General features: G+C 71.7%; 48 protein-coding genes and 2 tRNA genes (1 of these 50 running past the window's edge). 28 read left to right on the forward strand and 22 right to left on the reverse strand.

What is annotated here, in order from left to right:
- The 3 genes from D3272_RS20795 to D3272_RS20805 all read left to right on the forward strand — a co-directional run.
- Positions 1 to 439, forward strand: a 439-nt coding sequence (locus D3272_RS20795; protein WP_165361449.1) for a DNA translocase FtsK, incomplete at its 5' end; no start/stop codon positions are given.
- Between the two features lie 143 nt (positions 440 to 582).
- A complete protein-coding gene (locus tag D3272_RS20800) occupies positions 583 to 1260 on the forward strand; it encodes a LolA family protein (RefSeq protein WP_129221139.1) in 678 nt (225 codons plus the stop codon).
- Positions 1261 to 1294: 34 nt separating this feature from the next.
- Positions 1295 to 2110 (forward strand): exodeoxyribonuclease III, encoded by an 816-nt coding sequence (locus D3272_RS20805; protein ID WP_129221140.1) that lies wholly within the window; start codon positions 1295 to 1297, stop codon positions 2108 to 2110.
- Here D3272_RS20805 and D3272_RS20810 read toward each other — a convergent pair.
- Together D3272_RS20810 and D3272_RS20815 are read right to left on the reverse strand one after the other, a co-directional pair.
- Positions 2088 to 2531, reverse strand: a complete 444-nt coding sequence (locus D3272_RS20810; protein ID WP_129221141.1) for a cyclic nucleotide-binding domain-containing protein — start codon at positions 2529 to 2531, stop codon at positions 2088 to 2090. The two genes, D3272_RS20805 and D3272_RS20810, sit on opposite strands and share 23 nt — an antisense overlap.
- A 15-nt stretch (positions 2532 to 2546) precedes the next feature.
- On the reverse strand, positions 2547 to 3233 hold the full coding sequence (locus D3272_RS20815; RefSeq protein ID WP_129221142.1) for a response regulator transcription factor: 687 nt from the start codon (positions 3231 to 3233) through the stop codon (positions 2547 to 2549).
- 506 nt (positions 3234 to 3739) lie between these two features.
- On the opposite strand from D3272_RS20815, the gene D3272_RS20820 reads away from it, so the two are divergent.
- Positions 3740 to 5479, forward strand: coding sequence for a glucan ABC transporter ATP-binding protein/ permease (locus tag D3272_RS20820; RefSeq protein WP_129221143.1), 1740 nt, complete (start codon positions 3740 to 3742; stop codon positions 5477 to 5479).
- Positions 5480 to 5501: 22 nt separating this feature from the next.
- On the opposite strand, the gene D3272_RS20825 is transcribed toward D3272_RS20820, so the two are convergent.
- Positions 5502 to 7022, reverse strand: coding sequence for a glycosyltransferase family protein (locus D3272_RS20825; protein ID WP_165361450.1), 1521 nt, complete (start codon positions 7020 to 7022; stop codon positions 5502 to 5504).
- Positions 7023 to 7413: 391 nt separating this feature from the next.
- Between D3272_RS20825 and D3272_RS20830 the strand changes: the two genes are divergently transcribed.
- Positions 7414 to 8292, forward strand: a complete 879-nt coding sequence (locus tag D3272_RS20830) for a lysophospholipid acyltransferase family protein (RefSeq protein WP_165361451.1) — start codon at positions 7414 to 7416, stop codon at positions 8290 to 8292.
- Positions 8293 to 8311: 19 nt separating this feature from the next.
- On the opposite strand, the gene D3272_RS20835 is transcribed toward D3272_RS20830, so the two are convergent.
- Positions 8312 to 13204, reverse strand: coding sequence for an AAA domain-containing protein (locus D3272_RS20835; RefSeq protein WP_129221146.1), 4893 nt, complete (start codon positions 13202 to 13204; stop codon positions 8312 to 8314).
- Positions 13205 to 13326: 122 nt separating this feature from the next.
- On the opposite strand from D3272_RS20835, the gene D3272_RS20840 reads away from it, so the two are divergent.
- From D3272_RS20840 to D3272_RS20850, 3 genes are all read left to right on the forward strand, one after another.
- A complete protein-coding gene (locus D3272_RS20840) occupies positions 13327 to 14451 on the forward strand; it encodes an ATP phosphoribosyltransferase regulatory subunit (protein WP_129221147.1) in 1125 nt (374 codons plus the stop codon).
- Positions 14448 to 15419 (forward strand): ATP phosphoribosyltransferase, encoded by a 972-nt coding sequence (hisG, locus tag D3272_RS20845; protein WP_129221148.1) that lies wholly within the window; start codon positions 14448 to 14450, stop codon positions 15417 to 15419. Before D3272_RS20840 ends, hisG begins: the two co-directional genes overlap by 4 nt.
- Before the next feature lie 64 nt (positions 15420 to 15483).
- Complete coding sequence (locus D3272_RS20850) at positions 15484 to 16251, forward strand: endonuclease III domain-containing protein (protein WP_129221149.1); 768 nt, start codon at positions 15484 to 15486, stop codon at positions 16249 to 16251.
- A gap of 25 nt (positions 16252 to 16276) precedes the next feature.
- Here D3272_RS20850 and D3272_RS20855 read toward each other — a convergent pair whose 3' ends face one another.
- Positions 16277 to 17389 (reverse strand): 2'-deoxycytidine 5'-triphosphate deaminase, encoded by a 1113-nt coding sequence (locus D3272_RS20855; RefSeq protein ID WP_129221150.1) that lies wholly within the window; start codon positions 17387 to 17389, stop codon positions 16277 to 16279.
- A gap of 201 nt (positions 17390 to 17590) precedes the next feature.
- Here D3272_RS20855 and D3272_RS20860 point away from each other — a divergent pair, with 201 nt between their 5' ends.
- Complete coding sequence (locus D3272_RS20860) at positions 17591 to 18811, forward strand: O-succinylhomoserine sulfhydrylase (protein WP_129221151.1); 1221 nt, start codon at positions 17591 to 17593, stop codon at positions 18809 to 18811.
- A gap of 54 nt (positions 18812 to 18865) precedes the next feature.
- Positions 18866 to 19258 carry a Co2+/Mg2+ efflux protein ApaG gene (apaG, locus tag D3272_RS20865; RefSeq protein WP_129221152.1) on the forward strand — a complete coding sequence of 131 codons (393 nt, stop codon included), beginning with the start codon at positions 18866 to 18868 and terminating at the stop codon, positions 19256 to 19258.
- 40 nt (positions 19259 to 19298) lie between these two features.
- Here the strand turns inward: apaG and D3272_RS20870 are convergent, their stop codons facing one another.
- Positions 19299 to 21143, reverse strand: coding sequence for a M3 family oligoendopeptidase (locus D3272_RS20870; RefSeq protein WP_129221153.1), 1845 nt, complete (start codon positions 21141 to 21143; stop codon positions 19299 to 19301).
- A 178-nt stretch (positions 21144 to 21321) separates the two neighbouring features.
- Between D3272_RS20870 and D3272_RS20875 the strand changes: the two genes are divergently transcribed.
- The 6 genes from D3272_RS20875 (at position 21322) to D3272_RS20900 (ending at position 29683) form a co-directional block, all read left to right on the forward strand.
- Positions 21322 to 22791: a sigma-54-dependent transcriptional regulator gene (locus D3272_RS20875; protein WP_129221154.1), complete on the forward strand. Its 1470-nt coding sequence runs from the start codon at positions 21322 to 21324 to the stop codon at positions 22789 to 22791.
- Positions 22792 to 23025: 234 nt separating this feature from the next.
- On the forward strand, positions 23026 to 24981 hold the full coding sequence (locus tag D3272_RS20880; protein WP_129221155.1) for a L,D-transpeptidase family protein: 1956 nt from the start codon (positions 23026 to 23028) through the stop codon (positions 24979 to 24981).
- Between the two features lie 260 nt (positions 24982 to 25241).
- On the forward strand, positions 25242 to 27125 hold the full coding sequence (locus D3272_RS28075; RefSeq protein WP_245496707.1) for a peptidoglycan L,D-endopeptidase MepK: 1884 nt from the start codon (positions 25242 to 25244) through the stop codon (positions 27123 to 27125).
- Between the two features lie 123 nt (positions 27126 to 27248).
- Positions 27249 to 27854 carry a 3-isopropylmalate dehydratase small subunit gene (gene leuD, locus D3272_RS20890; protein ID WP_129221156.1) on the forward strand — a complete coding sequence of 202 codons (606 nt, stop codon included), beginning with the start codon at positions 27249 to 27251 and terminating at the stop codon, positions 27852 to 27854.
- Between the two features lie 92 nt (positions 27855 to 27946).
- Positions 27947 to 28204 (forward strand): hypothetical protein, encoded by a 258-nt coding sequence (locus tag D3272_RS20895; RefSeq protein WP_207210273.1) that lies wholly within the window; start codon positions 27947 to 27949, stop codon positions 28202 to 28204.
- Between the two features lie 267 nt (positions 28205 to 28471).
- Entirely contained in the window at positions 28472 to 29683 is a 1212-nt protein-coding gene (locus D3272_RS20900) for a lytic murein transglycosylase (protein ID WP_129221157.1), read from the forward strand.
- 40 nt (positions 29684 to 29723) lie between these two features.
- Here the strand turns inward: D3272_RS20900 and D3272_RS20905 are convergent, their stop codons facing one another.
- Complete coding sequence (locus D3272_RS20905; protein WP_129221158.1) at positions 29724 to 31244, reverse strand: alkaline phosphatase family protein; 1521 nt, start codon at positions 31242 to 31244, stop codon at positions 29724 to 29726.
- 222 nt (positions 31245 to 31466) lie between these two features.
- Here D3272_RS20905 and D3272_RS20910 point away from each other — a divergent pair, with 222 nt between their 5' ends.
- Both D3272_RS20910 and D3272_RS20915 read left to right on the forward strand, forming a co-directional pair.
- Positions 31467 to 32141, forward strand: a complete 675-nt coding sequence (locus tag D3272_RS20910) for a glutathione S-transferase family protein (protein ID WP_129221159.1) — start codon at positions 31467 to 31469, stop codon at positions 32139 to 32141.
- Positions 32142 to 32150: 9 nt separating this feature from the next.
- Positions 32151 to 32732 carry a GNAT family N-acetyltransferase gene (locus D3272_RS20915; protein ID WP_129221160.1) on the forward strand — a complete coding sequence of 194 codons (582 nt, stop codon included), beginning with the start codon at positions 32151 to 32153 and terminating at the stop codon, positions 32730 to 32732.
- Here D3272_RS20915 and purD read toward each other — a convergent pair.
- Positions 32700 to 34001 (reverse strand): phosphoribosylamine--glycine ligase, encoded by a 1302-nt coding sequence (gene purD / locus D3272_RS20920; protein WP_129221240.1) that lies wholly within the window; start codon positions 33999 to 34001, stop codon positions 32700 to 32702. The two genes, D3272_RS20915 and purD, sit on opposite strands and share 33 nt — an antisense overlap.
- 211 nt (positions 34002 to 34212) lie before the next feature.
- On the opposite strand from purD, the gene D3272_RS20925 reads away from it, so the two are divergent.
- Positions 34213 to 36600 (forward strand): transglycosylase domain-containing protein, encoded by a 2388-nt coding sequence (locus D3272_RS20925; RefSeq protein WP_129221161.1) that lies wholly within the window; start codon positions 34213 to 34215, stop codon positions 36598 to 36600.
- A gap of 845 nt (positions 36601 to 37445) precedes the next feature.
- Positions 37446 to 37961: a flavin reductase family protein gene (locus tag D3272_RS20930; RefSeq protein WP_129221162.1), complete on the forward strand. Its 516-nt coding sequence runs from the start codon at positions 37446 to 37448 to the stop codon at positions 37959 to 37961.
- A 278-nt stretch (positions 37962 to 38239) separates the two neighbouring features.
- On the opposite strand, the gene D3272_RS20935 is transcribed toward D3272_RS20930, so the two are convergent.
- The 4 genes from D3272_RS20935 to parE form a co-directional block, all read right to left on the reverse strand.
- Positions 38240 to 38314 (reverse strand) — tRNA-Gly (locus tag D3272_RS20935).
- A 100-nt stretch (positions 38315 to 38414) separates the two neighbouring features.
- Positions 38415 to 40010 carry a DEAD/DEAH box helicase gene (locus D3272_RS20940; protein ID WP_129221163.1) on the reverse strand — a complete coding sequence of 532 codons (1596 nt, stop codon included), beginning with the start codon at positions 40008 to 40010 and terminating at the stop codon, positions 38415 to 38417.
- Positions 40011 to 40218: 208 nt separating this feature from the next.
- Entirely contained in the window at positions 40219 to 40512 is a 294-nt protein-coding gene (locus tag D3272_RS20945) for a hypothetical protein (RefSeq protein WP_129221164.1), read from the reverse strand.
- 136 nt (positions 40513 to 40648) lie between these two features.
- The gene (gene parE, locus D3272_RS20950; protein ID WP_428978009.1) at positions 40649 to 42697 is read right to left on the reverse strand and encodes a DNA topoisomerase IV subunit B; all 2049 of its coding nucleotides are present in this window, start codon (positions 42695 to 42697) and stop codon (positions 40649 to 40651) included.
- Positions 42698 to 43060: 363 nt separating this feature from the next.
- On the opposite strand from parE, the gene recJ reads away from it, so the two are divergent.
- Positions 43061 to 44821, forward strand: coding sequence for a single-stranded-DNA-specific exonuclease RecJ (gene recJ, locus D3272_RS20955; RefSeq protein WP_129221241.1), 1761 nt, complete (start codon positions 43061 to 43063; stop codon positions 44819 to 44821).
- A gap of 12 nt (positions 44822 to 44833) precedes the next feature.
- On the opposite strand, the gene D3272_RS20960 is transcribed toward recJ, so the two are convergent.
- The 3 genes from D3272_RS20960 to D3272_RS20975 all read right to left on the reverse strand — a co-directional run bounded on the left by D3272_RS20960 (position 44834) and on the right by D3272_RS20975 (position 47031).
- Complete coding sequence (locus tag D3272_RS20960) at positions 44834 to 45622, reverse strand: NAD kinase (RefSeq protein WP_129221166.1); 789 nt, start codon at positions 45620 to 45622, stop codon at positions 44834 to 44836.
- A gap of 105 nt (positions 45623 to 45727) precedes the next feature.
- Entirely contained in the window at positions 45728 to 46162 is a 435-nt protein-coding gene (locus D3272_RS27470) for a hypothetical protein (RefSeq protein ID WP_165361452.1), read from the reverse strand.
- A 236-nt stretch (positions 46163 to 46398) separates the two neighbouring features.
- Positions 46399 to 47031 (reverse strand): transglutaminase-like cysteine peptidase, encoded by a 633-nt coding sequence (locus D3272_RS20975; RefSeq protein ID WP_129221169.1) that lies wholly within the window; start codon positions 47029 to 47031, stop codon positions 46399 to 46401.
- Positions 47032 to 47553: 522 nt separating this feature from the next.
- Here D3272_RS20975 and D3272_RS20980 point away from each other — a divergent pair.
- From D3272_RS20980 to D3272_RS20995, 4 genes are all read left to right on the forward strand, one after another.
- Positions 47554 to 48393 (forward strand): hypothetical protein, encoded by an 840-nt coding sequence (locus tag D3272_RS20980; RefSeq protein WP_129221170.1) that lies wholly within the window; start codon positions 47554 to 47556, stop codon positions 48391 to 48393.
- A 63-nt stretch (positions 48394 to 48456) separates the two neighbouring features.
- A tRNA-Thr gene (locus tag D3272_RS20985) sits at positions 48457 to 48532 on the forward strand.
- A 122-nt stretch (positions 48533 to 48654) separates the two neighbouring features.
- Positions 48655 to 48804, forward strand: coding sequence for a hypothetical protein (locus D3272_RS20990; protein ID WP_245496708.1), 150 nt, complete (start codon positions 48655 to 48657; stop codon positions 48802 to 48804).
- A gap of 108 nt (positions 48805 to 48912) precedes the next feature.
- Positions 48913 to 49275, forward strand: a complete 363-nt coding sequence (locus D3272_RS20995; RefSeq protein ID WP_129221171.1) for a hypothetical protein — start codon at positions 48913 to 48915, stop codon at positions 49273 to 49275.
- Between the two features lie 89 nt (positions 49276 to 49364).
- Here the strand turns inward: D3272_RS20995 and D3272_RS21000 are convergent, their stop codons facing one another.
- Entirely contained in the window at positions 49365 to 49613 is a 249-nt protein-coding gene (locus tag D3272_RS21000; protein WP_129221172.1) for a hypothetical protein, read from the reverse strand.
- Between the two features lie 425 nt (positions 49614 to 50038).
- Between D3272_RS21000 and D3272_RS21005 the strand changes: the two genes are divergently transcribed.
- A complete protein-coding gene (locus D3272_RS21005; protein ID WP_129221173.1) occupies positions 50039 to 50620 on the forward strand; it encodes a hypothetical protein in 582 nt (193 codons plus the stop codon).
- Between the two features lie 576 nt (positions 50621 to 51196).
- Entirely contained in the window at positions 51197 to 51973 is a 777-nt protein-coding gene (locus tag D3272_RS21010; protein ID WP_129221174.1) for an SDR family NAD(P)-dependent oxidoreductase, read from the forward strand.
- A 48-nt stretch (positions 51974 to 52021) separates the two neighbouring features.
- Here D3272_RS21010 and D3272_RS21015 read toward each other — a convergent pair whose 3' ends face one another.
- The 4 genes from D3272_RS21015 to D3272_RS21030 all read right to left on the reverse strand — a co-directional run bounded on the left by D3272_RS21015 (position 52022) and on the right by D3272_RS21030 (position 55195).
- Positions 52022 to 52696: an RraA family protein gene (locus tag D3272_RS21015; RefSeq protein ID WP_129221175.1), complete on the reverse strand. Its 675-nt coding sequence runs from the start codon at positions 52694 to 52696 to the stop codon at positions 52022 to 52024.
- Between the two features lie 221 nt (positions 52697 to 52917).
- Positions 52918 to 53334, reverse strand: coding sequence for a response regulator (locus tag D3272_RS21020; protein ID WP_129221176.1), 417 nt, complete (start codon positions 53332 to 53334; stop codon positions 52918 to 52920).
- Positions 53335 to 53364: 30 nt separating this feature from the next.
- Positions 53365 to 54627 carry a Y-family DNA polymerase gene (locus tag D3272_RS21025; protein ID WP_129221177.1) on the reverse strand — a complete coding sequence of 421 codons (1263 nt, stop codon included), beginning with the start codon at positions 54625 to 54627 and terminating at the stop codon, positions 53365 to 53367.
- Between the two features lie 7 nt (positions 54628 to 54634).
- A complete protein-coding gene (locus tag D3272_RS21030; protein ID WP_165361453.1) occupies positions 54635 to 55195 on the reverse strand; it encodes a LexA family protein in 561 nt (186 codons plus the stop codon).
- 577 nt (positions 55196 to 55772) lie between these two features.
- Here D3272_RS21030 and D3272_RS21035 point away from each other — a divergent pair.
- The gene (locus D3272_RS21035) at positions 55773 to 56294 is read left to right on the forward strand and encodes a DinB/UmuC family translesion DNA polymerase (RefSeq protein ID WP_165361454.1); all 522 of its coding nucleotides are present in this window, start codon (positions 55773 to 55775) and stop codon (positions 56292 to 56294) included.
- A 460-nt stretch (positions 56295 to 56754) separates the two neighbouring features.
- On the opposite strand, the gene D3272_RS28340 is transcribed toward D3272_RS21035, so the two are convergent.
- Positions 56755 to 57357, reverse strand: coding sequence for a Ros/MucR family transcriptional regulator (locus D3272_RS28340; protein ID WP_342634197.1), 603 nt, complete (start codon positions 57355 to 57357; stop codon positions 56755 to 56757).
- A gap of 204 nt (positions 57358 to 57561) precedes the next feature.
- Positions 57562 to 57671 carry the final stretch of an FkbM family methyltransferase gene (locus D3272_RS21045; RefSeq protein ID WP_129221180.1) on the reverse strand. The gene runs 799 nt beyond the window's last position, so only the last 110 of its 909 coding nucleotides appear in the window; its start codon lies off the right edge, out of view; it ends in the stop codon at positions 57562 to 57564.

Raw genomic sequence — 57671 nt, forward strand, 5'->3', positions numbered from 1 at the left:
GCTCGGCCAGGGCGACATGCTCTACATGGCGGGCGGCGGGCGCATCTCCCGCGTCCACGGCCCCTTCGTCTCCGACGACGAGGTCGAGGGCGTCGTGGCCCACCTCAAGCGCCAGGGCCAGCCCGACTACCTCGACGCCGTCACCCAGGAATGCGAGGAGGGCGATGCCGCGGGCGAGGCCGCCGCGCCCGGCACGCTCGACGCGGAGGAATCCGGCGACCTCTACGACCGCGCCGTGGCGATCGTGCTGCGCGACAAGAAGTGCTCGACCTCCTACGTTCAGCGCCGGCTCGGCGTGGGTTACAACAAGGCCGCCTCGCTGGTGGAGCGGATGGAGAAGGAGGGCATCGTCGCGCCCGCCAACCAGACCGGGAAACGCGAGATCCTGGTCGGCGGCGGGGTCGACCGGGGCGCCTTCGACCTCGACGGAGATCGCTGAGGACGCCGAGGCGGGGCGCCAGGACCCCGCCCCGTGACGGCGCCGCCGGGCCTGCCCAGGACGGAGGCAGCGACGGCCGGACGTCTCACAAATGCCACACCGAAGCCCTATCGCGCCGACCCATGCCCAGACGGAACCATCGCATGAATCGTTCGCTCCCGATCGCGCTCTCGTTCGTCGCCCTGATCGGGGGTCGGGCGCTCGCCGATTCGAAGCCGCTCAACCTGCAGTCCGTGAAGGTCGTGGCGCCGAAGCCGGTCGGCAAGGTCGAGCCCATCGATGCCGAAGCGCTGATCGCCAAGGCCAACGCCTATTTCAACGACGACAGCACCATGATCGCCCGCTTCACCCAGATCGGCGGCGACGGGCGCCGGACGGACGGCCAGCTGCTCGTCGACCGCCCCGGCCGCATGCGCTTCGCCTACGCGCCCCCGGCCACGCTGGAGATCGTCGCCGACGGCAGTTCCGTCGCGGTGATCGACCGCAAGCTCCACACGCAGGACCTGTATTTCATCGGCCAGACCCCGCTGAAGTTCCTGCTGAACGACCACGTCGACCTCGCCAGCGACACCAAGATCACGGGCGTTTCGGGCGACGCCACCACGGCCTCCATCGACATCGAGGACCGCTCCACCTTCGGCGGCACCTCCAAGATCCGCCTCACCTTCGATCGGCAGCCCTTCGCCCTGAAGCAGTGGACGGTCGTGGACCCGCAGGGCTACGAGACGGTCGTGTCGCTGTCGGACGTCGACCTGTCCACCAAGCCGGACGACAGCCAGTTCAAGATCAACACCGAGCGGATGATGGACATGCGCAAGTGACCGGTCCGCTCCGCGGCGGCGCCCGGAGACCCTCGTGACCCTCACCATCGCGTCCTGGAACATCAATTCGGTGCGGCTGCGCATGCCCATCGTCAAGCGCTTCGCCGAGACGGCACGCCCCGACATCCTGTGCCTGCAGGAGACCAAGGTCCGGGACGAGGACTTCCCCTTCTCGGACCTGCGCGAACTCGGCTACGACCACATCGAGATCAGCGGGCAGAAGGGCTACCACGGCGTCGCGATCCTGTCCCGCTTGCCGCTCGAGGAGGTGACGCGCGGCCCGTTCTGCCGCGAAGGGCATGCCCGCCACATCTCGGCGCGGATCGGGGCCGGGACCGGCGCGGCGGCTGGCCTGCGCATCCACAATTTCTACGTGCCGGCGGGCGGCGACGAGCCGGATCCGGCGGTCAACCCGAAGTTCGACCACAAGCTCGATTTCCTCGACGCGATGACCCGCGGACCCGCCGAGCGCCACCTCGTGCCGGAACGGGCGGTCGTGGTCGGGGATCTCAACATCGCGCCGCTCGAGACGGACGTCTGGAGCCACAAGGCGCTGCTGAAGGTCGTCAGCCACACGCCCGTCGAGGTGGAAGCCTTCGCCCGCGTCCGGGCCGCCGGCGGCTGGGTCGATGCCATGCGGGAGCGCATCCCGCCCGCCGAGAAGCTCTACACCTGGTGGAGCTACCGCTCCCCGGACTGGTCGGCCGCCGACAAGGGCCGCCGGCTGGACCACGTGTGGCTGAGCCCGGACCTGCTGGACGGGCTCGGCGCCATCAGGGTGTTCCGCGAGGCCCGCGGCTGGGACAAGCCGTCCGACCATGTCCCCGTCACGGCCGAACTGCGGCTCTGACGGCGGCGAGCCGCGCACCCAGCCGGGCCACCCAGTAGCGTCGCAGCGGGACGGCATTGGCCGGATAGGCTTCGAGGATCCGCCGCATCAGCGCATGCGGAACCGTCACCACCACGCTGTCCTCGTGGGCCGTGGCGGTCGCCACCTGGACCGTGGGGGCGAACAGGGCGGTCTCGTTCAGCAGCGTGCCGACGCGGGCCCACCGCACCGAAAGGCTCTCGTCCCGGTCCGTGTCCAGCGCCAGCGTCCCCTGGTCGAGCAGCACGGCGGCATCGGCCGGCTCGCCGCGGCGGAACAGCAGGTGCCCGGCCGGCAGGCGCCTCGACTCGGCCGAGAAGGCGAGCAGGCGCAGCGCTTCGCCGTCGAGGCAGGCGAAGACCGGCAGCCGTCGCAGGCGCTCCATCTCGCGTCCGAGTGCCATGGCGGTCCGTCCCCCTCACGCGTTCAGGCGATAGCCGCCGGCATCGGTCACGAGCACCCGCGCATGGGCGGGGTCGTCCTCGATCTTCTGCCGCAGCCGGTAGATGTGGGTTTCCAGCGTGTGGGTCGTGATGCCGGCATTGTAGCCCCAGACTTCCCGCAGCAGGACGTCGCGGCCCACCACCTGCGGGGCCGCCCGGTACAGGAAGCGCAGGATGGCGGTCTCCTTCTCGGTGAGGCGGAGCCGCAGGCCCTTGGCGGTGACGAGCAGCTTGGCGCTGGGCTTGAACGTGAAGCCGCCGACCTGCAGCGAGGCGTCCTCGCTGCCATCGTGCTGGCGGAGGTGGGCGCGCATCCGCGCCAGGAGGCCGGCGAAGCGGAACGGCTTCGACACGCAGTCGTTGGCGCCGGCCTCGAGCGCCGACACGACGTCCTCCTCGGCCCCCGTGCCGCTCAGCATGATGATGGGGCTGGAAAAGCCCTCGGCCCGCATCAGCCGCACCATGGCCATGCTGTCCCGGTCGGGCAGGGGCATCGCCAGGATGACGAGGTCGGGATGCCCGTCGCGCCATGCGGCATCGGCCTCGCCGGCCGAAGCCGCGCCGCAGACGGCGAATTCCGCGTGGCAGGCGATCTGTTCCGCCAGGGTCGCCCGGAGATCGTCGTCGTCGTCGACGATGAGGATCTTTCGGGCTTGGGCCATGGCGCGTCGTTCCGATCGGCATGGGTGGGAGCGGCCGGCACGCCGAACCGCCGTGCCTCACCGGGGCGGTCAGGTTGCTCAAAGACGCGGGCCGGCGCAAGCGCCGAGACGGCGTGCCGTCGCCGCGGCAGCGCCGTCGTGCTAGAGGCTGCTATGCATCATCGACGTCGGCTCGATTGCGGCGCGACGCGCCGCCTCGCAGGAGAAGCCCGCAGCGGGCCCGTCGGCCCCGGCCGGAGCCGGAGCGCCCCAGGCGGGCGTCGCCGCGAAATCCCCGAGGGCCCGGGCCCTTTCCGGCGTTCGGGGCCTCGACCCGATCGACGGCGGCTCGGCCGGGCGCTCGGCGGGTCTCCCGCCGACCATGCGGAAGCGACCCCGGTGGCGCCGCCCTCCCTGGTGCACCACCGCCTTTCGGGGCGGCAGCCGCCGTCCCGCCTCGGGCGCCCGGCCCCTGGGACGGGGCGCTGCCGGCGCCCGCCCCGGACCTTTTGCATGAGCGTCGACGCATGATTCGCATCTACCTCCGCGTGCTCGGGGCGCTCGGGGCCGAGACCCGGCTCGCCGCCGTGCTCGTCCTCGCCAATGCCGTGCTGGCGGCGGCGCAGTTCGGCGAACCCGTGCTCTTCGGCCACATCATCGACCGCGTCACGCGGCCGGGCGGCGACAGCTGGCCGGGGGTCGCGATGCCGCTCGGCGGCTGGGCGGCGCTCGGCCTGTTCAACGTCGCCTGCGGCGTGGCCCTGGCCTTCAACGCCGACCGCCTGTCGCACCGCCGCCGGCTCGACCTGACGGCCGGCTTCTTCGAACACGTGCTGCACCTGCCGACGAGCTTTCACGGCGCCAACCATTCGGGGCGCCTGCTCAAGGTGATGCTCGAGGGGGTCAACGGCATGGCGGGCCTGTGGCTGTCGTTCTTCCGGGACAATTGCGCCTCCTTCGTCGCCCTCACCGTCATGATGCCGCTGTCGCTGGCGGTGAACTGGCGGCTCGGCCTGCTCCTCGTCGGGCTGGTGACGGCCTCGGGGACCGCCACGCTCCTGGTCCTGCGCCGAACCGAAGCGCTGCAGCACGGTGTCGAGCGCCACAACACCGGGCTCGCCGCGCGGGTCGCCGACAGCTTCGCCAACGTTCCGGTGATCCAAAGCTTCACCCGCATCGGCAGCGAGGCCAGAAGCCTGCGCCGCGTCACCGCGGACCTGCTCGCCGCCCAGATGCCGGTCCTGTCCTGGTGGGCCCTGGCCGCGGTGGCGACGCGCGCCGCCTCGACCCTCACGCTGCTGTCGATCTTCGTCCTCGGGCTCGCGCTGCATTTCCGCGGCCTCGCCTCGGTCGGCGAGATCGTGGCCTTCATGAGCCTCGCCGCGGGGCTGATCGCCCGGCTCGACCAGCTCGTGGGCTTCGCCAACACCCTGTTCCTCCAGGTGCCCAAGCTCCGCGACTTCTTCGCCGTGCTCGACACGGTGCCGGCCGTGGCCGACCGGCCCGGCGCGCGCGACCCCGGCCGCCTCCATGGCGCGATCGCCTTCGAGGACGTGGCCTTCAGCTACGACGGCCGGCGCGACGCCATCGCCGGGGTGAGTTTCAGCGTCGTGGCGGGCGAGACCGTGGCGCTGGTGGGCGAGACGGGGTCGGGCAAGTCGACCACGCTCGGCCTCCTGCACCGGGTCTTCGACCCCACGCGCGGCCGCGTGACGGTGGACGGCACGGACCTGCGCGACCTCAGCCTCGGCGGGCTGCGGCGCAACATCGGCGTCGTCTTCCAGGAGCCCATGCTCTTCGCCCGCTCCATCGAGGAGAACCTCAGGATGGGCGCGCTCGACGCGTCGCCGGAAGCGATCGCCTCGGCCCTGCACCGCGCCCGGGCCGCCGACTTCGTCGCCCGCCAGCCAGAAGGCCTCGCCACGGTGCTGGGCGAGCGGGGCCGCTCGCTGTCGGGCGGCGAGCGCCAGCGCCTCGCCATCGCGCGCGTGCTGCTGAAGGACCCGCCCATCCTGCTCCTCGACGAGGCGACCAGCGCCCTCGACGCCGTCACGGAGCGGCTCGTGCAGGACGCGATCGACGCCGCTGCCGTGGGGCGCACGACCTTCATCATCGCGCACCGGCTGTCGACGGTGCGCCGGGCCGACCGCATCCTGGTGTTCCACGAGGGCCGCATCGTCGAGCACGGCGGGTTCGACGAACTGCTGCGGCGCGGCGGCCGCTTCGCCGCCCTGGCGCAGGCGCAGGGCTTCGCGCCGGCGGAATAAGAGGTTTGCCGGCGGATGCCCGTCAACCGGCTGATCCGCCGGGGGCTTCCCCGCCGAGCGTCACGTCCCACAGGCGGCAACCCGGGCCCTCGCGCAGCAGGCGGGCCGAGACGGGATGGGTGGCGCGGAGCTGCGTGAACCAGCTGCGGGCCTCCTCGTCCAACACGAGCAGGTGCCGGTGGCGCGCCACGATGTCCTCCGTCGCGAGCACGCCGGTCGCCAGGGCGGAGCCCGGGGCCGCCCAGCCGTGCAGGATCTCCATGATGTGGAAATCCATCGCGTTGTTCCGCGCCCGGAACGGAAAGCGGACCACGACCTGCCAATCCAGCGGATATAGGATCGCCTGATCGGGCGCATAGCGGGCCCGGACAAGCCAGGCATCGGGGGATTCGGCGACGACCGGCAGGCCGTCGCGGGCGAAACCCTCCTCGAGGAACCGCCCCGCAGCGTCGCTGCACGGGATCGCGCCCAGAGCTTCGCCGGGATCGACGGCGATCTTGCCGACCCCCGACGCGATGCAGACCACGACCGCGACGGCGGACAGGCCGCCGCCGACGTTCCGGCGCAGGGCGGCGAGCCCCGCGACGACGAGCAGGGCGGCCACGGCGACGTTGGGGATGAAGTAGCGCGGCACGAAGAACGGCGTGATGAGCCGCGATCCCACCCATCCGGCGGCGGTCAGCGCGGCAAAGCCCGACAAGGCCGCCACCACCACGGCGATGTCCCGCCGTTCGGCGCAGCACCGCAGGAGCCCCGCGACGCTCGGCGGTCGCAGGACAGCCGCGCAGACCAGCCCCACGCCGAGGAACGGCGTCAGCAGCAGGGAGCCGGTGAGCGCCACGAGGAGTTCCATGGCATCGGGCACCGGGATCCAGCCATAGGGCGTCGCCACGGCGAGCTGGGCCGCGAGCGACAGGGCGATCCAGCCCGCCAGCGTGGCACCGGCCGGCAGCGCCGCGGCGGCGAGTGCCAGGACCAGGTGCCTGTCCCGGTCCACCACGGCCACGAGGCCGGCCGCCGCCAGCGTCGTCAGGACGTAGAAGCCTCCGAAACTGTGGGACAGCGTCGCCAGCACGCCGACCCCCGCCAGAACCGCCACACGCCCGCGCGACGGCCTGTCGACGACGCCCAGCGTGGCCCACAGCGTGCCGACGACCAGCGCCAGGTACAGGGCGTAGGTCCGCACCTCCAGCAGAGCGTAGCCCACCATGCCGTCCACCCCGCAGAGCATCGTGAGGCCCGCCACCACGCTCGCCGGGTCGGCGACACGGCGGCCGATGCGGTACAGAAGCAAGGCCGCCACCGACAGGACGACGAGGTTCGCCGTCCGCAGCACCGCTTCCGGCGCACCCGGAAGCGCATGCGTCAGGGCCCAGCTCAGGGACAGGTAGAGCGGCGGGTTGCCGTCCGCCCCTTGCAGGGCGCCGCTCCAGACGTGAGACAGGCTCGGCGTGTCGATCAGCGTCGTGGTGTAGAGTTCGTCGAGCCACAGGCGATGCCGCGCCGCCTGCCAGATGCGCAGGCCGGCCGCGACCAGCAGCAAGGCGCAGGCCCCGGCAAGCGCTCGGGACGGGGCGGAAGCGAGGCGGCGGCGGGAACGCCCATCGACACCGGAGGGGATCGGGACCGAGGTCGACATCGACGCGCTGCTCCGCGGACGACCGCGCCGCGCCGGAAAGCTTGCTCCAAGAACGTTAACCCGGTCTCGCAGGCGATCGCGCGGCGGCCGGGGCGTCGTCGGCCGGCGGGCGCGACAGGCGTGGCCCGGGGCCAACAATTGCTATAGGACCGGCCGGACCATCCCCCGCTCGCGATCGCCGTCGCGGCCCGTCCCGTGAAACCAGACCGATGCGTCCCGCCGCCCCACCTCCCGCGCCCCAGCACCGGCCATCGACGGGCCCTGCGCGATCCGCTCCGGCCGGAGGCGGCCCAGTTTGCCGGGACTGAGCCTGCCCCGATCGGTCCGCCACCTCCTGGAGCACGGCCTCTTCCGCATCGCCGGCGCCACCTTCCGCGGTCTCGGCCTGCAGCGCGCCTCCGCCGTGTCGGGGCTGCTGTGGCGGGTCGGCGCGCCGCTGCTGAAGCGCCACGGCCGTGCCCTCGGCCACCTCGCCGCCAGCCTCCCGGATACGACGGCGGCGGAGCGCGAGGCGATCGCCAGGGCCATGTGGGAGAACCTCGGGCGCACCTTCGCCGAAGCCTTCTTCCTCCGTGAGATCGCCGCCGAGGGGCGGGTCGACGAGAGCAACCGGGCCGTGCTGGAGGCGTGGCTGGACTGGCCGGGCGGCAAGGTGGCCTGCGCGGCGCATCTCGCCAACTGGGAACTCGCCGTCGCACCCGCCCAGGCCGAGCGGGTCGACCTGTGGAGCATCTACCAGACCCTGAAGAATCCGCGGGTCGACGCGGATGTCCACGCCATGCGCGCCTTCCTGTACCGGGGCGGCCTGGTCGCCAAGGGACCGGGCGTGCCGCGCCAGTTCCTCAAGGTCGTGCGGGACGGCGGCGCGGTGGCGCTGCTGTCCGACCTGCGGGACTATACCGGCGTCGCCGTGCCGTTCCTTGGACGCCCGGCGCCCTCGACCACCTTCCCGGCCCTCCTGGCCGTGGCGGCCGGCGCGCCGGTCCTGGTCTGCTGCATGCGCCGCCTGCCGGGCGTGCGCTTCCTGCAGACCTACACGCTGATCGCCATGCCGGACACCGGCGACCGTGCCGCCGACGTCGCCCAGGTCACGGCCGAGATCCAGGCGGTCTTCGACGGCTTCGTCCGCCGCTGGCCCGAGCAATGGATGTGGGCGCACCGGCGCTGGGGCTGAACGGGGCCGTCGCGGCGCATCACGCCGCCCGCATGACCGCCTCGACCAGCACGCGCGTCGCCGCGCCCCCCGCCTCCGCCACTTCGACCTCCTCGCCCTCCTCGGCGCGGGCCACGGCGGCGCCGAGCGGCGTCGCGATGGACAGGAGGCCGCCGGGGCGGTCGTCCGCGCCCTCGGTCAGCCGCAGCGTCAGCCGGCGACGATCGGGGAACAGCAGGGCCACGCGGTCGCCGATGCCGATCCGCTCGCCGCGCGGCTCCGGCCCGCCCGGGGCGGGCGCCGGGGCTGCCGGCGCGGCGGCGACGCGGTGCTCGACGACCCGCGCCACCGCGGCCCGTCCGGCCTCGCCCGCGACGGGCGCGATGCCGTCCCGCTCCAGCGTGGCGACGAGGTCCGCCATCACCCCGTCCGGGTCCCGGTAGAAGCTCGACGCGAAGCAGCGCCAGAAACGCCAGCCGACGCGCTCCAGGATGCGCTGGCGGCGCATGTCCTCGCGCCAGCGCTCGGGGCCGTGGAAACTGTCGCCGTCGCATTCCACGGCGAGCCGCCGGCCCTCCAGGTCCTCGACGACGAGGTCGATGCGGAAGCCTTGCGAGCCGACCTGGGACTCGACGCGGTAGCCGAGCGCGACCAGCCGGGCCAGCACGTCGCGTTCGAAGCCCGATTCGCAGCGTGCCGCGAGGTCGGCGTCGGGCGGGGCCGACGGCATGGGCCGCTCGAAATGCGCGATCAGCCTGTGTTTGAGGTCGTTGACGGCGAGGTCGTCGGCCGTCACGGAGCGCACCAGCACCAGCCGGTCCCGCGCGCGCGAGGCCGCCACGTTAAAGCGCTGCTCGTAGGGCAGGGTGGTGAGCGAGGTGCGGCGGCTCCGGTCCGCCACCATGGACAAGAAGACGACGTCGCGCTCGTTGCCCTGGAAGCCGGCGCTGTTGGAGCAGAGCACCCGGTGGCGCTGCATGGCCTCCTCGCCGATGCGCTCGGTGAGCAGGACCCTCACCAGCTCCGCCTGCTCGGCGCCGATGAGCGAGATCACGCCGACCGAGCGGCCGGCGCCCTCGGGCCCGGCGATCAGCGCCGCCACCTCCTCCACGATGACGTCGGCCTCGGCGCGGTTGATCTTGCGGGCGCCGTCGCGCTTGCCGTGCGGCACCAGGATGTCGACCAGCGGCGGGTCGAGCCGCTCGCCCGCCGCCGGCACGCGCAGCGGCACCAGCGTCTCGGGATAGAAGCTCATCGAGAAGCGGATGATGGGCTCGACGCAGCGGAAGTGCTCCTTCAGCATCAGCCGGCTGTCCGGGAACACCGCCCGCATCAGGTCGTAGAGGCTTTCGCCCGGCTCCAGCAGCGCCGCATAGGGCAGGCGCGACAGGTAGCGGTGCCGCAGCTGCGCCACCTTGCCCTGGCTGACGAAGGGCGGCGTCGGGCTCACCTGGCGATCGTCGCCGACCGCGAGGATCTTGCGGCCGCGGAGCAGGGCCGGCAGTTCCGTGACGTCGGACTGCGACGCCTCGTCGAGGATCACGAGGTCGAAGGCCGCCATGTCGGAGGGCAGTTGCTCGGCGACGCGCCAGGTCGGCATGATCCAGCAGGGCACGGCATCGTAGCAGCGCGCCATGGCGTCGCGGGCGACGCGGCGGTGCCGGCCCGCGCCCTTGCCGGTCCCCTTGCCGAGGCGGCCCAGCGCCCGGACATATTCGACGAGGGCCGATTTCACCCGGGGCGAGAGCCGGCGTTCGAGCGCCAGGAAGGCCCGCTCGCGCACGAGTTCCACGAAGAGCTTGCGGCCGCGGCGGTCCGCGGCGTCGCGCTCGCGCGCCAGGGCCGAGAGGGCGTCGCTCCGGTCGATGTCGGCGAGGCGCCGCTCCGCCACCGCCCGGTCCCACGCCCGGGCCCAGTCGGCGGGCAGGATGCCGGGCGCCGGGTCCGCGCGCAGGCGGGCGGCCCAGCGCGGCGCGCCGGCCGCCTCGACGGCCGCCGCGGCGGCGCGGATCGCGGCGAAGGCCGCATCGAGCGCCCTGACGTCGCCGATCCGCGCCAGCAGGGCACGCCACAGCCCGCCCACCCTGTCGGCCTGCAGGTCGGCGCGACCGACGAGCTGTTCGGCGATCTGGCGGGCCATGACGGAGGTCCGGTCCGCGCCGGGAAAGCGCGCCGCCAAGGCCTCGATGCCGGCCCGGACCGCGACGAGCCGGGCCGCGCCGGCGGCGGCGTCGAGTTGGGCGGCGAGGCCGCGCGCCGCCGCGGCGTCGCGGGCGAGGGCCACGACGGCGAGGGGATCGAGGCCCGGCAGGCCGAGGGCGGCGAGGGCGGTGCGCGCCGCCTCGGCCCGGTCGAGCAGGCGTGCCGCGGGCCCCGGCCCGCCGGGCTCGGCTCCGGCATCGAGTCCGCTTTCGGCGGCGAGGTGGCGCCACTTCGCCGCGAGGGCGGCGCGGGCCGCCGCGAGGGCGAGGGCATCGGCGACGGCCTGCCAGGCTGCGGGCTCGCGACCGGGCGGCTGGGCCCCGACGCGGATCGCCGCCACGCGGTCCTTGGCGGGCGCGTGGCCGAGCGACAGCCGAGGCCAGGGCCTTTCGCCGCGCGCCGCCCGGGCCACGGCCTCGCGCGCCTCGGGATCGGCCTCGATGCCGGCCGGCAGGTCGACGGCCAGCGCGGCGAGCCGGCCGCGTTCGGCCTCGGTGGCGCGCCAGGCGTCGCAGCAGCCGACGAGGGCCGCGCCCCAGTCGGAGCCGTCCCGCGCCAGGGCCGCGGCGATGTGCGGGGCGAGCCAGGCCTGGCCGGCCAGGGCCTCGGCGGCTTCGGCGAGGTTTCGCAGGGCCGAGGCGGCCCGCGCCGCGGCTTCGGCCGCCGGGGGGGCGACGTGCAGCGGCCGTGCCGGGCCGGCCGCCGCCGCCGCCGCGAGCGCTTCGGCGCCGAGCAGGTCGTCGTGCCAGGCCGCGAGCGCCTCGGCGGCCGGCAGGTCCTTGGGGTCGGGCAGGTCGGCCGCGGCGTGGTCGAGGTGGTCGCCGACGGCGGCGCGCGCCGCGGCGAGGCGGGCCATGAGGGCGGCGTCGAGCCCCGTCTCGCCGACGTAGAGCTCCGGCGGGTCGTCGAACCAGGCGATGGCCCCGCGGTCTTCGGCGAGGACGCGGGCGAGGTCGGCCGGCAGTTCGCCGGCGGGGCCGATGGGCCGGTCCTGCAGGCCCGCGATGCCGTCGACCTCGGCGTCGATGGCGGCGAGGCGGCCCCGGATCTTGACGATCTCGGCCTCGCAGCGGCGGATGGCGGCGAGCCGGATCTCGGGCCGGCTTTCCTCGACCACGGCCTGGATCTCGCGGAGGGCGCCTTCGACCTGGCGCAGGCCCTGGCGCTCGCTCGACAGGATCGCGATGGTGAGCGGCCGCACCTTCTCGGGCAGCTGGTCGCGCAGCACACTGAGCGCCGCCTCGCCGCGCGACACCACCAGCACGCGCTGCCCCAGGGCCATGGCGTGGCAGATGATGTTGGCGATCGTATGCGTCTTGCCGGTGCCGGGCGGCCCCTGCACGACGAGGCCCTCGGCCTCGGCGAGGCGGTGCACGATGGCGACCTGGTCGTCGTTGAAGGGCTTGGGAAAGAAGACGTCGCCGGGCGCGGGGCCGAAGGAGGGGGCGGCGTCCGGCCCCTGGGTGTCGCCGAGGGTCGGCCCGAGCGCCGTCCAGCCGGGCCCGACGGCGTCGGCGGGCGGCGTGACGAGCCGGGCGGCGAGGCCGTCCACGGGACGCCCCGCCTCGGCGGCGGCGCGGAACCGGGCGATGTCGTCGAGCACCACGTGCTGCGATCGAGGCCGCGCATAGAGCACCCAGTCGCCGGCGATCTCCGGTCCGGTGCCGCCCGGGGATGGCTCGCCCTCGGCACGGTAGGACCCGTCGGCGGCGAGGCGCGCGGCGGCGAGGCGGAGCAGGGGCTCGAAGCTGTCCGGGCGGAAGGGCGACAGCCCGTCCTCGGCCTCGGCCCGGGCGAGATGGGCCCGGACGGCGGCTTCGAGCTGGCCGAGGCCCTCGCAGCCCATCTCCTCGTAGGGCTTGAGGTCGACGCGGGGCTCCGCCCCGGTCGGCCGGACCGTCAGGCGGCCGTCCTCGCCGAGCTCGATCTCGACCGCGCAATCGACGAGCGGCCGTTCGACCGTGCGGGTCTCGCCCCGCCACCGCACCGTGCCGATGCCCCAGACCGCCTCGACGGCGCCCTCGCCGCCGCCGAGCTCCAGGACCTGCTGCACCCGGTAGAGCTGCCCGTAGAGCGCCGCGGTGCGGCGGCGGAGCCGTTCCGCGGCGGCCCAGTCCGCCCAGCACCCGTCGCGCCCGATCCCGTCTTGCCCGATCCCGTCGCGCCAAGCGGCAAGCTGCTCGCCGAGGCCGGGCTGCTCGGCGAAGCGCAGCCGGAGGTCGTAGTCGCCGTGTCCCTCGCCCCCGTCCCGGGCCGGCACGGGGGCGAAGTCCTCCTCGGCCGCCCGGTCGGCGGCGAGCAGCGCCGAGCGCTCGCCGGCCGTCACGGTGCGGAGGATCTCGGGCTTCGGTTCGGGGAGGGTGTCGGGATCCGCGATCTCCGCGAGCCAGGGCGCGAGGCCGGGCGGGGGCGGGGGCGGGGGCACGCGCGGCAGGCGGTCGACGACCATCCAGGCTGCGGCCTCGCCGTCGCCGACGTCGAGCGCGATGCCGGGCAGCCCGGCGACGTCGGCCGAGCGGATCGCCATGGCGGTGCCGTCCGGGAGGCGGTGGTCGGCCAGGCGGAAGGCCACCCGCTCGTCGAGCCTCACCACCTGCTCGATATAGTCCAGCAGGTCGACGAGCTTCTCGGCGCCCGTCCTCGCGTCCGCGGCGGTGTCGAATGCGTTCAGGGGTCCGTCCTCGGCTGCGCCATCCCCAGCACAGAAGCCCGGATGGGCGCGCCAAGGCAAGCCGTGGCGCGCCCCCCGTTCACCGTCGCGCGTGAAACGGGTCGCCTCCGCGCCGCGGCATTGCTAAAGGGGAGCCCGTCCGCCGGCGTGCGGGCCGGCTCGAGACAGCGGCGGAACCAGACGTGAACACAGCAGGGCCGGGGTCGGCGCGCGGGAGCGCGGGACCCGCACTCCTCCACCACTTCGCCGAGGCCGGCTACGAGACCGTGGAGCCGCCGTTGCTGCACGACGCCGGCACCTTCCTCGACCTCGGCGGCGAGGACATCCGCGCCCGCCTCTACCTCACCACCGATGCGTCGGGCGCCGAGCTCTGCCTGCGGCCCGAATACACGATCCCGGCCGCCCGGGCCTACCTCGCCTCCGACGCCGCCGGCCGGCCGGCGGCCTTCAGCTACTGCGGCCCGGTGTTCCGGATGCGGGCGAACGGGCCCGGCGAGTTCGCCCAGGCCGGGCTCGAAAGCTTCGGCCGGTCGGACATCGCCGCCGCCGATGCCGAGATCCTGGCCCTGTCGCTCGACGCCGTGGAGCGCTGCGGCACGCGCCTCACCGGCGTGGCGCTCGGCGACGCCGGCCTCGTCTCGGCCCTGCTCGACGCCATCGACCTGCCGCCGCTGTGGCAGCGCCGCCTGAAGCGCGGCCTCGAGAAGGGGCAGGGGCTCGATGCCGTGCTGCGCGGGGCGCCGACGCGCCGCGCCGAACATTCCGGCCTGCTGGCCGCCCTGGCGGGGGCCGAGGGCAAGGACGCCCACGCCCTCGTGGCCGACCTGCTCGCCATCGCCGGCATCGCGGCCGTGGGCGGCCGATCGGTGGGGGAGATCGCCGACCGGTTCCTGGCCCAGGTGGCGCAGGGCGCCGCGCCCGACTTCGGCGACGAGCGCCGGCGCGTGCTCGCCGCCTTCTTCGCCGTGACGGGCGAGCCCGACCGGGCGTCGGGCCAGATCCGGGCGCTGGCCGAGGAGGCCGGGCTCGACCTCGGCCGCGCCCTCGACCTCTTCGACGAGCGCACCGGCTTCATCGCCGCGCAGGGCGTCGACCTCGGCCGGCTCGTGTTCCGCACCGCCTTCGCCCGCAACCTCGACTATTACACGGGCTTCGTCTTCGAGGCGCATGCCGTCTCCCCGGACGGGCCGGTGATCGGCGGCGGCCGCTACGACCGGCTGGCCCAGGCGCTCGGCAGCGCCGACCCCGTGCCGGCCGTGGGCGCCTCGATCTGGCTCGACCGCCTGGACCCGGAGACGACCGCGTGAGCGCCGACAAGCCCTTCGTCCTCGCCGTCCCGTCCAAGGGGCGGCTGCAGGAGAACGCCTTTGCGTTCTTCGCCCGGGCCGGACTGAAGCTCGTCCAGGGCGGCGGCAGCCGCGACTACCGCGGGCAGCTCGCCGGCTTCGACGGGCTCGAGGTGGCGTTCCTGCCGGTGTCGGAGATCGTCGCCAACCTCGGCGAGGGCTCCGCCCATTTCGGCGTCGCCGGCGAGGACGTGCTGCGCGAGGCCATCCCGGACACCGACCGCTCGGTGGCCTTCCTGTCGCGGCTCGGCTTCGGCCATGCCGACGTCGTGGTGGCGGTGCCGCGTGCCTGGATCGACGTCCGCACCATGGCGGACCTCGAGGACGTCGCGGCGAGCTTCCACGCCCGGCGCGGCCGCCGCATGCGGGTCGCCACCAAATACGTGAACCTCACCCGTCGCTTCTTCGCCGAGCGCGGCGTCGTCGACTACCGCATCGTCGAGAGCCTCGGCGCCACCGAGGGCGCGCCGGCGGCGGGCGGCGCGGAGCTCATCGTCGACATCACCACGACGGGCGCGACGCTGCAGGCCAATGCCCTGAAGGTGCTCGACGACGGCACGATGCTGCGCTCCGAGGCCAACCTCGCGGCCTCGCTCAAGGCCGAGTGGAGCGACGGGCACCGCCGCACCGCGCGCGCCCTGCTCGGCCGCATCGCCGCCGAGGAGCGGGCCCGCACCACGCGCGAGCTGCGCGCCCGCTTCCCCGGGGCGGCGCCCAGCCTCGAAGACGAGACCTTGGTGGGGTTCGGCGCCGAGATCGTCGGCCGCGAGGACGGCCGCCTCGTGCTGCGCGGGCCCAAGGCGCGGGTGCCGGAGATCGCCGACTGGCTGATCGGGCAGGGGGCCGCCGAGGTGGCGGTGGCGCCGCTCGACTACGTGTTCTCGGCCCGCGACCCGCTCTTCGAGGCTCTGGTGGCGCGGCTGGGGTGACGGCCGGCCCTGAGTCGGGGAGTCGCAGGCCGGAACCGCGCGCGAATCGGGGGATTCCCCCACCATGCCGCAGCACGTCGATCACGCTTCCTCCGCGTCGCGCCCGGTCCGGGCCAGGCCCGTCCGGCGCCCCGCGCCGCCACCCTCGGACGACCTCCGCGCCAAGGCCTTGGAGGTTCACCGGCGGCTCGGCGCGGTGTTCGGCCTGCCGATCCCGTATTTCCACAGCCTCGACCCCTTGAGCGAGCTGGTGTCGTCGCTGCTGTCGCACCGCACCCGCAATGCCGAGTCGGGCCGCGCCTTCAAGGCGCTGCGGGCCCGCTTCCCCGACTGGTCCGACATGGTCGAGGCCGACACCGCCGAGGTCGAGGCGGCCATCCACGGCGTGACCTGGCCCGAGGCCAAGGCGCCGCGCATCCAGCAGGTGCTGGGCGACGTGCGCGACCGCCACGGCGACCTCAGCCTCGACTTCCTCGCCGACATGGACCCGGAGGATGCGCGCGCCTGGCTCGCCGCCATCCCGGGCGTCGGGCCGAAGACCAGCGCCGCCGTGCTGTCCTTCTCGACGCTGCGCATGCCGGCGCTGCCGGTCGACAGCCACCACCACCGCGTGGCGCAGCGGCTGGGCCTCATCGGCCCCAAGGTCGACGTCGGGCCGTCGCACGACCTGCTGCGCGCGCAACTGCCGCCGGACTGGTCGGCGCAGGACCTCTACGACGACCACGAGGTGCTGATGCTGCACGGCCAGAAGACCTGCCACTTCCGCGGCCCCGCCTGCGGGCGGTGCGCGCTGCTCGACCTGTGCCCGACCGGGCAGGCGCGGGGCGCGTAGGGGACTGGCGCGGAAGCGCCGCCCGTCACCCCTTGCGGAAATGCTTCGACAGCTTGAGCCCCTGCGCCTGGTAGTTCGACCCCGCCACGGCGCCGTAGAGCGTGCGCGGCGGCTCCGACATGCGCTCGTAGACGAGCCGCCCGACGATCTGCCCGTCCTCCAGCACGAAGGGCACGTCGCGCGAGCGCACCTCCAGCACGGCGCGCGAGGCGGCGCCGCCGGCCTCGGCACAGCCGAAGCCGGGATCGAAGAAGCCCGCGTAATGCACCCGGAACTCGCCCACCAGAGGGTCGAAGGGCGTCATCTCGGCGGCGTGGTCGGGCGGCACCCGCACGGCCTCCTTCGAGGCCAGCAGGTAGAACTCGCCGGGATCGAGGATCAGCTCGCGACGCGCGCGGACGTGGATGGCCTCCCAATAGTCGCGCGGGTCCAGCGCATCGACGAGGTCGACGTCGATGATGCCGGTGTGGCGCTTGGCCCGGTAGCCGACGAGGCCCGCGCCGTCGAACCCCGCGAGGTCGATCGACACCGCGACGCCGCCGGCGATCACGGGCTCGGCGCCCGCCACCAGCGGCTCCGCGGCGTGGAGGGCGCGGTGGGCATCGTCGTCGAGCCGCGCGTCGCCCACGGCGAAGCGGATCTGCGACAGGCGCGAGCCCGCCCGGACCCGCACCGGGAAGGTGCGGGGCGAGACTTCGGCGTAGAGCGGGCCCGCATAGCCGGCCTCGATCGTGTCGAAGCGGCGCGCCCGGTCGGCGATGACCCGGGTGAAGACGTCGATGCGCCCCGTGGAGGATTTTGGGTTGGCGGCGGCCCGCACCTCGGAGGGAAGGGCCAGGCGGTCGTCGAGTTCCACCACCGTCACGGTGCCGGGCTCGAGGATGACGCCGGCGGCGAGGTCGAGCGCGTCGGCCGACTGTGCCGCGATGCCGTCCATCACGCTGCGGCCCCCGCCGGGCAGGAAGCTCGCCCGCACGCGCCACGCCCGCCGGCCGAGCCGCAGGTCGAGGCTCGCGGGCTGCAGCACGGGGGCGGCGGCGTCGGGCGGGAGCGCCGACACGATGGCGCCGGCGTCGCGCAGGGCCTGGATCTGGTGGGCGGCGAGGAGGCCCGGCGCGAAAGCCGCGGTTGCAGTCATGGTGTGGGGTCCGGGGTCGAAAGCGTGCCAGCAGGTCGAGGTACGACGAACCGCCGCGCCCGCCAAGCCGCCGGCTCGACACCAGGGTAGTGACGCGTTTTGGAGTGGCAAAAAGAACGGATCGTTCTTTTATCCAGTCCAACCCCTTGCCTCGGCCGCAGGTCGGCGTATGACGGAGGCACGACACAGCGCGAGCCCGCCATGACCGACAAGTCCGCCACCCTTCGCCCCGCCACCCGCCTCGTCCATGGCGGCACCATGCGCTCGCAGTTCGGCGAGACCTCCGAGGCGCTCTTCCTGACCCAGGGCTTCGTCTACGAGACGGCCGAGGCCGCCGAGGCGCGGTTCAAGGGCGAGGAACCCGGCTTCATCTACGCGCGCTTCTCGAACCCGACCGTGCGGATGTTCGAGGAGCGCATGGCGCTGCTCGAAGGCGCCGAGGACGCGCGCGCCACCGCGTCCGGCATGGCGGCCGTGACGGCGGCCATGATGGGCCAGGTGAAGGCGGGCGACCACGTGGTCGCCGCCAAGGCGCTGTTCGGCTCGTGCCGCTACATCGTGGAAGACCTGCTGCCGCGCTTCGGCGTCGAATCCACCCTCGTGGACGGCGACGACCTCGACCAGTGGCGCGCCGCCCTGCGTCCCAACACCCGGACGCTGTTCCTCGAATCGCCCACCAACCCGACGCTGGACCTCGTCGACATCGCGGCCGTGGCGGAGATCGCCCATGCGGGCGGCGCCACGCTGGTGGTCGACAACGTCTTCGCCACGCCGCTGCTGCAGAGCCCGCTGGCGCTCGGCGCCGATTGCGTCATCTATTCGGCCACCAAGCACATCGACGGGCAGGGGCGCTGCCTCGGCGGCGTGATCCTGGCGAGCCGGGACTTCATCGACAAGCACGTCCACAACCTGCTGCGGCAGACCGGCCCCTCCATGTCGCCGTTCAACGCCTGGGTGCTGCTCAAGGGCCTCGAAACCCTGCCGGTGCGGGTGGCGGCCCAGACCGCCTCGGCCGGGCGCATCGCCGACGCCCTGGCCGGCATGCCGGGCGTCACCAGGGTGCTGTACCCGGGCCGCCCCGACCATCCCCACTACGCCCTGGCGCAGCGCCAGATGAAGGGCGGCTCGACGCTGATCGCCTTCGAGGTCGAGGGCGGCAAGGCCGGCGCCTTCCGGGTGGCGAATGCGCTGCGCATCATCGGCATCTCCAACAACCTCGGCGACTCCAAGAGCCTCGTCACCCATCCCGGCACCACCACCCACCAGCGCCTGTCGCGGGAGGTGCGCGAGGGGCTCGGCATCTCGGAAGGGATGCTGCGGCTGTCGGTCGGCCTCGAGGACGCCGACGACCTCATCGACGACCTGCGCGGCGCGCTCGACGCCGCGGCACGGGGCATTCCCCTGGCCAAGGCCGCCGAATGACGTGACGGGCGCGCCGGGCTGCGGCATAGTCGGCGGCATCGAACAGGTGCCGCCATGTACACAGCCGTCACAAGCGACATCCAGATCACCGTCATCCCGCAATACCTCGCCGACCAATCGGAGCCGGACGAGGGGCGGTTCGTCTGGGCCTACACGATCGAAGTCGCCAACCTCGGCCGCCGCACCGTCCAGCTCGTGGCCCGGCACTGGGTCATCACGGACGCGGCCGGCAAGGTCGAGACCGTGAGCGGCCTCGGCGTGGTGGGCGAGCAGCCGGTGCTCAACCCGGGCGAAACGTTCCGCTACACGTCCGGATGCCCGCTTTCCACCTCGTCGGGCGTGATGGAGGGGCATTACCGCATGGTCGACGACGGCGGCGGCTCCTTCGACGCGGAGATCCCGGCCTTCTCGCTCGACTCGCCGCAGACCCGGCGCGTCCTGAACTGACGTGCCCGTCTCTCGCCGAGCCGGGCCGGCGGAGCCGCCGTCACGGGGCCGGCAGGCGCTCCAGCTCGTCGATGAGCCCTTCGATCACGCCGAGGCCGATGCTCCAGAAGCCGGGGTCCTGGGCGTCGAGCCCGAAGGGCTTCAGCAATTCGGAATGGTGCTGGGACCCGCCTGCCGCCAGCAGCGCCAGGTAGCGCTCGGCGAAACCGTCGGGCGCGGCCCGGAACACGCCGTAGAGCGAGTTCACCAGGCAGTCGCCGAAGGCATAGGCGTAGACGTAGAACGGCGAGTGCACGAAATGCGGCACGTAGGACCAGTAGGTCTCGTAGCCGGGGCCGAGCCGGATCGCCGGCCCGAGGCTGTCGGCCTGCACCGACATCCACAGCTCGCCGATGCGCTCCGCCGTCAGTTCGCCCGACCGCCGCTCCTCGTGCAGCCGGCGCTCGAAGGAATAGAACGCGACCTGCCGCACCACGGTGTTCAGCATGTCCTCGACCTTGGCGGCGAGGAGGGCGAAGCGGGCTTCCGGCGTCTCGGCCCGGGCCACCATGGCCCGGAACGTCAGCATCTCGCCGAACACCGAGGCGGTCTCGGCCAGCGTCAGCGGCGTCTGCGCCATGAGCGCGCCCTGCGGGGCGGCAAGCGTCTGGTGCACGCCGTGGCCGAGCTCGTGCGCCAGCACCATGACGTCGCGCGGCCGGCCCTGGTAGTTCATCAGCACGTAGGGATGCACGGCCGGCACCGTGGGGTGCGAGAAGGCGCCCGGCGCCTTGCCGGGGCGGATCTCGGCATCGATCCAGCCCTCGTCGAAGAAGCGCCGGGCGATGTCGGCGAGGCGCGGCGAGAAGCCCCGGTAGGCGTCCAACACCGTGTCGCGCGCCGCCGCCCAGGGCACGGTCGCGGGCGGCGCGAAGGGCAGGGGGGCGTTGCGGTCCCAATGGTTCAGCTGCTCCCGGCCGAACCAGCGCGCCTTCATGCGGTAATAGCGGTGCGACAGGCGCGGGTGGGCGGCCTGCACGGCCTGAACCAGCGCATCCACCACGTCGCGCTCCACGCGGTTGGCGAGGTGGCGCGAGTCGGCGACGTCCTCGAAGCCGCGCCAGCGGTTGGCGATCTCGAGGTCCTTGGCGAGCGTGTTGGTGATGAGCGCGAAGGTCCGGCGGTGCGCCGCCAGCGTCTCGCCCAGCGCCGCCGCGGCCCGTTCGCGCCGGCGCTCGTCGGGGTCCTGCAGCAGGTTCAGCGTCGGCTCCAGCGCCAGGGCCTCGCCGTCCACGTCGAAGCGCAGGGCCGTGATGGTCTCGTCGAAGAGCCGCGTCCAGGCGGCGCGGCCCGTCACGGCCTTCTCGTGGAACAGCTGCTCGAGCTTGGTGTCGAGCTGGTGCGGCCGCTCCTTGCGCATGTCGTCGAGCCAGGGACGGTAACGGGCGAGCGGTCCCTCCGCGGCGAGCCGGTCCAGCGTCGCGTCGGGCAGGGCGTTCATCTCCAGGGTGAAGAAGATCAGGTTCGACGACACGGCCGTCACCCGGTCCTGCGCATCCGCCATGAACTTGGCCCGGGCCGGGTCCGACGTGTCCTCGGCGTAGAGGAGCTGCGCGTAGGAGGCGGCGCGGCCGAGCGCCTCGTCGAGCGCCTCGTAGCGCGCGATGGCCCGGGCGAGGCCGGCTCCGGCGTCCTCCGCCGCCGCCCGTTCGGCGAGGCGGCCGCGGTAGTCCGCCGCGAAACCCTCGGCGTCGCGCCCGGCGGCGTCGAGGTCGCGGGCGAAGGCGGCGGACTCCATGCCGGCGTAGAGGTCGGCCAGGCTCCAGCGCGGCACGGCGCCGAGGGCTTCGGCATCGGCCGCTGAACGGGCCTGGTGGAAGGCTGGACGACGGCGTGAAGCGATCATCGGTCTGGCGTGTCCTGGTCGTGGCGCGGTCTCTGGGCCGTCCCCATAGGCTCATCGCATCGCGCCGTCACGGGGCTGTCGACGGCCGGGCTGCCCCGCCCCGGCGTTAAGGCGCGGTTTACCCTCGTGTCCGATGGTGACCCTGCCGGCGGCGTCGAGTCCACGGCATCGGGGACGCATGACCGCCACCATCCTCATCGTCGACGACGACCCCGTCCAGCGCCGGCTTCTCGAAGCCACGGTGCGCCGGTTCGGCTACGAGCCCGAAGTCGTCGAAGGCGGCGCGTCGGCCCTGGCGCGGCTCGACGCGCCGGACCTGAAGCCCATCGACCTCATCATCTGCGACCTGTCGATGCCCGAGGTCGACGGCATGGCGGTGCTGCGGGGCCTGCGCGACCGCAAGATCCCCGTGCCCGCCATCGTGCAGACGGCCCACGGCACGATCGACACCGTCATCGCCGCCATGCGGGCGGGCGCGGTGGATTTCGTGGTCAAGCCGGTCGGCGCCGAGCGCCTGTCGGTGTCGATCAAGAACGCGCTGCGCTTCGATGCCCTCGAGGACGAGGTGCGCCGCATGACGCGCCGCGCCTCGGGCGCGCTGACCTTCCGCGACATCGTGACCAAGAGCGACGACATGGGCCGGGCGATCCGCCTCGGCGAACGCTCGGCGCGCTCCAACATTCCCGTGCTGATCGAGGGCGAGTCGGGCGTCGGCAAGGAGCTGATGGCGCGCGCCATCCAGGGCTCGTCGGACCGGAAGGGCAAGCCCTTCGTCCCGGTGAACTGTGGGGCGCTGCCCGAGAACCTCATCGAATCGATCCTGTTCGGCCACGAGAAAGGCGCCTTCACGGGCGCGACCGAGAAGCATCTCGGCAAGTTCGTCGAGGCCAACGGCGGCACGCTGTTCCTCGACGAGATCGGCGAACTGCCGCTCGACGCTCAGGTGAAGCTGTTGCGCGCCCTGCAGGAGGGCGAGGTCGACCCGGTCGGCGCCAAGCGCTCCACCAAGGTCGACGTCCGGCTCGTCTCGGCGACGAACCAGAACCTCATCGAGCTGGTGAAGCAGGGGCGCTTCCGCGAGGACCTGTTCTATCGGCTGAACGTCTTCCCCATCACCATTCCGCCCCTGCGCTCCCGCCGCAGCGACGTGGCCGACCTCGCCCGGCGCTTCGCCGCCCGCTTCGCCGCGGAGGAAGGCAAGAAGATCACCGGCATCTCGGCCGAAGCCCTGGCCCTGCTGTCGCGCTACGATTGGCCCGGCAACGTGCGCCAGCTCGAGAACGCGCTGTTCCGGGCCGTGGTGCTGGCCGACGGCGGCGAACTCGGCGTGGCCGAGTTCCCGCAGATCGCCGCCCAGGTCGAAGGCTTCGACGTCCGCGTGCCGGCCGCCCCCGCCATGGTGCCGGCCTCCGTCGAGCGGGAGATCGTCAGGGTGGAGGTGCGCGACCCCAACGTCATGCGCCTGCTCGACGAATGCGGCGACGTGCGCCGCATGGAGGACATGGAGGCCGAGCTGATCCGCTTCGCCCTGTCGCACTACCGCGGGCAGATGTCCGAGATGGCCCGCAAGCTCGGGATCGGACGTTCGACCCTGTACCGCAAGATGAAGGATTTCGGGCTGAACGAGGGCGACGAAGCCGCCGCTTGACCGGCCGCCGGCCCGTCGTCCCGGCACGGCGGTGCCCGGTCGTCCCGGCATCGCGCTGCCATGTCATCGCGGCACCACGGTGCCGTGCCAATCGGCGTCTCCACCCGCCTTTTCGGCCCATCTCCGTTGCTTTCGGGGCGGGGGCACGCTTCACCTGTCCCCTGGGCGCAAGCGCCCTTGCGGCCCCAAGCACGTCTTTCGGGCTCCGCGATTTCGACAAAGGGTTCATCCGGGATGAAAGCGCAGCGCGGCCATGCCGCTCTCTTGACGTCGACGGCCCTGCTGCTGGTCGGCACGCTCCTGCTGCCGGGGCAGGCCGAGGCCGGCCCGCGCCGCCATCGCGAAGCCGCGCTCCACGGCGGTACGGGCCAGGGCGATACGGGCCACGGCGCGATGCTGCCCGACCCCGCCGACCTCGAACCCGGCGACGGCGCCCGGGCCGCCATGTCGCGGCTCGTGGCCGAGCCCGGCAGCGTGCTCGACGCCTATGCGCCGACGAGCGGCGGCGGCGGCGGGCTTTGGCCCGATGCCGGACCCGGGCCCATGCTGGCCGCCACCGGCGACGCGCTCCCGACCGGCTCCGTGTCGACGGGCAGGGCCGGTGCCGCCGGGCCGGTGGCACCGGCGGCGGCGCCCGTGGCGTCGCCGGCCGGGCCCGATCCGCTCGCCTACGGCCCTGCCTCGCCCGACCTGCCGCTGCTCGACGCCACCACGCTCCAGCACGCCATCGAGGCCTGGGTCGGGCCGGAACCGCTGCGCGGGCTCCGCTCGATCCCGGCCGCCGTGGCCGACGAGAAGCGCTTCGACGCCCGCGCGGCCGTGCGGGACTTCTACGCCGCTCGCGGCTTCGCGCCCCTCTGGATCGTCGATGGCGGCTTCGATGGCGCGGCGCGCTCCGCCCTGGCGCGCATCGACCATGCCGCCGAGGACGGGCTCGACCTGCGGGCCACGCCCGTCACGGTGCCGCACGGCGGCGACCCCGCCGCCCTGGCGACGGCCGAGCTTTCGCTCACCGAAGCCGTGGTCGACTACGCCCGCCAGGCGAGCGGGGGGCGCGTCGACCCGGCCCGGATCGGCCCATCAGTGGCGGTCCGGCCGGAGGTCGCCGGCCCGGCCAAGGTTCTGGCGGCGCTGCGCGACGCCGCGGACGCCGGCGAAGCCCTGCGCGGCTTCAACCCGCCCCATCGCGGCTACCTGCTGCTGCGCGCCAAGCTCGCCGAGATGCGGCGTGGCGCCGACATGGCCGAGCGCGGCCCCATCCCGGCCGGCCCGGCGCTGAAGCCCGGCATGACGGATGCCCGCGTGCCGCTGGTGCGGGCGCGCTTCGGCCTCGACATCGCGGCGGCGGGCGGCGACGGCCTCGTCTACGACACGCGGGTGGCGAGCGCGGTGGCGGATTACCAGCGGGCGCACGGGTTGCCGGCGTCGGGCGTGCTGACGGCCCGCACCGTGGCGAGCCTCTCGGGCGGGCAGCCGAAGCGCCTCGAGGACGAGATCATCGCCAACATGGAGCGCTGGCGCTGGCTGCCGCGCGACCTCGGCGCCCGCTACGTGGCGGTCAACATCCCCGACTACTCGCTCGACGTCTTCGAGGGCGACCGCCTCGTGCACCACGCCCGCGTCGTGGTGGGCAAGCCCGACCACGAGACGCCCGTCTTCTCCGAGACGATGAAGTTCATCATCGTCAACCCCTACTGGAACGTGCCGCTCTCCATCGTCAACAAGGAGATGATGCCCAAGCTCGCCGCGAACCCGAACTACTTCGAGGACCACGGCTACGAGGTGGTGCAGCGCAACGGCGAAACCTACGTCCGCCAGCCGCCGGGCGACAGCAATGCGTTGGGCCGCATCAAGTTCATGTTCCCCAACAAGTTCTCGGTATACCTGCACGACACCAATGCCCGGTCGTATTTCGGGCGGGAGGACCGCGCGCTCAGCCACGGCTGCGTGCGCGTGGACCAGCCCTTCAAGCTCGCCGAGGCGGTGCTGGGGCGCGACCGGGGCTGGAGCGAGGCCCGGGTTGAGTCCATGGTGGGCGGCGCCGAGCGCACCGTGAACCTGCCGCGTCCCGTGCAGGTCCACATGAACTACTTCACGGCCTTCGTGGACGAGACCGGACAGCTGCGCCTGCGCGACGACATCTACGGCTATTCCGCCAAGGTGCGGGCGGCGCTCGGCCTCGTGGGCTGACGCCGCAGCGGCCCCGCGGCTGAGGCGCCATCGCGTCCCCGGGGAAGGGTGCGCCGTTGCCAGGGCGCCGGACGGCGGCCCTGCCGCGCGGGATTGCGGCTTCTTTTTCCCGCCGCGTGGCGCTATGGAGACAGGAACAGCCGCGGAACCGGCCCTCTGGCCACGGGGCTCACGAATCGTTAACGTCGTCCGACAATAGATCGGTTCGGTCATTGCGCGTGGCTTTCCGGAGCCGCAGCGCCAAACGAGCGAGTTCCGCATTGAAAGCATGGCGCGAGCGATCCTGGCTGAAGGCTTCCTGCCTTCTGCCCACACTCTTCGCCGCCGTGACGGGCGCCGCCATCCTCCTCGCTCCGGGTGCGACCGAGACCGCCGAAGCCAACGGCGACACCCGCACCATCCACCTGCACCATGCCCACACGCATGAAGCGATCGACGCCACCTACATGGTGGACGGGCGCTACGATCCCATCGTCCTCGAGAAGCTGAACTGGTTCCTGCGCGATTGGCGGCGCGACGAGCCGACCCACATGGACCCCAAGCTCTTCGACACGATCTGGGAAGTGTATCGCGAGTCGGGCTCGCGCCAGCCGATCGAGGTGATGTCGGCCTACCGCTCGCCCGAAACCAATTCCATGCTGCGCCGTGCGTCGCGGTCCGTCGCCGAACATTCCCAGCACATCCTGGGCAAGGCGATGGACCAGCACTACGTCGACGTGCCGATGTCGAAGATCCGCGAGATCGCCATGCGGCTGCAGCGCGGCGGGGTCGGCTTCTATCCCACGGCAGGAACGCCCTTCGTCCACATGGACGTCGGCGGCGTGCGGCACTGGCCCCGCATGAGCTACGACCAGCTGTCGCGCCTCTTCCCCGACGGCAAGACGGTCCACATCCCGTCGAACGGGCAGCCGCTGCCCGGCTACGAGATGGCCCGCGCCGAACTGGAGCAGCGTGGCGACAGCTTCAGCTATCCCACCGCCGGCGAGGTGAAGTCGAAGGGCTTCTTCGCCTGGCTGTTCGGCGGCGGCGACGACGAGGGCGACGGCGAGGCCGCCCGTGACGGCGGCGTACCGCGCGACAGCGCCCCCGCGCCCCGGCGGCGGGGCGCCACGCAGGTGGCGGCCCTCGACCCCGCGCCGGTCGGCAGCACGGGCGGCGACCCCGCCGACCAGGGCCTGACCAACACCGGCAAGGATGCCGGCGTCCACCTGTTCTCCTTCTTCGACTCCAAGCCGGACGCGCCGGCCGCCGCGCCGGTGCCGGTCGCCGCCCAGCCCGCCCGTCGCGGCACCCGCGGCCGCACGGAGGTGGCGAGCCTGCCGATGGCCGAGCCGATCAGCCCCGAGGCGCAGCAGGCGCTCGCCCAGGAAATGCAGCGGCAGGAACAGGCCAAGGCCGCCCAGGCGCAGGCCAAGGCCGCCCAGGCTCAGGCGGCGGCCGAGGCCCAGGCGGCCGCGCAGGTCGCCGCTCAGGAGCGGGCGGCCCAGGCCCAGGCGCAGGCCCAGTCTGCATCCCAAGTCGCGGCGCCGGCTTCGCCCCCGCGCGATCCCGAGCCGACCGGCCGCGGCGCCACCCCGCTGCCGCCGCGGCGGCCCGTGGAACTCGCCTCCGCCGGCCCGGTCGCGCCCGTGCCGCCCCTGCGCCCCTCCGAGACGGGCCGCTCCGACCGGGCGCCGCCGCCGGGCGCGCCCCGCATCGGTGCCGTCGCGCTCAACGCTGCTTTGGCCCGGCCGAACCTGCCGGCCGCCATCACCCAGGGCCTGGGGCAGGCGACCCCGCCGCGGGTCCTCGCCTTCGCCCCGCCGGCCCCCGCCGCCGGCGTCCCGCTGCCGGTGGCCCGGCCCCAGCTCGTGGCGGCGCGCCTCGACCGCTCGAACTTCCACAGCCTGACCGGCACCACCCGGGCCGAGCGCCTGCCGGCCCGGGCCGGCATGGGATCGGCGGTCTCGGCCCTGCGGCCGGCCGCCCAGGCCAGCCTGGCGGCGCTGGCCGCCGACGGCACGGCCGCGCCGCGCCGCGGCTTCGGTGCCAAGGCGACGGACCTGCCGACCGACCGCTTCTCCGGCGCCGCCGTATCGGGCGGGGAGCGCGTCAGCACGGCCACGCTGCACAAGCGCCCCGTCCCGGCCACCGCCGACGATTGATGGCGCGGGCCGGCGGGCCCGCCGGCCGGACGTTGACCGGCGTGCCTGAAACCCGCATGACACGCCTCCGCGGCGCGTGACGCCCCTCGTCGGGGCGGCCCGCGGCAGGAAGGCAGGGCGTCCATGCAGAAGTTCGATCACCTCAGCGGCGTCGCGGCGCCCCTCAAGATCGACAACGTCGACACCGACAAGATCATCCCGGCGCAGTACCTCAAGACCATCAAGCGCACGGGGCTCGGCCGCGCCCTGTTCGCCGAGATGCGCTACCGGGACGACGGTTCGGACGATCCCGCCTTCGTGCTGAACCAGCCCGCCTATCGCGGCGCCACGATCCTGGTGGCGGGCGACAACTTCGGCTGCGGCTCGTCGCGCGAACATGCGCCCTGGGCGCTGCTGGATTTCGGCATCCGCTGCGTGATCTCGACCAGCTTCGCCGACATCTTCTACAACAACTGCTTCAAGAACGGCATCCTGCCGATCGTGGTGACGGCCGAGCAACTCGCCCTGCTGTTCGACGATGCCGAGCGCGGCGCCAATGCCCGCGTGTCGGTCGACCTCGCCGCCCAGGAGATCCGCGGTCCCGACGGCGGCGCGATCCACTTCGACATCGACCCGTTCCGCAAGCATTGCCTGCTCGAAGGCCTCGACGACGTGGGGTTGACCATGTCGCGGACGGACGCGATCGAGAGTTTCGAATCGGCCGCGGCCGGGACGCGTCCCTGGGTCTGACCGCCGCCCCTGCGGCGGCGCGGCCGTCCGTCCGGGTGAACCGGGACGCCGCGGGCGCGTTGGACCCGGCATTTCACCGAGAGGACAGCCCCATGGCCGCCACGAAAAAGCTCGCGAAGTTCACCGTCACCGAGGCCGGCGAGGGCTTCAACCTGCACATCGAGGATGAGGGCGGGCAGGTGCTGGAGCTCAGCGCCACCCGCGACCAGGTCGACCTCATCGTCGACAAGCTCGACGAACTGCTGTCGCAGGACGATTCCGCCGACGAGATCGATGGCGAGGAGGCCGGCGACGACGAGGCGGACGAGGACGAGGTGAAGGACGACGAGATCGACGGCAAGAAGCGCTGAACGGTTCGCTCCGCAGGCGTCGCCCTGGGATCGCCTCGGCGGTTCGAGGGCGATGAGGTGGCGCGCGGTCCCGACCTGGAGCGAGTTCGCCCAAGGCGAAGTCGCTCCGGGGGGGGTCCGTGCCGCTGCCGTCACGTGGCGGGCGCGCGACGCGGGCGGTACCGGCTCCCGGCGGCCCGCACGGTGCGGGCGAGTTCCTTCCCAGCTTCGGGGACTTTCTGTTAACCTCGGCCTCCGACCGTCGCCGAAGGTCCCCGGAGCACCCGCATGAGGCCGAACCGCGTCGCCTGGTCCTTCCTCACCGCCGCAGGGCTGTGGGCGACCTCCCTGTCGCCCACCCCCTCGGCGGCACAGACGCCGCCCCAACCGGATTTCGGCGCCTGCCTGGCGCAGCTCAAGGGAGCGGCGGCGGCGCGTGGTATCTCGGCGGCGACGTTCGATGCCGTCACGGCCGGGATGCAGCCTAACGACGTGCTGCATTTCCAGGACGAACAGCCCGAGTTCACCACCCCGGTCTGGGACTATATGGCGGGCCTCGTCGACCAGGAGCGGGTGGATGACGGCCAGGCTATGCTGGCCCGCTATGGCGACGCGCTCGGCCGCATCGAGGCGCGCTTCGGGGTCAGCCGCTACGTGCTGGTGGCGCTGTGGGGCGTCGAATCTGATTACGGCAAGAACCTCGGCTATCGGCCGATCGTGCAGTCGCTCGCCACCCTGAGCTGCTACGGCCACAAGCCGCGCTACTACGAGGGCGAACTCTTCTCGGCCCTGTCCATCCTGCAGAACGGCGATACCAAGCCGGAACGCTTCGTCGGCTCCTGGGCGGGTGCCTTCGGCCAAACGCAGTTCATGCCCTCCACCCTGGCCCGCAATGCCGTCGACATGGACGGCGACGGCCATGCCGACATCATCGATTCCGTGCCGGACGCGCTCGGCTCCACGGCCAACTACCTGCGCAAGTCCGGCTGGGTGACGGGCGTGCCCTGGGGCATGGAGGTGCGGCTGCCGCCCGGCTATTCCGGCCCGGCCGGCCGCAAGGCCCACCACCCCATGGCGTTCTGGGCGGCGCGCGGCGTGAAGCGGGTCGACGGCGCGCCGCTCGGGGCCGGCAGCGCCGGGCTGCTGCTGCCGGCGGGCCGCAACGGTCCCGCCTTCCTGGTGACGGGCAATTTCGAGGCGGTCTTCGCCTATAATGCCGCCGAGATCTATGCGCTGGCCATCGGCCACCTGTCGGACCGCCTGCGCGGCGGCGGCCCGCTCGCCACGCCCTGGCCGACCGACGACCCCGGCCTCGCCCGGGTCGAACGCCGCGAGTTGCAGGAACGGCTGGCCGGCAAGGGGTTCGACATCGGCAACCGCGACGGCGTCATGGGCACCAAGACGCGCGCCGCCATCGCGTCCTTCCAGCAGTCCCTCGGGGTGAAGCCCGACGGGCGCGCCAGCGCCAGCGTGCTCAAGGCCCTGCAGGACGGGCGGTGAAGGGGCGGCCGGCGGGGGGCACGCCCCCGCCTCTGCTCCGTCAGAACGGCAGGCCGGGCAGGCTGCGGGTGTTCTCGGCCTTGACGGCCTGCAACTCCTCCGGCACATAGCCCAGCGCCTTCAGGATCGTCGGGGCGATCTCGGCGGTGCCGACCGGCGTCGCCACGGTCCGGGCCGCGATGCCGGGGCCCGCCACCACCAGCGGCACGTTGCGGTCCTCGAGGGCGAGGCCGCCGTGTTCGGCGCCCTTCTTGCCCGACGTGTAGACGACGCCCGGGTCGGTCCCCACCATGATGTCCGGGGCGCGGCTGTCGGTGGCGGGGTCGGCGAAGAGCGCCGCGACGGCGGCCGGCGGGTAGAGCGTGCCGATGCCGAGCGCGGCCCTGTCCTTCTCCAGCGCGGCGAGGGCCTCGGGCAGCTTCGCGGCCCGTTCGGAGGGCTTCAGCCAGATCAGGGCGCCGTCGTCGGCGTCGTGGAAGGCATGGCCGGGGAGCTTCTCGTAGGGCGCGTCGTCGGTCGGCCGCAGGCCGGCGGGGTCGATCGGCGACTGGCCGTGCTTGGACGACAGGACGATCAGCGTCGTGCCGTCGAGGCCGTTGACCTTCAACCCCTCCACCAGCCGGCCGAGCGCGCCGTCGACATAGTCGAACTGCGCGGCGAGCCCGTCGTTGGGCCGGCTCGAGGCGTCGGCATAGCCGCCCTTGGCCTCCGGTGGGTCGCCGGGGCCGGCCTTGGGCAGCTTCTGGCCGACGCTGACGGCCTGGAAGTTCATGCCGAACAGGGCCGGCACGCCCACCTTGCCGGCGCCCGTGCCGTCGAGGCCCCGCATCATGTTGAGCACGGCCGCCACGTGTTTCTCGTCGAAGTCCCGCTCGGCCGCGAAGGAGCCGGTCGTCTTGACTTTGGTGCCGGGGATCAGCGCGTCCTGCTCCACGGCGTAGAGCTCGTCGAGCCCCTGGCCCGATGGGCCGGCCAGCCACTCGTAGGCGGGGTGCTTGTCGGCCCAGGCGGTGCGGCCGCCGTGCCCGTGCACGACCTCGAAGATCGTGTTGGCCCGCAGGTAGTCGTGCGGGTAGACCGGCGCGCAGACCGTGCCGGTGAGGCGCAGCGGGAGCTTGGCGGCGTCGATCTGCGTCATGGGCTTGCCGATCGTGCCGCCGGCATCGGCGCGCTTCGGATCGACGTCGATCTCGGACGCGAAGGGGACTTCCGTCCCGGCCTCGCCCTTGCAGCCGGAGCCGGCCGGGAACAGCGTCCGGTCGTAGCTGTCGTCGTAGTAGACGCCGGTCGTGGCCGGGCCGCCGCCCGTCACCTGGGCGGCGAGGCCCGGGAAGCTGTCGGAGATCAGCGGCGTCATGGCCTGGCGGTAGGTCACCCCGGCCCGGCTCAGCCGGGCCAGGGCGCCGTTCGGATGGCGGGCCGCGTGCTCGGCGAGGTCGACCGCATGCATCCCGTCGATGCTGATCAGCAGCACGTGGGCGTAGGGCGCAGGGGCGGCGAAGGCGGCGGTGGTGGACAGGAGGGCGAGGGCGCCCGCGGCCGCGCGGCCGAACTGTGTCATGATCGAATCGTCCCTGCGAGGATGGTGGGGATGGGCTAGGCAGGGCTCATGACGGGTGCATGACGGCGGACGTGCTCGACCGCCGGCGTGCCTGGCGGCCGGCGTGCCGGTCCGACCTCGCCGTGCCGGACGACGGACGTCCGCGGGCGACATTGCGGTGGGACTCGCGGGAGTGGCACGGTTACAATCCGGCGTCGCTGCCCGCAGGTGAACTGACGTCCCATGCCATCGCAAACCACATTGTACTATGCGCCCGGGGCCTGCTCGCTCGCGCCCCACATCGCGCTCGAGGAGGTCGGGCTTCCCTTCGAGGCGATCCCGATCGACACGAAGGCCGGCGAACACCGGCGCGCCCCTTACCTCGCCATCAACGCCAAGGGACGGGTCCCGGCTCTGGCGGTCGACGATTGGGTGCTGACCGAAAACCCGGCCATCCTGCAGTTCATCGCGCGGACGGGCGAGGATGGGCGGCTTTGGCCGCAGGACCCGCGCCAGCAGGCCCGGGCGACGGAGTGGCTGGGCTGGCTGGCCTCCACCGTCCATGTCGCCTACGCCCACGTCCGCCGCGCCGAGCGTTACGCCACCTCGGACGCTGCCCTCGAGGACGTGCGCGCCAAGGGCGTCGAAGCGTGCCGGGACCTTTGGCGCGACGTGGACCGGGCCATCGGGCCGGGGCCATGGGCCCTCGGCGAGCTTTATTCGGTCGTCGACGCCTATCTCGTCGTGTTCTGGACCTGGGGACGCGGCCCCGTGCTGGGCTTCGACATCGAGCAGGCCTGTCCGACCTGGTCGGCCCATGCCCGTCGCATGGCCCTGCGGCCTGCCGTTCAAAGGGCGTTCCGACGCGAAGCCCTGCAGCTGCCCGGGGCGCCGGCCCCGAACCCCGCCGACCCGTGAGGCCTTCGCATGGATGAGCCGCCCGGATCCGACCTTCCCCGCAGCATCGCCGCCACCACCCTGCGATCGGACCGGCTCGTGCTGCGGCCCCTGCAGGCCGGCGATGCCGAGGCCATCGCGGCCCTCCTCGACGATGTCGAGGTCGTGCGCTGGACGAGCCGCATCCCCCATCCCTACCGGCTCGCCGACGCCGTCTACTTCCTCACCGAGATCGCCCCGCGCGAGACCTGCTGGGGCATCGCGGTCGCGGGAGGCGCCCTCGCGGGCGTCGGCGGACTGGCGGCCCGGGCCGATGCGCCCGATGTCGAGCTCGGCTACTGGCTGGGACGGCCGTTCTGGGGCCGGGGCTATGCCACCGAGGCGGCCGGGCTCATGCTGGACCAGGCCTGGTCCGAGGGGAGGGCGCGCGTCCTGTCGGGCTATTTCGACGGCAACCTGCGCTCGCGCCGGGTGCTCGGGAAGCTCGGCTTCCGCGAGGTCGGTCGCTCGACGCGGCACAACCTCGCCCTCGGCCGCGACCTGCCCCACGTCGACATGCTGGTCGAGCGTCCGGCGGCGTCAGGCTCCGCTGCGGCCGCCCCCGGTGGATGAACCCGCAGCGCCCCCGCGCAGCCCGATGTCGCGCCGGCAGAAGCCCTCGGGCCAGTCGAGCCGGTCCACCGCCGCATAGGCGCGGGCGCGGGCCGCTCCGGCATCGGGGCCGAGCCCCGTGAGGGTGAGGACGCGGCCGCCGTCGGCCAGGATGCGGCCGTCCTCGGCGCGGGTGCCGGCGTGGAACAGCGTGACGCCCTCGGCCGCGGCGGCGGCGTCGAGCCCGCGGATTTCGGTGCCCTTCAGCGGCGCGTCGGGGTAGCCGCGCGCCGCCACCACCACCGACACGCCGACCTCCGGCCTGAACCGCACCGGCCCCTCCGGCAGGGCGCCGCGGGCCACGGCGTCGAGCAGGGGCAGCAGGTCCTGGTCAAGCCGCGGCAGGAAGGCCTGGGTCTCGGGGTCGCCGAAGCGGACATTGTATTCGATCAGCTTCGGTCCCGCGGCCGTCAGCATCAGGCCGGCGAAGAGCACGCCCTTGAAGGGCGTGCCTCGCTCCGCGAGGCCGCGCAGCGTCGGCACGACGATCTCGGCCATGATGCGGGCTTCGAGCGCAGCGTCGAGCACCGGGGCGGGCGAGATGGCCCCCATCCCGCCCGTGTTGGGTCCGGTGTCGCCGTCGCCGACACGCTTGTGGTCCTGCGCCGAAGCGAAGGGCAGGGCGCGGGTGCCGTCGCAGAGCGCGAAGAAGGACAGTTCCTCGCCCTCCAGGAACTCCTCGATCACCACGGAAGCACCGGCCACGCCGAAGCCGCCCCCGAACATGAACTCCAGCGTGCGGGCGGCCTCGGCGCGGTCCGCCGCGATCACCACGCCCTTGCCGGCCGCGAGCCCGTCCGCCTTGATGACGGTGGGGTAGGGGATGGCGGCGAGATGGGCCTCGGCGGCCTCGCGGCTGTCGAACCGCCCGTAGCCGGCCGTCGGGATGGCGAAGTCGCGGGCGAGGTCCTTGGTGAAACCCTTCGAGCCTTCGAGCCGCGCGGCGGCGCGCGACGGGCCGAAGACCGGGATGCCGGCCGCCTCCAGCGCGTCGGCGACGCCCGCGACCAGCGGCGCCTCCGGGCCCACCACGACGAGGCCGACGGCTTCGCGCCGGGCCAGCGCCACCACGGCGGCGGGGTCGGTCGGGTCCAGCGCCAGGTTGGTGGCGATGGCGGCCGTGCCGGGGTTGCCGGGCGCGACGAGCAGCCTGCCGAGGCGCGGGCTGCCCGCCAGGGCCGCCGCGAGGGCATGTTCGCGGCCGCCCGCGCCGAGGATGAGGACGTCGATTCTGTCGGCCACTGGAGTGAGGTTCCCGCGCGTGAGGTGGTGGCGGCTTGTGCCACGGATCTCCGGCGGGTTCAAAAAGCGCTGCCCGAAGGCGGCGGCCCGGCGCCGGGCGCCATCCCCCGGCCCGGCCACGGCATGGCTTCACCGGCCCTTAATTCGCCGCCGTTAGCGTCGACAGGGTCGGGGGCCGTGAAGGGATGCAAGGCGCGCGATGGCGAGGGGGCGGGACAGGGATGGCGGACGACCCCAGCGCCGGGAGCCGCGTCTCGGCGAGGATCGCCAGGGCGATCTGCGCGCCTTCCCCGAGGATCGAGCCGGCGCCCGCGCCCGGCCCCGCGCCGCCCGCGACGACCGGCGCGAGCCCACCTTTTCCGAGGCCGACGACCGCCGGCCGCGCCGTGGCGAGATCGACGTGAGCCGCGAGCGCGGCGGTTCGGGCCGCAGGGGTTCGGGCGGCGGCGGGGGCGCGGGAGGGCGCGGCACGGGCCCTCGGCTGCGCCGCCGGCGCGGGCTGTTCGGCCACCTCGTCTACTGGTGCCTCATCCTCGGCATCTGGGGGGCGCTCGGCGCCGCCGGCACCGTCGTCTACGAGGCGAGCCGGCTGCCACCCATCGACACGCTCGAAGTGCCCAAGCGGCCCCCCAACATCGCCATCCAGGGCGACGACGGCACCCCGCTGGCCAACCGCGGCGACACGGGCGGCGCCGCCATCCGGCTGGCGGACCTGCCCGCCTACCTGCCCAAGGCCTTCGTGGCCATCGAGGACCGGCGCTTCTTCTTCCATCACGGCCTCGACCCCGCCGGCATCGCGCGGGCGCTGCTGGCGAACCTCGTCCACCGCGGCGGCGTGCAGGGCGGCTCCACGCTGACCCAGCAGCTCGCCAAAAACGTGTTCCTGACCCAGGAGCGCACCCTGTCGCGCAAGATCCAGGAAGCCATCCTGGCCATCTGGCTCGAGCACAAATACACCAAGAACCAGATCCTCGAACTCTACCTCAACCGCGTCTACTTCGGTTCCGGCTCCTATGGGGTGGAGGCGGCGGCGCTGCACTATTTCGGCCACGGCGCCGCCAAGGTCACGGTGGCGGAGGCCGCCATGCTGGCGGGGCTGATGAAGGCGCCGACGAAGCTCGCCCCCAACCGCAACCCGCAGGGCGCCATCGACCGCGCCGCGCAGGTGATCGGCGCGATGCGCGAGGAGGGCTACGTCACCGATGCCGTGGCCCGCGACGCGCTGGCCCATCCGGCCCATGCCGTGAAGGAGCGCGGCAACGGCGACGTGAACTACGCGGCCGACTACGTGATGGACATGCTCGACGACACGATCGGCGCCGTCGAGGAGGACATCGTCGTCACCACCACCATCAGCCCGGCGCTGGAGGCGGCCGGTGAGCGCGCGCTCGTCGACACGCTGAACAAGGGCGGCGGCAAATACGGCGTCAGCCAGGGCGCTCTGGTGTCGCTGGCGCCCGACGGGGCCATCAAGGCCCTGATCGGCGGGCGCGACTATGCCGACAGCCAGTTCGACCGCGCCGTCTCGGCCAAGCGGCAGCCCGGGTCCTCGTTCAAGCCCTTCGTCTACCTGTCGGCGTTGGAAGCCGGCCTGACGCCCGACTCGGTGCGGGAGGACGGGCCCATCACCATCAAGGGCTGGCACCCGGAGAACTACAGCCGCGAATATTTCGGGCCCGTGACGCTGACCAAGGCGCTGTCGCTGTCGCTCAACACCGTCGCGGTGCGGCTCGGCGTCGAGGTCGGGCCCAGGACCGTCGTGGCGACCGCACACCGGCTCGGCATCGCCTCCGAATTGCAGCCCAACGCCTCGATCGCCCTCGGCACCTCGGAAGTCTCGCCCCTGGAGCTCACCGCCGCCTACGCGCCCTTCGCCAACGGCGGCATCGCGGTGCAACCGCACATCATCACCCGGGTGAAGACCACGTCGGGCAAGCTGCTCTACCAGCGCCGCAACGCCAACCTCGGCCGCGCCGTCGACCCGGTCTACGTCGGCATGATGAACGCCATGATGGAGGAAACGCTGCTGACCGGCACGGCCCGCAAGGCCGAGCTGCCTGGCTGGCAGGCGGCGGGCAAGACCGGCACCAGCCAGGATTGGCGCGACGCCTGGTTCGTGGGCTACACGAGCCGCCTCGTCACCGGGGTGTGGTTCGGCAACGACGACGGCACCCCCACCCGCAAGGCGTCGGGCGGCAACCTGCCCGTGGAAGCCTGGAGCCGCTTCATGAAGGTGGCGCTGAAGGGGACCGTGCCGGTGCCGCTGCCCGGGGACTGGCACGCCCCGGCCGCGCCCGCATCCGACGGCACCCCGCTGGCCTCGCTCATCGACCGCACCAACGCCTTCCTCGGCGGCGGCAGCACGCCGGCGCCTCGCCCCGCGCCCGCGGCGGCGCCCTCCGGGGGGGCGCCCCCCACCACCGGCTCCATCGCGGCCGCGGCCCCGCCGCCCGGCGTCGACGACCCCCGCTACAGCGACGACCCGCTGCCGCCGGCGGTGGTGCCCGAGGAGGTTCCGCCGCGCCCGCGCCGCGCCGCGGCGTCGGGGGACGACCGCAGCCTGCTCGACAAGCTCTTCGGCGGGTAGCCAAGCCGATGCCGCCCGGCTCCGGGCGCGTTCCGGCGGAGGCGGAAGGGCCGAAGCGGCGAGGCAGCGGAGCGAAGCGCCTGACCGGCGATGCGACCCCGACGCCCCTCGGCCCTCCGATCGAGCCGCACCGCTCCGGCCTGCTCGATATCGGCGACGGCCACCGGATCCATTGAGGGTTCTGCGGCCACCCCGAGGGTCGGCCGGCGGTGTTCCGCCACGGCGGCCCGGATGCGGGGTGTGCCCCGGACCATCGTCGCCCGTTCGACCCCGCCCGCACCAACCTGCTGCCCAACCCGGCCTGAAGCGGGCAATACGCCGAGGACCGCTTCGCCCTGGCCTTCGCCCGCAGCGAGAGCCACTGCTTCGTCGACGGCGGCTTGCTGGCGGAGGGGCGGCTGCTGGGCGATGCCGGTCGGCTGCGCGGCATTCCCGGCGTCATCATCCAGGGGCGCTACAACCTCGCCACGCCGGCCTGCTCAGCCTGAGACCAGCACGGTGCCCTGGCCCGAGGCCGGGTTCCGCCTGGTCTAGAGCGCTTTCGCCTTCGGCGAATGCGCTCCAACTTCGAAGCGAGAGCAGTTCCATCGGCTTGGAGCCGCCAAGGCGACTCGGAGAAAGCCGATACTGCTCTAAGGCGCCGGCCACGCCTAGGACGAGCCCGGGAGCCTGCCGGAACTGCTGCGGGCGACGCATCGCCGTCTCGGCGAGGCCTGACCCGGTCGTCCTGCGGTGACGGTGCCGTCACGCCCGCCTGACGCCGCGCCGCCGTCCGTGCTAAGGCGTCGATGGAAGACCCACGCGCCGGCCCCGCACGCCGGGCGGCCTGCACCGGAACGGAACAGATGACAGCGGAGCTCCGGGCGCCTGGGCCCGATCTCGCGGCCGGCTTCAAGCTCGCCATGCGCCGGCTCGCCGCCACCGTGACCATCGTCACGGCCGGGCGCGAAGGCTCGCGCTTCGGCATGACGGCCACGGCCGTCACGTCGGTCACGGCGGCGCCGCCCACGCTGCTGATCTGCGTCAATCAAAGCGCCAGCATCCACGACATCATCGTGGAGACGGGGCACTACTGCATCAACATCCTCGGTACGCACCATGCCCCGCTGGTGGCGCCCTTCGGCGGCGGCGCCGGCGGCGAGGCCCGCTTCGGCCACGGCACCTGGAGCCACCGCGACGGCGGCGTGCCCTACCTCGACGACGCCCAGGCCAGCCTGTTCTGCGCCCTGCGCCAGACCGTGGCTTACGGCTCGCATTCGATCCTCATCGGCGAGGTGCAGGCGGTCCGGCTGTCCGATGCGATCGCGCCCCTGCTCTACCAGGACGGCGCCTTGGCGGCCTCTCGCGCGCTGGATCCCTGAGGCGCTCGTCTCAGCGACGTCTCGGGTCCGCCCGCGCCGGGCGGTTTGTTTTTTAGGAGTATGCGGCCTCAGTCGGCCGACAGCAGCCGCATCCTCGCCCTCGGATGGAATCGACCGGTCGCGCCTTCGTCGCCTCGACGAAGAGCACGCCGAAGTCACCCATAAAGCAGGGTGTCGAAACGATGAGAACGGCTATGGTCTGTGCGGTGGCGGTTTGAACCGACAAGCGGTCCGGCGATCCGGAGATCGACGCTAAACCGTATCGGCCATGCTGGGACTGGAGCGGGCGAAGGGATTCGAACCCTCGACCCCAACCTTGGCAAGGTTGTGCTCTACCACTGAGCTACACCCGCATCCGTGTCGCGCGGCGACGCGCTCTCTATGCCCCACCGGCGGGAGCGTGGCAAGGGGGTCGGGGGAAATTCACCGACCCCTCGACCCGAGCCGGGGACGTCAGCTTTCGCTGCTGGCCTTGATCTTCACGGGCCGCAGCAGGAACGACGGCACATGGTCGCCGAGGCCGATCACGACCTCGTCGTCCTCGTCGTGGCGGTACCGGCGATGCTCGCCGCGGCTGGGTTCCATGCGGGTCTCGTTCCGCCGCGCCGCGGGGCCGGGCGGCGGTGCCAGCGTGGCGTCCGGGCGCGACGTGCGGGCCGCCGGCGCCTCGGCGCGCTCGCGGGGAGTCGTGGCCCTCTCCTCCGAGCCGCGCGAACCGCCACGGGCCTCGCTGCGTCGGCTGCCCCGGCCCTCGCCGGCGCGCGCGTCGCTTGTCCGGCCGTCGCCGGCGCGCGCTTCGGGGCTGCGCGCCTCCGTCCCGCGGGTGTCGGCACCGCGCGGGTCCGTCCGGCGGCTGTGGCGACGCTCCCGGGAACCGCCGCGGGCGTCCACCACTTCCGATTCGGCCTCGCCCTCGGGCACCTCGTCCAGCGTCACGCCCTGCCAGTCGATCTTTTTCTGGATGAGCTTCTCGATGTCGTCGACGTAGCGCTGGTCGGCGCGGGTCACGATCGAGATGGCGGTGCCGCTGCGGCCGGCGCGGCCCGTGCGGCCGATGCGGTGGACGTAGTCTTCGGCGTGGGTGGGGACGTCGAAGTTGTAGACGTGGCTCACGGCGGGGATGTCGAGCCCGCGGGCCGCCACGTCCGAACAGACCAGCAGCGAGACCTGGTTGTTGCGGAAGGCGTCGAGCGACGTCATGCGCGAGCGCTGGTCCATGTCGCCGTGGAGGCAGCCGACCGAGAAGCCGTGCTTCTCCAGCGATTTCGTCAGCAGCGCCACGTCGCGCTTGCGGTTGGAGAAGATGATGGCGTTGGTGAGGTCCTCGGCGCTGCGGAGCAGCTTGCGCAGGGTTTCGCGCTTGGCGGGGCCGGGTGCCGAGGCCACGAGGGCCTGGGTGACGCCGGCGGCCGTCGAGGAGGCGCGGGCCACTTCGATCCGCGCCGGGTCGTGCAGGAAGGCCTCGGTGAGGCGGGTGATCTCGGGCGGCATGGTGGCCGAGAAGAACAGGGTCTGCCGGGTGAACGGCACGAGCTTGCAGATCTTCTCGATGTCCGGGATGAAGCCCATGTCGAGCATCCGGTCCGCTTCGTCGATGACCAGGATCTCGATGCCGGTGAGCAACAGCTTGCCGCGCTCGGCGAAGTCGAGCAGGCGGCCCGGCGTGGCGATGAGCACGTCCGCGCCGCGCGTGATCTTGGCTTCCTGGTCCGAGAAGGACACGCCGCCGATCAGCAGCGCCACGCTGACCTTGTGGTTGACGCCGTAGCGCACGAAGGCTTCCTCGACCTGCGCGGCGAGTTCGCGCGTGGGCTCGAGGATGAGGGTGCGCGGCATGCGGGCCCGGGCCCGGCCGGTTTCCAGCCGCGACAGCATCGGCAGCGTGAAGGCCGCCGTCTTGCCCGTGCCGGTCTGGGCGATGCCGAGGATGTCCCGGCCCTGCAGGGCGATCGGGATGGCCTGCTCCTGGATCGGCGTCGGCGTGGTGTAGCCGGTGGCCTCGACGGCCTGGAGGACCTTGTCACTGAGGCCGAGTTCGTTGAAATTCATCAGGTGATGCGTCTACCGTCGACGGAGCACGGCCGCGAGACCCGCGTAGAGCCGTGAAGGGACAGGCACGATCGATCGTGCGCCGAGGAGCGACGCGGGACGCCCATTGATGACCGTGAGATAGGCCCAAACCACGACAAGTCAACGACGCTGCGGGCCGCCGTGGTGGATTCGACGCCGAAACCGCGGTATGGGGCCGATCCAGGCCTCACCGGAGCCGGATCATCACGGCCAAGGGCGTCGCGGGGCTGGGTGCCGCCGGGCCGGGCGACGTCGCGCCGGCCGGGATCGATCCCGTCGGCATCGTGTCGACCCCGGCTTCCGCGGCGAGCTGGGCCGCCCTCGGCGACACCGGGCGCTCCGCCACCAGCGCGACGCGGCCCGAGCGGGACAGCCAGTCCAGCGTATGGGCGCCGGCGAGGCTCGCCACCGACAGGACGGCGGCGGCGACCGCGTACCACCGCACCGCCTGGCCCGTGCCCGTGTCCCCGTGATCCGCCATGGCCGTCCCCCTGCCGTCGTCTTGGCAGGATGGCCCCACGGCCTTGACGCTCCATTAAGCGTGAAGGGACCCTTGCCGCATCGCGTCGCTTTCGCGCGATGCCGTTCCGGCGCGGCGGGCCGGCGGGACGACGCCGTCAGACGTCCACGAGGTCGGCCGCCCCCGAGGCGCGCTCCTGGATGAAGGCGAACCGCGCTTCCGGCTTGTTCCCCATCAGCCGCTCGACGGCATCGGTGGTGCCGGCGTGGTCCTCCTCCTGCACCGTCACGCGCAGCAGCGTGCGCTTGGCGGGGTCCATGGTGGTGTCCTTCAGGTCGCGCATGGGCATCTCGCCGAGGCCCTTGAAGCGGCTGATCTCGACCTTGCCGCGCCCCGTCATGCCGCTCTTGAGGAGGTAGTCCTTGTGGGCGTCGTCGCGCGCGTAGACGCTCTTGGTGCCCTGGGTCAGCCGATAGAGCGGCGGCACGGCGATGAACAGGTGGCCGCCGTCGATCAGCTTGGGCATCTGCCGGAAGAAGAAGGTGATGAGCAGCGACGCGATATGGGCGCCGTCGACGTCGGCGTCGGTCATGATGATGACCTTGTCGTAGCGCAGCTCGCCGTCGCGGTAGTGGGCCCCGGTGCCGCAGCCGAGCGCCAGGCCGAGGTCGGCGAGCTGCTGGTTCTGGGCGAGCTTGTCGCGGGTCGCGTTGGCGACGTTGAGGATCTTGCCGCGCAGCGGCAGCACGGCTTGGCTGGCCCGGTCCCGCGCCTGCTTGGCCGAGCCGCCGGCGCTGTCGCCCTCGACGATGAACAGCTCGGAGCCCTGGGCGGCCGAGTTCGAACAGTCGGCGAGCTTGCCGGGCAGGCGCAGCTTGCGGGTGGCGGACTTGCGCGCCACGTCCTTGTCGGCCTTGCGGCGCAGGCGCTCGTCGGCCCGCTCGATGCTCCAATCGAGCAGCTTCGTCGCCTGCGAGGGCGCCGCCGCCAGCCAATGGTCGAAGGCGTCCCGCAGGACGGCGTCGACGATCCGCCCGGCCTCCACGGTCTGCAGCCGCCCCTTGTTCTGGCCCTGGAACTCCGGCTCGCGGATGAACACCGAGAGCAGCGCGGCGCAGTTCAGCATGACGTCGTCGGCCGTGACGTTTGCGGCCCGGCGGCTCTGGCCGATGCGCTCGGCATGGTCCTTGAGGCCGCGGAGCAGGGCGGTGCGCAGCCCGTTCTCGTGCGTGCCGCCGTTCGGCGTCGGGATGGTGTTGCAGTAGGAGTGGACGAAGCCGTCGTCGTCGCTGAGCCACGTCACCGCCCATTCGAGCGAGCCGTGGCCCCCCGGCCGCGTCACCTTGCCGGTGAAGGGCGCGTCGGCGACGAAGCTGCGGCCCTCGACCTCCTGGGCCAGGTGGTCCTTGAGGCCGCCGGGGAAGCGGAAGGTGGCCTCCTCGGGCGTCTTCGTGCCCTCGACGAGGCTCGCGGCACAGTGCCACCGCACTTCCACGCCGCCGAACAGGTAGGCCTTGGACCGCGCCATGCGGAACAGCCGCGCCGGCTCCATCCGGGCTTCGGCGCCGAAGATCTGCGGGTCGGGCTTGAAGCGCACCCGCGTGCCGCGCCGGTTGGCGACGCGGCCCACCGTCTCGAGCGGGCCCAGCACCAGCCCGCGCTCGAAGCTCTGCCGATACAGCGTCTGGCCGCGCGCCACCTCGACGTCGAGCCGCTCCGCCAGGGCATTGACGACGGAGATGCCGACCCCGTGCAGGCCGCCGGAGGTCTGGTAGGCGCCCGAATCGAATTTGCCGCCCGCATGCAGCGTCGTCATGATGACTTCGAGCGCCGAGCGGTCGGGGAACTTCGGATGGGGGTCGACCGGGATGCCGCGGCCGTTGTCCGTCACCGAGATGAAGCCGTCCGCCTCGAGCGCCACGTCGATGCGGGTGGCGTGCCCCGCCACCGCCTCGTCCATGGCATTGTCGATCACCTCGGCGAAGAGGTGGTGCAGGCCGGCCTCGTCGGTGCCGCCGATATACATGCCGGGCCGGCGCCGCACCGGCTCCAACCCTTCCAGCACCTCGATCGACGCGGCCGTGTAGCCGCTCTCGTCGGGCGTGCCGTCGCGGGGCGGCGCTGCGGCCGGTCGGCGGCGCCCGCGGCCGGCCTCGGCCGTGCCGGCGGCCGGCAGGCCGTCGTTCACCGGCGTATCGTCGTTCACCGGCGAACCGTCGTTCACCGGATGGGCGAACAGATCGTCGGGGGTGGCGACGGCGGCGACGGCGGCGGACCGTTTCGGCATCGAGAAACCTTCAGGGGATGCGTTGGCGGGAACAGACCGTGTACATACTCACGCAATGGTTAACATGAAAGCCTTGCGACGCCGAGTCCTCGCCGAGTGCCGGCGCGGTCGCGGGGCCGCCCGCGCGATGCGGCGATTCCCCCCGGCCGCGATCTGCTCTACAGGTGCGGCCCGCCGCCCGAGCCCCCGAGCCCGCTTGCCGTCCTCCCCCCGCCCGTCCCGCACCGGGCCTCCCGTCCCGACCGCGCCGTGAACCCGCTCGTGCTCGACGTGGGTCGCTCCATGATGGGGCGCGCCTGGCGCTCGCGCCTCGACGAGGACGGGTCGCGCCGTGCCATGGCGATCGCCCAGGCCCACGGCATGCCCGACATCCTGTCGCGCGTGCTGGCGAGCCGCGGTCGCGACGTCGCCGATTGCGCCGCCTTCCTCGATCCGTCGCTGCGTAGCCTCATGCCGGACCCCGACGCCATGGTCGACATGCCGGCCGCGGTGGACAGGCTCGCCCGCGCCGTGCGGGCGGGGGAGCGCGTGGCGGTGATCGGCGATTACGATGTCGACGGGGCGGCGGCGGCGTCCCTGCTGGTGGGCTATCTCCGGGCCGCGGGGCTGGATCCCGCCATCCACATCCCGGACCGGCTCGTCGACGGCTACGGCCCGAGCGTGCCGGCCGTCGACGCCCTCGCCGACGGGGGCGCGACGCTGCTGGTGACGGTGGACTGCGGTTCGACCAGCTTCGCGCCGCTCGAGGCGGCGGCCGGGCGGGGGCTCGACACGGTGGTGATCGACCACCACCAGGTCGGCGCCGAGCTGCCCCGGGCGGCCGCCCTGGTCAACGCCAACCGGCACGACGACCTGTCCGGCCTCGGCCACCTCTGCGCGGCGGGCGCGGTCTTCATGGTGCTGGTGGCGCTGCACCGGGCGTTGAAGCGCGACGGCTTCTGGGACGGCCGTGCGGCGCCGGACCTCCTCGCCGCCCTCGACCTCGTGGCGCTGGCCACGGTGGCGGACGTGGTGCCGCTCGTGGGGCTGAACCGCGCCTTCGTCGCCAAGGGCCTCGCCGTGATGGCGCGGCGTGGACGCCCGGGCCTCGCGGCGCTGTTCGACGTCGCCGGCGCCGAGGGCTCGCCGACGCCCTTCCACCTCGGCTATCTCGTGGGGCCGCGCATCAATGCCGGCGGTCGCATCGGCGATTCGGCCCTGGGGGCCCGCCTCCTGCTGACCGAGGACCCCGTCGCGGCGGCCGCCATCGCCGCCGACCTCGACCGGCTCAACCGCGAGCGCCGCGTCATCGAACTCGCCGCCGTCGAGGAGGCCGAAGCGGAGGCGCTGGCGGCCCTCGTCGGACACGATCCCGCCGTGGTGGTGGCGGCCGCGGAGGGCTGGCACCCCGGCATCGTCGGGCTGGTGGCGGCGCGCCTGCGCGAGCGCTTCGACCGCCCCGCCTTCGCCATCGCGCTGTCGGGCGGCAGCGGCACGGGCTCGGGGCGGTCGATCCCCGGGGCCGACCTCGGGGATGCGGTGAGGCAGGCCCTCGCCCAGGGGCTCGTGCTCAAGGGCGGCGGTCACGCCATGGCGGCGGGCGTGACGCTGCAGGCGGGCGCCGTCGCGGCGTTCCGCGACTTCCTCGCCGGGCATTTCGCCGAAGCCGTCGGCCGGTCCCGGGCCGAGGCGAGGCTCGACATCGACGCGACGCTCGGGGCGGGCGCCGCCACGCCCGAGCTGATCGGCGGCCTCGACGCCGCCGGGCCCTTCGGCGCCGGCGCGCCCGAGCCCGTCGTGGCGCTGCCGGGCCACCGCGTGGTGGACCACGGCACGATGGGGGACGGCCATCTCCGCGCCACGCTGGCGGCACGCGACGGCAGCCGCATCCGGGCCGTCGCGTTCCGGGCCGCCGGCACGCCGCTGGGGCAGGGCATCGCCGAAGCCCGCGGCCGCCTCGTCCATGCCGCCGGCACCCTGACGGTCAACCGCTGGGGCGGCGGGCAGGGGCGGGCCGAGCTGCGCCTCCTCGACGCCGCGCTCCTGCCCGACCAGCCGGGCTGAGGACGGGCGCCGTCAGCCGAACTGTTCGCGCAGGATGCGCTCGTCCAGCGAATGGCCGGGGTCGTGCAGCAGCACGAGGCCGGTCTCGTGGTCCATGCGGATCTCGATCGTGGCGACGTCCTTGATCTCGTGGTGGTCGGCCGTGGCCGCCACGGGCCGCTTCTCGGCCTCGAGTACCTCCACGGTGACGCGCGCCCGGTCCGACAGGAGCGCGCCGCGCCAGCGCCGTGGCCGGAAGGCCGAGATCGGCGTCAGCGCCATCAGGGCGGCGTCGAGCGGCAGGATGGGGCCGTTGGCCGACAGGTTGTAGGCCGTGGATCCCGCCGGCGTCGCCACCAGCAGGCCGTCCGCCACGAGTTCGCTCAGCCGCTCGCGGCCGTCGATCGAGATCCTGACCTTGGCGACCTGGGAGGACTGGCGCAGCAGCGACACCTCGTTGATGGCGCGGGCCGTCGAAACTTCGCCGCGCCGGTCCGTCGCCGTCATCACCAGCGGGTGCACCATGGACCGTGCCGCGGCCCCCAGCCGTTCGTGCAGGCCTTCCTCGCCGTATTCGTTCATTAGAAAGCCGACCGAACCCCGGTTCATGCCGTAGATCGGCTTGCCCGACCCCATGAAACGGTGGAGCACCTGCAGCATCAGCCCGTCGCCGCCGAGCGCCACGACCACGCCGGCCCGGTCGGGATCGACGTTGCCGTAGGCGGCCGTGAGCCGGGCCAGCGCGGCATCGGCCTCGACCGTGCCGGATGACAGAAAGGCGATGGCGTCGTGGCGGTGCGGCTCGGCCTGCGCCAGGGTCATGTCGGCTCCGTGGCCCTCGCCGTCTCGGCGACGGCGGCCGGAGGTTAGATCAGGATGGGGCCGGATGGAATCGCCACGGCGCCGCCTGGTGCGCTTCGTCCCCCGTCAACGCTGCGAGAACAGGCCCGGGATGAGGGCGGCCCGCTCGGCCGCCAACGGCCCGCACAGCCCCTCGGTGGCCGTGTCGCGCGCCCGCGCCCGATAGGCGGCCTCGAAGGCGGCGCGGCGCGGGCCCGTCGGCATGATGTCGACGGATGCGATGCCTTTGCTTTCGGCGAAGGCGAAGAGCCTGTCGTAGTCGACCGACAGGGTGCGGCATTGGGCTTCGATCAGCACGACATCGGCCAGCACCTGCAGGGCGTCGGCGTCGGCGGGTTGCCGCGTGGGTGCCCGGCCCGGGCCGCGGCTCTGGTGCCGGCTCTGGTCCCGCCCTCCGTCCTGGTCCTCGCCGGCCGATGCCGCCGGAAGCCAGGCGGCCAGGACGCCGAGGGCGATCGCGGCGGCGGCCGCGAGGCCGAAACGGGTGTTGGGGCAGGGCATCGGACGGGTTCCGCTGCGACAGGGGGGCAGGCGACAGGGGGGCAGGCGACAGGGGGGCAGGCGACAGGCGGCAGGAAACAGGCGGCAGGAAACAGGGGCACGGAACCGGCGGCAGGACAGCGGCCCGCGAGCGCCGCGGGTCCGCGCCATCGGGGATGCCGGGTCGCAGGCGCCGGCCGATCGTCAGGCGGTCGCCGTGCCGGTCACTCGGCGCTCACTCGGCCGTCACTTGGCCGTCACTTGGCGGTGAACTGCGGGCCGGCGGCCGGGGTGCCGATCGACTGCCACAGGTTGGGGTCGGCCTGCGACTGGCGCTTGATGAACTTGTATCCCGTGTCGGACCAGGGGAGAACCTTGTCGGTGAGGTTGTCGAGAACGAAGTCGCCGCGGCTCGTCTTCACGGTGAGGATGGCGTGGCCTTCGCCATCGAGGTCCTTGACCACCGTCATGAGAAGCGCCTGGCGGGGATAGCCCGCGTGGATGAGGAGCTTGCGCTTGAGCAGCGCATAGTCCTCGCAATCGCCCTTGCCGTCGGTCGGGTAGTCCCAGCGGTCCACGACGCCCCAATGGTCCATGTCGGTCTCGGGCGTCACGGCGGCGTTCACCTGTCGGTCGATCCGCTCGATGTCCCGGAAGGCGGCCGGCGTGAGGTCGATGTCGACCGGGTCGAGCGGCTGCACGTCGCAGTCGGACGCATATCGGTTGCAGAAGTCGACCCAGCCGTAGGGGACGCTGGTGCGCCCGCCGACGGCGGCGGCGCTGGCATGGGGCAGGGCGGGAGCCGCCGCGGCGGTGCTGGCCGGCGCGATCACGGCACTCGCCAGGGCCCAACCGGCCAGGATCGCCGCCTTCGTCCAATCCATCGCCATGACGCCCTCTCGTTCCGCTGTGAGAGCATCATGGCCGCTGCCGACTGCAGTCGATTGAAGTAAAACTGTAGCGTTTTACGCGCTCGTCTTCATCTTTGCAGGAACGCCGGCTCTGGTGAGCGAGACGTAAACGTAAACTCGAAGATCGCGTGGGTTCCGCTCGGCCCTCTATGGTGTCGGTCATCTTAGGCCGGCGTTGACCAATCACGATAACCCACGGCGATCCGGTGACATTCTGGACACCATGGCGGGCGTCCGGGGTTAGTTAACGCAGGGGCGCGGCGGCGGCCATCGTCGTAAGGATTGCGGCGCGACGGCGGCGACGGGACCGCCGGACCGGCGCGCGCCGCAGCATCCAGGGCTGCCTCGCGGCCGGACTTGCCGCGACTCTGCGATCGTCGGTTGAACAGTTCGCCCGTCCTGCTTAGCATGGGGTCGCTCCGTCCTGTCCACGCGACGGAGCGCCTGATTCCGTGGCGTCGACCGGGACCTGAGGGCGGGCATGGGCGACGGGTCTTCGACGTGACGGGTCCGTTTCCGGCCGCATCCCGCGATGCGGGGCCGAGCGGCTCGCCAGCCGCATGCTTCGCCTGCGCGCTGGCACTGGCCGTGTCGCCGCACCCGGCCCAGGCCAGCGCCTGGGGGCGCCAGGCCGGCACGGGCTTCCTGGCGTTCGGCGCGGAGGCGTCGGGCGGCGCCCAGTCCTTCGGTCGGGACGGGCGCCTGGCGCCGACCCGCTCCTATGCCAAGACCGAGGGGGCCGCCTATGCCGAATATGGCGTGACCGACACGCTGATGTTCGTCGCCCGTCCGTCGTTCGACCTCGTGGGGCTCGGCGCGCCGGCGGGCGGCCGCTACCGCGGGCCCGGCAGCACCGCGATCGGGGCCCAATACGAGGCCCTGGTCTACGGCCCGGCCGTCCTCGCCGTTCAGGGCAGCGTTGCGCTGCCCGGCACGGCGTCGCGCGCCAACCCCGCGGCAGTCGGCAACACCGCCCGGGAGGCCGACCTGCGGGGGCTCGCCGGCCTCGCCTTCGCGGTCGGCCCCTACCCGGCCTTCCTCGACCTGCAGCAGGCCTATCGGTTCCGCTCCGGCGGGGCCGCCGCGCAGTGGCATTCCGACGTGACCATCGGCTTCCGCCCGGCACCGCGCCTGCTGCTTATGGCGCTGAGCACCACCGTTGTGCCGCTGGGTCCGGGCACCCCCTGGTTCCCGCGGTCCCGCTCCTCCAAGCTCGGGCTCGAAGGCGTCTACGACCTCACGGCCGCCTGGTCCCTGGCGCTCGGCGCCTCGACCACCGTCTACGGCCGCGGCGCCCTGCTGGATCGGGGCGTCTCGGCGAGCCTGTGGTACCGGTTCTGACGCCCCCGCCCCGGCCGGAATCCCGTTGTCTGACGCCGGTTTTCGGGTAAACTCGGTCCTGCTGCCGGTTTAGCTCAGATGGTAGAGCACCTGATTTGTAATCAGGGGGTCGCGGGTTCGATCCCTGCAACCGGCACCAAGCGTTTTCAGCGGGTTAGAGTAGGTTTTTAGGTCAGGGTGCTTCCGGAATAACCGGGATCGGAAGCAAATCGGAAGCGGTGGCGCGAAAGCCTGGTTTCGGATCAGTTTCGGAACGGCCGCGTGGCGATTCGGGCCGGCGCGCCGCTGATCGTCGTCGGCCGCGCCCTCGGCCACGCCGACGCCCGGATGGTCGACCAGCATTACGCCCACCTCGCGCCGAGCTACATGGCCGATACGATCAGGAGCACGGCGCCGAACCTGACGCTGTAAGGGCCGAAATCCTCGCTAGGTGAGGCTCCTCCTTTTAGCATGCACGGAAAACGAGTATCTGTCGGCTGTGCTTGGTCGAGACGGACCGCGCAGGCCGGAGGCGTCGCGATGGCATTTGATTTCTTTGCCCGAGCTGAAGCTCGTATACAAAAAGAGGCTGCCGATCGTCGTCGCGTTGACGAAGCATATAAGATCCGGTGCGAGCGTACTGAAAGCTTAGTCAAAGCTTTTGTGCCCTACGCTAAACAGGTGCTCTATCGAGAAAAACTTAATTTTGAACTCGACGGCCCGACGGTCACTCTGCAAGACGGGCAAAAGCGTCTCCGGCTGGACGCAATGGATAACACTCATTTTCGCATGCGCAAGGCCTCTTTGCTCGGCCTCGACGGCGACGATTGGGACGACGGGACTGTATTCGACAACGACGAAGCGCTAACTGACGCACTAGACGCCTGGGCTCAGAAGTCCTAGCCATTCCCATCTCAAACAGGCGGCCAAGCCGACCGGTATCGATCCGGCCGCGGCGCTTCCACGGACGTACTGGAAGCGCCACAGCTCGTTCAGGCGACCGCGTCGTGCGCCTGTTGCAGCTTCTCTGCCGCGGATATGACCTCGTTGAGAACGTGATCGAGCGCCCGCGCTTCGGTCGCGGTCAGCATATAAATGCGATAGCCGTCGTACTCGCGAAACACGCCTCGCGCCTCTTGTGCGTTTTGTTCCAAGTGGCTCTGCATCACGTCGACCAGCTCAGCGGCGCCGAGCATGTCCGCGACTGCACAGCCGAGCGCGTCCGACTGATCGGGGCTCATGACGTCGCTCGCAGCGATACGCCGGCCGTGGCCAGCTTATGCGCCGCGATCATGCAGGCGGCTCGACGCTGTGCGCTCATGCCTCTTCGGCCCCTCAGACCGTTCGCCATAGGAAGGGCCCCAAGCTGGAGAAATTTTGAATAGGATGAAAGCCCCGGCGGGTTGGCAAGGGGCAGCAACCTAAGATTTTGGCGAGAGTTTCCCTTCCCGTTGCAGATGCACAACACAGGTTCCGCCTTGGGTCAGACCCAAAGCTTGGCTGCTATGATGGCACCCTCGCAGCGGGTGGTCGCAGCCATCATGCCGGCAATAGACCGCCCGTCGCCGCCCATCCGACTGGGCAGCGCACAAGTTCCGCCCGATTGACGCGCTCGCTCGATCGGCGTTCCCTCTGCAAGGGAATTCGTGTTGGGGAGACGAGTGCGATGTCGGGATACGGCTACGCGTCATACGGTGCTGGTTACGGCTACTACGAAATCTCATTGGGTGGTTACAACACAGCTCGCGGCGCGTTGACCGGGCCTGGTTCCTCGGCTTACGGGCAGCAGGGTGACATTACGAGCTATGCTCACGAGAACTACAATGGAGGCATATTCGAGCAAACCACCCTGACGCGTGGGAACACCTATCAGGTCGCCACGAGCTACAGCTACGCAGCCGGATATTACTATTACGGGTCTGATTACGGCGCTAGCGGCACTAGCGCATACTCCAATCTGAACTCGTATTCGAGCTATTCGTCAGCGTTGGGCAACTCTCAAGAAGGACTGCTCGACTACTCGTCATCGTCAAGCTCGCACGTTGCCTCCGACGGTTACGATCGTCGGACATCCACCGGATTTTCGCTTCAAAATTATGCGGGTGGGTCTTACAATACGAGTTATCACTCGTTTTCCGGCCTGTTCACTTATGCAGGGGATCCTGTGCCGGGCTCCTCCAGCAGCTATTCGTCGACCACGAGCTATGACGCTGCAACGGGGTATGTGACGGCCTATCACACGCCTTGAAGCAGATCGCGATCAGGTCGAGTCACCTGATCGCGTGAAGATGCTCGCAAAAACAAGGCACTAGAGCTGAAGTCGCGAGCCAAGGCGAGCGGCGACGGCTCTAGCGAGGTGCCCCCCTGTCGATACAAGTGCCCAACAGTATGCTGGCAAGCTGATAGCACCCCTGTCGGTCGACCGAGTGAGACGGCCTGTTCCTCAGTGGCGGTTGGAAGCCGAAGCGGCGGCTGGCCGACCTGTTCTCAGGATGGTCTCCGTAAGGGCTCCGGCTTGCGATCGTCGGGGAGGATCTCCCGCAGGTGGCTATGCCGACGAATAGCCCTTGGCGCGGAGGTGGTCGGCGATGGCGCGGCGGGGCGCCCGAGCCGCGGGCCGCCGCTGCGCCGCCTCCCCTCCTCGATTAGCGAGCCTCGCTATGTCGTTTTCGTTCGGCGCGGAGAACGTCGATCCTTTCTCAGCGGCCTGCCGGAGACCCAGCGCCAATCGCGCCAGAGTGCCGCTGCATCGTTGAAGACCCGTGTCCCGATGCAGGCGCGGTCCTACCTCCAACCATCCGATCGGGAGCGCGAGGCAGCGGGCATGGCACGGGTCTTCATCACTGGATCTTCGGACGGGCTCGGGCGCAATGCCGCCAAGCTCCTGGTCGAACTCGGGCACGAGGTCGTGCTGCACGCCCGTAACGAGGACCGGGCGCGCGAGGCTGCGGCGGCCGTGCCGGGCGCGGAGCGGACACTGATCGGCGATTTCGCCAGCCTCGCCGCGGTCAAGCGCTTAGCCGCAAAGGCCAACGAGCTTGGCTCTTTCGATGCCGTGATCCACAATGCCGCCGTGGGCTACCGCGAGAAGCGGCGGCTAACGAGCCAGGACGGCTTCTCCCACGTCCTCGCTATCAACACGCTCGCACCCTACGCGCTGGTTGCCCTGATGCACCCGCCGAAACGGCTTGTCTTCGTCTCATCGGAATTGCACCGGCGCGGGCGGGTCGACCTGGCCGATTTCGACTGGGAGCGGCGACCGTGGAATGGCACCCAGGCCTATTCCGACACGAAGCTGCATGACGCGATGCTGGCCTTCGCACTTGCCAGACGCTGGCCGTCGACGCTGTCGAACGCGATGGAGCCGGGCTGGGTCGCCACCAAGATGGGCGGCGCTCGCGCGACCGGCGATCTCGACGCTGCGCACCGCACGCAGGTTTGGCTCGCCGTCGATAATCAGCAAGCCGCTACCGTGACGGGTGGCTACTTCTTCCACCGCCAGTCCCGCCTTGCCAGCAATGCCGCTCGGGACACGGCCCTTCAGGACGGTCTGATCGCGGCCTGTGAACGATTGACCGGCATCGCGCTCCCGTCGAGCTGACGTCCGATCTCCGAAATACGCCCATTTCGCCAAGCCGTGAGCCGCGGATCACAGGACGCGAAAACGCTCCCAGACGTCCGCCAGCTTGCCGCCGGCGAGCAACAAGTCTCGCGCCTTGTTTTCCGTGGATGCCTTGGCCATGGCGAGCGCGATGGCGCGCTCCGCGTAGGCGCTCGGAACGACCGTGATGCCATCCTCGTCGGCGACGATGAGATCGCCCGTCTCGACCCGCACGCCTCCCAACTGAATGCTGGTGTCGACCTCCTGGATGGAGACCCGCCCCAGGCTGTCGGTCGGACGACAGCCGCGGCCAGAGATCAAGAACCCCATCTCGGTGATCTTGCGGCGATCCCGGATCAGGCCGTCGATCACGGCTCCGCGCGCCCCACGTCCTCGCGCCGCCGTGGAGAACAGCTCTCCCCAGGCCGCGGCAGGATGGCGAGAACAATCCACTACGGCGACATCACCAATCCGCAGGCTGTCGATAAAATCGATCTCGCCTCCGTAATGCCGTGCCGGCGCAGCCTCGACAGGGACGCTCAATGCGGTGCGAGCCCAACCTATCAGCGTCCCGGGGCCACCCAGCGGCACCAAGCCAGGCGAGACCGTTTGGCCGCGGAGGCCCATTGCGTCGCAGACGTCCGAGAAGACAGCGCTGTAGGTGGCGGAAGCAACTGCGTCGAGGTCGACCCCAGGGTTCGGTCGGGATGACGTGTCCGTCATAAAGGCTCTCTCGTGTGAGCATCATGGAACGTGCAAGCTGCGAACTCACGAATGGCCCCGAAAGGTCGAGCGGCTCCCTGAATGCTTGGTTCGACAAGAACCACAATGGGCGATGGAGGACCACCGAAACGCCACGAGGAAGTGGAGGTCACACATTACGCACCTTAGCGCCGCGACCGATTCATCTCGCCCTTGCATTTTCTGTGTATGGACGCTTCGCATCATGAGGGCCGTCGTAAGGGCTCCGGCTTGCGATCGTCCGGTAGGATCTCCCGCAGGTGGCTATGGACCGTCTCGGCGCTGAACGGTTTCCCGATGAAGCGGGCGCCGTCGGGCATGTCGCCATCAGCGGGCTTGAGCCGGCCCGAAGCGATGACGATCGCGACATAGGGCCATCTCACGCAAGCTTCACGGGCCAGGGCAAAGCCGTTTCTCGAGCCCGGCATCTCGACGTCGGAAAACAGAACAGCGATGTCGAGGTGCCGCTGCTCCAGAACCGCTATGGCGGCGTCGCCGCTCTCCGCTTCCATCGTGCGAAACCCAGCGTGGTCGAGGATTTCCGCAACGTCCATGCGGAGAAGCGCGTCATCGTCGACGACGAGTGCGTAGGGTCGGAGGTCGTCGCGAGGCTCTACCATGGCGTCCGAATGCGCGATCGTTCGATAGGTTCAAACCGCCAGCAAGTCGCCCCATCGCGTCGTGTACCGGGCCGAGAGGTGCTCGGCCCGCAGCGTCCAGCCCTTCGCACCCGTGGCGGTGCCATATCCGACCGTGCCCCGGCCGTAGCGGCGGTTCAGGGCGTCGATCGACGCCATCAGCAATTTGCTGCGCGGGTCGTCGGGGTGGAGGAACAGCGAGCCCTGAACGGCGCCGGCCTTGATCAGCGCCGGGAAAATCACGCCGGCTTTCTTGTAGAGGAAGCCATCGCGCCAGATGCAGTCCAGGCCGAACATGGCGGCCTTGGTGAGCCGCCCCGTGTCCGCCGTCGCCACGGTGAGCTGCACGGGCCGCGTGGCGCCGTACTGGGCCTGGTCGGGGCGGTGGCGGTTCGTGTGGGCGAAGACGATGAGGCTCGCGGTCGCGAGCCCTTGCCGGCGCATCTTCTCCGCCGCCCGCGCCGTGTGGCTGGCGACCGCCTCTTCCATCTCGCGCCGGAGCCCGACGGCCCGGCCGAAGGACCGCGTGGCCATGATGCTCTTTCGGTCCGGGCTATGCCGCTCGAGGTCGAGGCAGGGCAGGCCGCGCAGCTCGTGCACCATGCGCTCGATGTTGACGTTGAAGGCGCGTCGCGCCACCTGCGGATCCGTGGCGCGCAGTTCGAGCGGCGTGGTGATCCCGATCGCCCGCATGCGCTCGGCGAGCCGGCTGGCGACGCCCCACAGATCCGTCAGTTCCATGCGGCCGAGCGCCTCCTCCTGCGCCTCGCGGGTCAGCAGCATGCAGACGCCCCCGGAAGCAGGGTCGCGCTTGGCCGTCCGGTTCGCCACCTTGGCCAACGTCTTCGTCGGCGCGATGCCGACCGAGACCGGGATGCCGGTCCACTGCAGCACGGTCGCCCGGAGTCGGCGCGCGTGCGCCTCGAGCCGGTGCTCGAAGCCCCCGAAGCCGAGGAAGGCCTCGTCGATCGAATAGACCTCCAGCTCCGGGGTGAAGTCCGACAGGACGCGCATCACGCGAGCCGACAGGTCGCCGTAGAGGGTGTAGTTGCTCGACCGCACCACGATCCCGCTGCCGGCGTGACGGTCCTTCACGAGGTGCCACGGGTCGCCCATGGCGATCCCCAGGGCCTTCGCCTCGTTCGAGCGGGCGATCACGCAACCGTCGTTGTTCGACAGCACGACGATCGGCAGGCCGCGCAGCGACGGTTGGAAGAGCCGCTCGCAGGAGGCGTAGAAGTTGTTGCAGTCGACGAGGGCGACGGGGCGGGCCATGGGGCCCTCAGAAGGTCCGGATGACGCCGGTGACGACGCCCCACACCTCGAAGGCCGAGGCCTCCGTGATGACGATCGGCGCGAAGGCCGGGTTGGCCGCCTCGAGCACGACGCCACCGGCCTTGAGCCGATAGGTCTTGATCGTGAACTCGCCCCCGACGAGGCCGAGCACGATGCAGCCGCTCACGGCCGAGCGGGAGCGGTCGACCACGGCGATGTCCCCCGGCAGCATGCCGCGGTCGCGCATGCTCTCGCCCGAGATCCGCACCGCGAAGGTGGCGGCCGGGTTCTTGACGAGCAGATCGTTGAAGTCGAGCGGCCGGTCCATGTAGTCGTCCGCCGGGCTCGGGAAGCCGCACGCCGCCGCCGCCGAGGCGAGGGGCACAGATGCCGTCCTGAGAGCCGAAACGTCGAGGAAGGCGTTGATGTCGCCAGCGCGCAGGCTCCCGTCCCGCATGCGCTTGGCGAAAGCGGCGAGCGGCAGCGGCAGGCGCACCACCGCCGAGGGCTCGCCGGGCGGCCGACCGGCGCCGGACCTGGCGCCTCCTCTCTTCCGCAGTTCGGTCATGACTCGGTCCCCGCTGATTACCGTTACAAATATCAACTTAGAGCGGGGTGATTTGCAAGGGGTTTGTCCCGAGCGGTCCGACAGTCCTGCCTTCGCAACGGCACCAAGCTGACGGGACGCCGTCGAGATCGTTTGCCCGCTGCCCTTGAGGGTAGCGGGCGCTTTCAGCGTTGTGGACGCCCGAGAAGGGCGCTTATCAGGCGCCCGATGGGGCAGGGTAGGGCGTGGACGGCAGCGCAGACCGTCCAACGCCATCTCGCAAGATCAGGCACTTGACCTCGATTTGTCATCAGGGGGTCGCGGGTTCGATCCCTGCAACCGGCACCAAGCGTTGTCAGCGACTTAGTCTCGCTTCTCGGGCAAGGCGCTTCCCAAAAAGCTCAATTGGGAAGCATATGGGAAGCGCATCGCTTTGATGCCGCGGTGGCCGGCTGTTCCGGGCGAAAATCCTCAGCGGCGCCAAACAGCAATTTCACCTGCCGGCGTCCGATCCCGTCATGCTGGGCCACTGGGCAGTCTGCTGCGCGGCATGCCCTGCCTCGACCTCGAGCGTCACAGCCCCGACCGGAAGAGCATCATGGCGACGCGGTCCTTCGGGCGACCGGTCGGGCTCCGGCGCGAGATGGAGGAGGTCGTCGCCAGCCATACGGCGCGGGCGGCGGAGAAGATTCGGCGCCAGGGCCTCGCAACGGCGAGCCTCATCGTCTTCGCCCACACGAACCGCCACCGCCCCGACCAGGCGCAGTATGGCGCCAAGCGGCTCGTCCAGCTGACCGTGGCGACTGCAGACACGGGTCGGCTCACCAAGGCCGCCATGTTCGGCCTGGACTGCATCTGGCGCGATGGCTTCCTCTACAAGAAGGCCGGCGTGATTTTCCCGACGCTGATCAAGGCCGGCGCCGTGCAGGGCTCGCTGTTCCTTCACCCCGACGACCCGCGGAGCAAGTCGCTGATGGCGTCCATCGACGTCCTGAACCGCTGCTACGGCCGGGGCACGGTCGCATGTGGCACCGCCACGGGTGCGAAGGGCGGGACGCTGCGGGCCGAGCACCTCTCGGCCCGGTACACGACGCGCTGGGGCGGCCTGCTGGCGGTTTGAACGGCGTCGGACTACGTGGCGTTCTCGTCGGTACGGCGGTTCAGCCCCGCGCAAACGAAGATCACACGCCTGAACTTTCGCCAAGTGGTTGCGTTTAGCTGAACCAAATTTCCAATCTGAAGGCAATACCGTGAAAGTTCTTCGCTCGCTTCTATTCGTGGCTGCATCCTTTGCGGCACAATGCACCGCTCAAGCCGCTCCGCTCAATAGATGTGTTGGTGGTGAGCCCTGGTATCGTGGTTCCACGTCATCACAGGATATCAGGGGAGCGGGCGAGTTCTTTCGTCGTCCTGACGGATCCATGTATTTTATACACGGGGGTAACAACCAGGGCAAACAAGAAGTAGATATTGAATGCTTCAATCACCTGCATAATCCGCCTCCGGTCTATAAATCGAACTGGTGAGATAAAGAAAGCACCCCGCGAGTAGTTCGTGTCAAGTCGGGTAAACCGCACCGGTCACGGCGACGACGATCCGACGATCGTCGAACCTGTGGCCGAAGCAGGGTAGGGCGCCGTCGGCGATCGCCGCGACGCTCCTCGCTGGGTCAGGCCTTTTTGCCGCCGCGGCCAGCCTTCTTGGGTGCGTCGGGCTCCGGCTCGGCCTCTTGGGCTGCGTCGTCGACCTCTGCCGCGCCTGCTGCGCCCTAGGCCGATGGCCTTGGCCAGAACGGAGCGGTGCGCCGCGTAGGCCGGCGCCACCATCGGATAGTCGTGCGGAAGGCCCCACTTTGCACGGTAGTCGGCCGGCGTCATGCCGAGGCCGGCGAGGTAGCGCTTCATCGACTTCAGCTTGCGGCCGTCCTCGAGGCTGATGAGGTAGTCGTCCGTGATGGACTCCTTGACCGGCAGGGCGGGCTTGGGCGGCTCCCCGGAGACCGCCGGATCGGCCCCTTGGCTCCGCTCCCAATCAAACGCCGTCCCCGACGCTCCGTCCGCAGGCGCGATGATACAGCCGCGACACGGCATTGGGTGGCCTGACGCCCCACCGACAAACCTCCGCAGCATCAGCCGATCGATCACCTCGACGCAGACGGCTGCCGCTTGGGCTTTTGCCGTCAAGGCAACCTGCCATCCAGGGCCCATACCTGTCTTTCGCGCCAACGACGGCCGATCACGGACGGGCGCTTCGGTCGATTTGCGTGTCCGATCGTCGAGCCGCTGGCCCAAGCTACGACTTCGACCCGTGAGAGGGTGACGGGTCTGGCTGCCGTCATCGCTACGATAGGCCGCCGACATTGAGCTTATGGTACTGGCCCTAGCCATTTATCGGCGCATCCAGATCACATCTCCGAACGCGGCATTCCTTATTCGTGCCGGATCTCCTTCCTTATTGACCTTATAGGGATTAAAACCCAAGTGTATAAGGTGGTCAG

Source organism: Lichenibacterium ramalinae (genome assembly GCF_004137085.1).
Lineage (GTDB): Bacteria > Pseudomonadota > Alphaproteobacteria > Rhizobiales > Beijerinckiaceae > Lichenihabitans > Lichenihabitans ramalinae.

Coding starts and splice junctions, on each gene's coding strand:
- D3272_RS20815 (WP_129221142.1), bottom strand. CDS start 3,233: ATGGCCCAAGCCCGAAAGATCCTCATCGTCGACGACGACGACGATCTC.
- D3272_RS20945 (WP_129221164.1), bottom strand. CDS start 40,512: ATGGCGGATCACGGGGACACGGGCACGGGCCAGGCGGTGCGGTGGTAC.
- D3272_RS20820 (WP_129221143.1), top strand. CDS start 3,740: ATGATTCGCATCTACCTCCGCGTGCTCGGGGCGCTCGGGGCCGAGACC.
- D3272_RS20995 (WP_129221171.1), top strand. CDS start 48,913: ATGGCATTTGATTTCTTTGCCCGAGCTGAAGCTCGTATACAAAAAGAG.
- D3272_RS21030 (WP_165361453.1), bottom strand. CDS start 55,195: ATGACCGAACTGCGGAAGAGAGGAGGCGCCAGGTCCGGCGCCGGTCGG.
- D3272_RS21010 (WP_129221174.1), top strand. CDS start 51,197: ATGGCACGGGTCTTCATCACTGGATCTTCGGACGGGCTCGGGCGCAAT.
- D3272_RS20810 (WP_129221141.1), bottom strand. CDS start 2,531: ATGGCACTCGGACGCGAGATGGAGCGCCTGCGACGGCTGCCGGTCTTC.
- D3272_RS20880 (WP_129221155.1), top strand. CDS start 23,026: ATGAAAGCGCAGCGCGGCCATGCCGCTCTCTTGACGTCGACGGCCCTG.
- D3272_RS20930 (WP_129221162.1), top strand. CDS start 37,446: ATGACAGCGGAGCTCCGGGCGCCTGGGCCCGATCTCGCGGCCGGCTTC.
- D3272_RS21005 (WP_129221173.1), top strand. CDS start 50,039: ATGTCGGGATACGGCTACGCGTCATACGGTGCTGGTTACGGCTACTAC.
- D3272_RS20875 (WP_129221154.1), top strand. CDS start 21,322: ATGACCGCCACCATCCTCATCGTCGACGACGACCCCGTCCAGCGCCGG.
- D3272_RS20800 (WP_129221139.1), top strand. CDS start 583: ATGAATCGTTCGCTCCCGATCGCGCTCTCGTTCGTCGCCCTGATCGGG.
- D3272_RS20960 (WP_129221166.1), bottom strand. CDS start 45,622: ATGACCCTGGCGCAGGCCGAGCCGCACCGCCACGACGCCATCGCCTTT.
- leuD (WP_129221156.1), top strand. CDS start 27,249: ATGCAGAAGTTCGATCACCTCAGCGGCGTCGCGGCGCCCCTCAAGATC.
- D3272_RS20895 (WP_207210273.1), top strand. CDS start 27,947: ATGGCCGCCACGAAAAAGCTCGCGAAGTTCACCGTCACCGAGGCCGGC.
- D3272_RS20940 (WP_129221163.1), bottom strand. CDS start 40,010: ATGAATTTCAACGAACTCGGCCTCAGTGACAAGGTCCTCCAGGCCGTC.
- D3272_RS20915 (WP_129221160.1), top strand. CDS start 32,151: ATGGATGAGCCGCCCGGATCCGACCTTCCCCGCAGCATCGCCGCCACC.
- D3272_RS21000 (WP_129221172.1), bottom strand. CDS start 49,613: ATGAGCCCCGATCAGTCGGACGCGCTCGGCTGTGCAGTCGCGGACATG.
- D3272_RS20850 (WP_129221149.1), top strand. CDS start 15,484: ATGCCGCAGCACGTCGATCACGCTTCCTCCGCGTCGCGCCCGGTCCGG.
- D3272_RS21015 (WP_129221175.1), bottom strand. CDS start 52,696: ATGACGGACACGTCATCCCGACCGAACCCTGGGGTCGACCTCGACGCA.
- D3272_RS27470 (WP_165361452.1), bottom strand. CDS start 46,162: ATGCCCTGCCCCAACACCCGTTTCGGCCTCGCGGCCGCCGCCGCGATC.
- recJ (WP_129221241.1), top strand. CDS start 43,061: ATGATGGGGCGCGCCTGGCGCTCGCGCCTCGACGAGGACGGGTCGCGC.
- D3272_RS20910 (WP_129221159.1), top strand. CDS start 31,467: ATGCCATCGCAAACCACATTGTACTATGCGCCCGGGGCCTGCTCGCTC.
- D3272_RS20870 (WP_129221153.1), bottom strand. CDS start 21,143: ATGATCGCTTCACGCCGTCGTCCAGCCTTCCACCAGGCCCGTTCAGCG.
- D3272_RS20925 (WP_129221161.1), top strand. CDS start 34,213: ATGGCGAGGGGGCGGGACAGGGATGGCGGACGACCCCAGCGCCGGGAG.
- D3272_RS21020 (WP_129221176.1), bottom strand. CDS start 53,334: ATGGTAGAGCCTCGCGACGACCTCCGACCCTACGCACTCGTCGTCGAC.
- D3272_RS20900 (WP_129221157.1), top strand. CDS start 28,472: ATGAGGCCGAACCGCGTCGCCTGGTCCTTCCTCACCGCCGCAGGGCTG.
- D3272_RS21025 (WP_129221177.1), bottom strand. CDS start 54,627: ATGGCCCGCCCCGTCGCCCTCGTCGACTGCAACAACTTCTACGCCTCC.
- D3272_RS20860 (WP_129221151.1), top strand. CDS start 17,591: ATGACCGACAAGTCCGCCACCCTTCGCCCCGCCACCCGCCTCGTCCAT.
- D3272_RS20975 (WP_129221169.1), bottom strand. CDS start 47,031: ATGGCGATGGATTGGACGAAGGCGGCGATCCTGGCCGGTTGGGCCCTG.
- D3272_RS21035 (WP_165361454.1), top strand. CDS start 55,773: ATGGCGACGCGGTCCTTCGGGCGACCGGTCGGGCTCCGGCGCGAGATG.
- apaG (WP_129221152.1), top strand. CDS start 18,866: ATGTACACAGCCGTCACAAGCGACATCCAGATCACCGTCATCCCGCAA.
- D3272_RS20905 (WP_129221158.1), bottom strand. CDS start 31,244: ATGACACAGTTCGGCCGCGCGGCCGCGGGCGCCCTCGCCCTCCTGTCC.
- D3272_RS20855 (WP_129221150.1), bottom strand. CDS start 17,389: ATGACTGCAACCGCGGCTTTCGCGCCGGGCCTCCTCGCCGCCCACCAG.